Source organism: Bacteroides sp. OF03-11BH (assembly GCF_003604005.1).
In the GTDB taxonomy this organism is placed as follows: Bacteria; Bacteroidota; Bacteroidia; order Bacteroidales; family Bacteroidaceae; genus Bacteroides; species Bacteroides ovatus.
In genome coordinates this window covers 1-57,260 of sequence record NZ_QTMW01000038.1, presented here as the reverse complement: position 1 = coordinate 57,260, position 57,260 = coordinate 1, and the positions used below count along the sequence as shown (strand labels likewise).

Annotated in this window: 37 protein-coding genes and 2 riboswitches; of the genes, 16 read left to right on the top strand and 21 right to left on the bottom strand. The window is 42.4% G+C overall.

All coding sequences use genetic code 11. The annotated features are described in order from the left end of the window. Positions 1 to 178: 178 nt before the first annotated feature. The 9 genes from DXA54_RS21155 to mutA form a co-directional block, all read right to left on the bottom strand. Positions 179 to 2,353: a DNA topoisomerase 3 gene (locus DXA54_RS21155; protein WP_008650257.1), complete on the bottom strand. Its 2,175-nt coding sequence runs from the start codon at positions 2,351 to 2,353 to the stop codon at positions 179 to 181. 256 nt (positions 2,354 to 2,609) lie between these two features. After that, positions 2,610 to 4,169, bottom strand: a complete 1,560-nt coding sequence (locus DXA54_RS21150; RefSeq protein ID WP_004312404.1) for an endonuclease/exonuclease/phosphatase family protein — start codon at positions 4,167 to 4,169, stop codon at positions 2,610 to 2,612. A 24-nt stretch (positions 4,170 to 4,193) separates the two neighbouring features. After that, positions 4,194 to 5,951 carry a RagB/SusD family nutrient uptake outer membrane protein gene (locus DXA54_RS21145; RefSeq protein WP_004312403.1) on the bottom strand — a complete coding sequence of 586 codons (1,758 nt, stop codon included), beginning with the start codon at positions 5,949 to 5,951 and terminating at the stop codon, positions 4,194 to 4,196. Between the two features lie 19 nt (positions 5,952 to 5,970). After that, positions 5,971 to 9,492 carry a SusC/RagA family TonB-linked outer membrane protein gene (locus DXA54_RS21140; protein ID WP_004312402.1) on the bottom strand — a complete coding sequence of 1,174 codons (3,522 nt, stop codon included), beginning with the start codon at positions 9,490 to 9,492 and terminating at the stop codon, positions 5,971 to 5,973. Positions 9,493 to 9,671: 179 nt separating this feature from the next. Continuing rightward, positions 9,672 to 10,817 (bottom strand): hypothetical protein, encoded by a 1,146-nt coding sequence (locus DXA54_RS21135; protein WP_008776280.1) that lies wholly within the window; start codon positions 10,815 to 10,817, stop codon positions 9,672 to 9,674. A 32-nt stretch (positions 10,818 to 10,849) separates the two neighbouring features. Further along, positions 10,850 to 11,833 carry a FecR family protein gene (locus tag DXA54_RS21130; protein WP_004299446.1) on the bottom strand — a complete coding sequence of 328 codons (984 nt, stop codon included), beginning with the start codon at positions 11,831 to 11,833 and terminating at the stop codon, positions 10,850 to 10,852. A gap of 119 nt (positions 11,834 to 11,952) precedes the next feature. After that, positions 11,953 to 12,573, bottom strand: a complete 621-nt coding sequence (locus tag DXA54_RS21125) for an RNA polymerase sigma-70 factor (protein WP_004312400.1) — start codon at positions 12,571 to 12,573, stop codon at positions 11,953 to 11,955. A gap of 227 nt (positions 12,574 to 12,800) precedes the next feature. After that, positions 12,801 to 14,948 carry a methylmalonyl-CoA mutase gene (gene scpA, locus DXA54_RS21120; RefSeq protein ID WP_004299440.1) on the bottom strand — a complete coding sequence of 716 codons (2,148 nt, stop codon included), beginning with the start codon at positions 14,946 to 14,948 and terminating at the stop codon, positions 12,801 to 12,803. 1 nt (position 14,949) lies between these two features. Further along, positions 14,950 to 16,851: a methylmalonyl-CoA mutase small subunit gene (gene mutA, locus DXA54_RS21115; protein ID WP_004312399.1), complete on the bottom strand. Its 1,902-nt coding sequence runs from the start codon at positions 16,849 to 16,851 to the stop codon at positions 14,950 to 14,952. A 269-nt stretch (positions 16,852 to 17,120) separates the two neighbouring features. Here mutA and DXA54_RS21110 point away from each other — a divergent pair, with 269 nt between their 5' ends. Beyond that, on the top strand, positions 17,121 to 18,785 hold the full coding sequence (locus DXA54_RS21110; RefSeq protein WP_004321876.1) for a putative transporter: 1,665 nt from the start codon (positions 17,121 to 17,123) through the stop codon (positions 18,783 to 18,785). 90 nt (positions 18,786 to 18,875) lie between these two features. Here the strand turns inward: DXA54_RS21110 and DXA54_RS21105 are convergent, their stop codons facing one another. Continuing rightward, entirely contained in the window at positions 18,876 to 19,508 is a 633-nt protein-coding gene (locus tag DXA54_RS21105) for an AAA family ATPase (RefSeq protein ID WP_004299434.1), read from the bottom strand. Between the two features lie 52 nt (positions 19,509 to 19,560). Further along, positions 19,561 to 22,317 carry an outer membrane beta-barrel protein gene (locus DXA54_RS21100; protein WP_120080618.1) on the bottom strand — a complete coding sequence of 919 codons (2,757 nt, stop codon included), beginning with the start codon at positions 22,315 to 22,317 and terminating at the stop codon, positions 19,561 to 19,563. Positions 22,318 to 22,453: 136 nt separating this feature from the next. Here DXA54_RS21100 and cobU point away from each other — a divergent pair, with 136 nt between their 5' ends. The 14 genes from cobU to DXA54_RS21030 all read left to right on the top strand — a co-directional run bounded on the left by cobU (position 22,454) and on the right by DXA54_RS21030 (position 40,061). Continuing rightward, a complete protein-coding gene (gene cobU, locus DXA54_RS21095; RefSeq protein WP_120080616.1) occupies positions 22,454 to 22,963 on the top strand; it encodes a bifunctional adenosylcobinamide kinase/adenosylcobinamide-phosphate guanylyltransferase in 510 nt (169 codons plus the stop codon). 2 nt (positions 22,964 to 22,965) lie between these two features. Continuing rightward, a complete protein-coding gene (cobT, locus tag DXA54_RS21090; RefSeq protein WP_032843995.1) occupies positions 22,966 to 24,003 on the top strand; it encodes a nicotinate-nucleotide--dimethylbenzimidazole phosphoribosyltransferase in 1,038 nt (345 codons plus the stop codon). 1 nt (position 24,004) lies between these two features. Beyond that, positions 24,005 to 24,751, top strand: a complete 747-nt coding sequence (locus DXA54_RS21085; protein ID WP_120080614.1) for an adenosylcobinamide-GDP ribazoletransferase — start codon at positions 24,005 to 24,007, stop codon at positions 24,749 to 24,751. A gap of 8 nt (positions 24,752 to 24,759) precedes the next feature. Next, positions 24,760 to 25,293, top strand: a complete 534-nt coding sequence (gene cobC, locus DXA54_RS21080) for an alpha-ribazole phosphatase (RefSeq protein ID WP_120080612.1) — start codon at positions 24,760 to 24,762, stop codon at positions 25,291 to 25,293. Positions 25,294 to 25,827: 534 nt separating this feature from the next. After that, positions 25,828 to 26,961, top strand: coding sequence for an ABC transporter substrate-binding protein (locus tag DXA54_RS21075; RefSeq protein ID WP_004312392.1), 1,134 nt, complete (start codon positions 25,828 to 25,830; stop codon positions 26,959 to 26,961). Next, on the top strand, positions 26,958 to 27,974 hold the full coding sequence (locus DXA54_RS21070) for a FecCD family ABC transporter permease (protein ID WP_004306690.1): 1,017 nt from the start codon (positions 26,958 to 26,960) through the stop codon (positions 27,972 to 27,974). Before DXA54_RS21075 ends, DXA54_RS21070 begins: the two co-directional genes overlap by 4 nt. Next, positions 27,971 to 28,726 carry an ABC transporter ATP-binding protein gene (locus DXA54_RS21065; RefSeq protein WP_004299412.1) on the top strand — a complete coding sequence of 252 codons (756 nt, stop codon included), beginning with the start codon at positions 27,971 to 27,973 and terminating at the stop codon, positions 28,724 to 28,726. Before DXA54_RS21070 ends, DXA54_RS21065 begins: the two co-directional genes overlap by 4 nt. Before the next feature lie 78 nt (positions 28,727 to 28,804). After that, positions 28,805 to 29,016: riboswitch (cobalamin riboswitch) on the top strand. A 213-nt stretch (positions 29,017 to 29,229) separates the two neighbouring features. Next, a complete protein-coding gene (locus DXA54_RS21060; protein ID WP_120080610.1) occupies positions 29,230 to 30,915 on the top strand; it encodes a putative transporter in 1,686 nt (561 codons plus the stop codon). 131 nt (positions 30,916 to 31,046) lie between these two features. Beyond that, positions 31,047 to 31,265, top strand: a riboswitch (cobalamin riboswitch). Between the two features lie 136 nt (positions 31,266 to 31,401). Then, the gene (locus DXA54_RS21055; protein ID WP_120080608.1) at positions 31,402 to 33,465 is read left to right on the top strand and encodes a TonB-dependent receptor; all 2,064 of its coding nucleotides are present in this window, start codon (positions 31,402 to 31,404) and stop codon (positions 33,463 to 33,465) included. Continuing rightward, complete coding sequence (locus tag DXA54_RS21050; RefSeq protein WP_120080606.1) at positions 33,462 to 34,619, top strand: DUF5074 domain-containing protein; 1,158 nt, start codon at positions 33,462 to 33,464, stop codon at positions 34,617 to 34,619. Before DXA54_RS21055 ends, DXA54_RS21050 begins: the two co-directional genes overlap by 4 nt. 34 nt (positions 34,620 to 34,653) lie before the next feature. Beyond that, a complete protein-coding gene (locus DXA54_RS21045; protein ID WP_120080593.1) occupies positions 34,654 to 36,273 on the top strand; it encodes a PL29 family lyase N-terminal domain-containing protein in 1,620 nt (539 codons plus the stop codon). Beyond that, on the top strand, positions 36,273 to 37,985 hold the full coding sequence (locus tag DXA54_RS21040) for a PKD-like domain-containing protein (protein ID WP_120080591.1): 1,713 nt from the start codon (positions 36,273 to 36,275) through the stop codon (positions 37,983 to 37,985). Before DXA54_RS21045 ends, DXA54_RS21040 begins: the two co-directional genes overlap by 1 nt. A gap of 128 nt (positions 37,986 to 38,113) precedes the next feature. Beyond that, entirely contained in the window at positions 38,114 to 39,469 is a 1,356-nt protein-coding gene (locus tag DXA54_RS21035; RefSeq protein WP_008650216.1) for an MATE family efflux transporter, read from the top strand. 13 nt (positions 39,470 to 39,482) lie between these two features. Further along, on the top strand, positions 39,483 to 40,061 hold the full coding sequence (locus tag DXA54_RS21030; RefSeq protein ID WP_008650215.1) for a Crp/Fnr family transcriptional regulator: 579 nt from the start codon (positions 39,483 to 39,485) through the stop codon (positions 40,059 to 40,061). Positions 40,062 to 40,063: 2 nt separating this feature from the next. Here the strand turns inward: DXA54_RS21030 and DXA54_RS21025 are convergent, their stop codons facing one another. From DXA54_RS21025 to DXA54_RS20985, 9 genes are all read right to left on the bottom strand, one after another. Beyond that, positions 40,064 to 41,233, bottom strand: coding sequence for an MFS transporter (locus tag DXA54_RS21025; RefSeq protein WP_074559455.1), 1,170 nt, complete (start codon positions 41,231 to 41,233; stop codon positions 40,064 to 40,066). 79 nt (positions 41,234 to 41,312) lie between these two features. Then, on the bottom strand, positions 41,313 to 43,688 hold the full coding sequence (locus DXA54_RS21020; protein WP_008650213.1) for a GH92 family glycosyl hydrolase: 2,376 nt from the start codon (positions 43,686 to 43,688) through the stop codon (positions 41,313 to 41,315). Next, entirely contained in the window at positions 43,689 to 44,885 is a 1,197-nt protein-coding gene (locus tag DXA54_RS21015) for a glycoside hydrolase family 76 protein (RefSeq protein WP_008650204.1), read from the bottom strand. A gap of 3 nt (positions 44,886 to 44,888) precedes the next feature. Continuing rightward, complete coding sequence (locus tag DXA54_RS21010; RefSeq protein WP_008650202.1) at positions 44,889 to 46,115, bottom strand: glycoside hydrolase family 76 protein; 1,227 nt, start codon at positions 46,113 to 46,115, stop codon at positions 44,889 to 44,891. 12 nt (positions 46,116 to 46,127) lie between these two features. Beyond that, a complete protein-coding gene (locus DXA54_RS21005; RefSeq protein WP_032852857.1) occupies positions 46,128 to 47,267 on the bottom strand; it encodes a SusE domain-containing protein in 1,140 nt (379 codons plus the stop codon). 29 nt (positions 47,268 to 47,296) lie between these two features. Further along, positions 47,297 to 48,901, bottom strand: a complete 1,605-nt coding sequence (locus DXA54_RS21000) for a RagB/SusD family nutrient uptake outer membrane protein (RefSeq protein ID WP_008650198.1) — start codon at positions 48,899 to 48,901, stop codon at positions 47,297 to 47,299. An 11-nt stretch (positions 48,902 to 48,912) separates the two neighbouring features. Then, positions 48,913 to 51,960 carry a SusC/RagA family TonB-linked outer membrane protein gene (locus DXA54_RS20995; protein ID WP_120080589.1) on the bottom strand — a complete coding sequence of 1,016 codons (3,048 nt, stop codon included), beginning with the start codon at positions 51,958 to 51,960 and terminating at the stop codon, positions 48,913 to 48,915. A 6-nt stretch (positions 51,961 to 51,966) separates the two neighbouring features. Beyond that, entirely contained in the window at positions 51,967 to 53,094 is a 1,128-nt protein-coding gene (locus DXA54_RS20990; protein WP_120080587.1) for an ROK family protein, read from the bottom strand. Positions 53,095 to 53,127: 33 nt separating this feature from the next. Beyond that, positions 53,128 to 54,858: a class I mannose-6-phosphate isomerase gene (locus DXA54_RS20985; RefSeq protein ID WP_032852856.1), complete on the bottom strand. Its 1,731-nt coding sequence runs from the start codon at positions 54,856 to 54,858 to the stop codon at positions 53,128 to 53,130. Between the two features lie 142 nt (positions 54,859 to 55,000). Here DXA54_RS20985 and DXA54_RS20980 point away from each other — a divergent pair, with 142 nt between their 5' ends. After that, on the top strand, positions 55,001 to 55,729 hold the full coding sequence (locus DXA54_RS20980) for a GntR family transcriptional regulator (RefSeq protein WP_004321898.1): 729 nt from the start codon (positions 55,001 to 55,003) through the stop codon (positions 55,727 to 55,729). Between the two features lie 116 nt (positions 55,730 to 55,845). On the opposite strand, the gene DXA54_RS20975 is transcribed toward DXA54_RS20980, so the two are convergent. Further along, positions 55,846 to 56,637: a hypothetical protein gene (locus tag DXA54_RS20975; RefSeq protein WP_117512109.1), complete on the bottom strand. Its 792-nt coding sequence runs from the start codon at positions 56,635 to 56,637 to the stop codon at positions 55,846 to 55,848. Positions 56,638 to 57,260: the final 623 nt, after the last annotated feature.

Genomic DNA, 57,260 nt, shown 5'->3' with positions numbered 1-57,260 from the left:
GGAAAATAATTTTTAATGCGTCTGCCCTGTATAAGGTGATATTTGTCATTCTATAAGGTGACTATCTATCTCCGAAAGAATAAAAATCACTAAAGATACAAAATTAATCAGTGAAAAGCAATAGTGAGGCAGGAAATATAACCATACTGCCAATGGATTTAATTTATTCCAATACAGATTAGAAATTCTTCCGGAAAGTACATCCATTTCTCCATTCCGAACACCCGTAAGCAGTCTTCCCCTTAATGATAGTTCCTTTACCACAAAGTGGACAGGGTTGGCCAACAAAAGCATCTACCCCACCTGTTGCAGAAGGAGTTGAAGCAATTGTAGCCACCGGAGCCGGAGAACCGGGCAAATCAGCCTTCACTTCGTTCGTCGTTTTTTCCGCTTTTGGTTTCTTTTCTTTCGGTGTACTTGGTTTTCGTTCACGCTTTTTAGGCTCTTTCTTTGCTTTCTCTTCGGCTTTTGCAGCTACTGCATCCTGAATAGTAATACGTCGATTCGTATTATCAGAAAGTACGCTCATCACGATTTCCGAAACCATCTGTTTCAGTTCTTCGAGAAACTGGCGGGCATCGTATGTCTTCTTTTCAATTTCGCGAAGCTTCTTTTCCCAAATACCTGTCAGTTCCGCCGATTTCAATAATTCTTCGTGAATGAGCTGCACCAACTCCACTCCTGTCGGGGTGGCAATCAGGTTCTTTCTCTCCTTACGGATATAATTTCGTTTGAACAGTGTTTCAATGATGGCAGCACGGGTAGACGGCCGGCCGATACCATTCTCCTTCAAGGCATCACGAAGTTCATCATTATCCACCAGTTTTCCGGCTGTTTCCATTGCACGGAGCAGTGTTGCTTCGGTATAAGGTCTGGGCGGCTGTGTCCATTTCTCGTTCAAGTCGGGAATATGAGGACCACTTTCGCCCTTCACAAAAGCAGGAAGTACATTTTCATCCTCTTCTTCTTTTTCTTCGGTAGAGTCTTTTACTTCCTTGGCAAACACGACACGCCATCCCGGTTCCAGGATTTGTTTTCCGGTCACCCGGAATTCTATCTTATCCACTTCTCCCATGACGGTAGTAGTAGAAATCTTACAGTCCGGATAGAATACGGCTATAAAACGACGGGCTATCAAGTCATAGACACGACGTTCCATATCCGTCAGGTTTTGAGCATAGACTCCGGTGGGGATAATGGCGTGGTGATCCGTCACTTTCGAGTTGTCAAATACCTTTTTCGATTTAGGAAGTGTAGTGCCGGCTAACGGAGCTGTCAAGACTTCGTAATCACGGAGTCCTTTCAGGATAGCAGGACATTTCGGGTAAATATCGTCACTCAAGAAAGTAGTATCAACACGCGGATAGGTAGCTACCTTCTTCTCATAAAGAGACTGAATCAGTTTCAGCGTTTCATCAGCCGAATAAGCGAATTTCTTATTACATTCTACCTGAAGAGAAGTCAAGTCGAACAAACGTGGGGCGAACTCTCTCCCATCTTTCTTGCCAACACTAGTGACTACAAACGGAAGATCCTTTATGCGTTCTACCAATGCCTCGCCTTCTTCCCGGTTAGCGATAGGGTCGATACCCGGATTATCTATTTTCTTTTTTCCACCGTTCTTTTCTTCTTCCGCAGCAATTTCTTCATCACTTTTGCGGATAAGTGCGGAAAAAGTGGTATCCCGATAGTTGGTTTTCAGTTCCCAGTATTGCTTGGGTTCGAAATTGGCTATTTCCAACTGACGGTTGACAATCAGTGCCAGAGTCGGTGTCTGTACACGACCGATAGAGAGTACCTGTTTATTTTGACCGTATTTAATGGTGTAAAGACGGGTGGCGTTCATTCCTAATAGCCAGTCACCCATCGCACGAGAAAGTCCGGCTTCATAGAGTGACTGAAAATCTGTCTGATCTTTCAGCTTCGCAAACCCTTCCCGGATAGCTTCTTCTGTCAATGAAGAAATCCACAGACGTTTCACCGGACAGCGTGCACCTGCTTTCTGCATCACCCAACGCTGAATCAATTCTCCCTCTTGCCCGGCATCACCGCAGTTGATGATTTCATCTGCGTTCTGCATCAGTCCCTCGATAATGTGGAATTGTTTTTCGTAGGTAGGATTCTCTATCAACTTGATGCCGAAACGTGGAGGAATCATTGGCAGGCTACCTAAATTCCATGATTTCCAGTTAGGCGTGTATTCATGCGGCTCTTTCAGGGTACAAAGATGCCCGAATGTCCAGGTCACCTGGTATCCGTTTCCTTCTATATATCCTTCTTTTCTGGTATGAGCGCCGAGTACTTCGGCTATATCGCGTGCTACTGATGGCTTTTCGGCTATGCAAACTATCATTTTTTCTCTTCTTGTTTTTACACTAACAGCTTACAAAGTTACACGATTATTTCTCATTGACCGCATGAAGAGAGAAAAAAGTCCATAAAGGCATAGATCGGAGAAAGAATGATAACTTCAACTGAATAGTTTTCAAGATGTACCGCTTTCTCCTTTTTTATACCACTCCATTTGATGTTTGATAAGCTATATAATGAAGCTGCACAGTTCTACACACGATATGTGCATAGCTCTGTGCAGCCTCTCTATAACGTTTCTATTTTAAACCGGAGAAATCACAAAAAAGAGGATAATGTGTAGAAGCAACGGTCACATCTACTCCCGACAGACTTTCTATCACATCAGCCTGTGTCACATTTACGTTGTGACTCTTCAAAGACACGATAAAGTCAAGGCGACGTTTCTTACCACTGACTTCGGTAGACTTATCGGCACTAAGAAGATTCCAGTTACTCTTCACCATTTGGAAAAATTCGCTTTCCAAGTCGCCCTCATTGAAGTATCCTAACAAGAATGCAGGTTTATTATAGGCAGACAGTTTCGTTTCTAACGTTTGAAGGGCCTCTATACGCTTTGCCATATCCGTATCGAAGTTGGTACTGGCTACTACAAACTTTTCATATTCCACTACCATGGCTGCACGCATCTCGCTCTTTCCCGCCATTTGGTATCTGTCTACACTTACAGGTTCTTCTTTTGTCAGTATACCAACACCGAATTCACCGCCTTTATAATCAATGGCTTTAGCAAAGTAATCATGCATATTTGCTTTCTGTGCCAGTACGTTCAACTGGTCGATACCTTCCGAACGTTCCGTCTCCTTATCCAGTCCCTGCAAGCAGACAATATCCGCATTCATTTTGGCGATAATACGTCCTGTCCGGTCGTAATCAATCACGCCATCTGTACCTTTACAATAGGTCAGGAAATAGTTACCTATGCGCAGGTCACCTTCTGCCTTCGGATATTCTCCAAGTCCGGTCGGCTTCTTAAAATCACAATAAAGTGGATAATGGTCGGAAGTTATTGCTACGTTGACACCATCCAGGTTGTATATTACATTCGATTTTACCACAATGGTAGGTGGAGTTTTCAAAGTAACGACAAAATCAATCCGTTTGGTAGCCTGTCCGGTAGGAAAAGTGTTTTCTGTAGAACTGACAACCTCCCATTCTTTCTTCAGTTCTGTAAAGAATGTGCCATTCATCAAGTCCTCATTAAAGTCACCAGCCATATAAACCACTTTATTATATGTTTTGGCAAGGTCTGTGAGCTGTTTTGCAGATTCAACTCTATTATTCTCTTCCAAAGCCAAGTGGGTGGAGATAACTACATAGTTCTCAAATTCGGCTATGGCAGCAGAACGGAGTTCGGCACCGGGAAGGGGATAAGTCTTCGTGCTGATCGGCGTCCCTTTGAACAAAAGGCCATTACCGTATTCACCACCCTGGTAAGCGATTGACTTACTAAAATAGTGATTCATGCCTGTTTTATCCGCCAAGGTTTTCAGTTGGTCGACTTTATTACTGCGGGTAGTCATGTAGTCCACTTCCTGCAGGCAAACGACATCGGGTTCCATTCCGTTGATAACAGCGGCTGTCCTGTCATAATTAATCACGTCATCGTTACCGGCACAATGCCTTATATTAAAGGTCAACACTCTAAGGTTCCCCTCCCCTTTCGGATAAGTATAGGAAACTTCCTGTTTACCGTAAGGTATCATATTATCAAATTTAGAGTTGTCCATGTCGTCGGCACAGGACAAGTTGGCAAACACGGTTGCCAAAAGACATATATAAGAAATCATATTTTTCATAAGAATTTATATTTCTGAATCTAATTAATTAAAGTTCAATCCGTCATTCCAACCGGGATTCTGTGTTATCACACCATTGGACAAAGTACGTTCGCTGATAGGAACAGGGTACAAATAATCTCTGTCTTCATTCCATTTCTTGGTAATCAGACTATGACAGATGATATAACCACTTTCGCCATTCGACAAGCGAATCTGCTCGCCGATCTCTAAATATAAAGGTACATTTCCGGCAGGTTTTGTTCCTACGTAGAAACAGACATCATCCGTACCGTCTTTATCTAAATCGTAAGTTCCGGGCCCGGGAACATAGATTCCCAGCAGATCGTTCTCAAATAGTTTACCTTCTTTCCAACGCATGATGTCGTAATAACGGAAACCCTCCATTGCCAGTTCGATGGTTCGTTCGCGACGGATTTCAAGGATTACTCCCTGATTGGCTCCTTTCACATTCGGATAACCTGTGGCGGCACTCATCAAATACGGGTCGGGTTTTGAATTTGCCAGTTCCATATCCAGGTTAGTCATTCCTACCCTGTCTCTAAGTAATTTAATAGATTTATTGATGTCGGCTTGCTTCAAAGTGCCTAGTTCGGCTTTTGCTTCTGCAAAATTCAGATACACCTCTGCCGTGCGGAACAGGGGAATATCGTTGCACGATTTATTATATTCATCGTAGTTAGCCGTCATCGAATATTTTATCAGGTGATATCCGGTCATAGTATAAGCCAGGTTCGGGGCTTCTTTCTTTGTACTTCCGATTCTCGTATATCCAGGGGTACGAATGGTTTGTGCCAGTCGTGGATCCCGATTCTGACATTCCTGATCGAATGTCATCGTTTCATAACCGGCTTTATCCGTGAAACGGCTTCCGTCCGCCATCAGATAAGAATTCACAATCTTCTTGTTCATTCCCGGACGTCCCATTGTGGTGGAGTTCTCATAATTCTGCACATTATGAAGCACAGAAAGAGAAGCTTCATAGTCACGCCCGAAAATCACTTCATCCGCTTGTAGATTTATGGAAGCGAATAAATCCCTGTAAGGTGTGCTGCCCGATTTATAGAGTGTATATCCGCTTTCGTTCATAAAGGTTTCAGAAGCCGAGACACAAGCATTCAGGTATTTTTCATAATCCTCCAGTCCATGATATTTACGGAAAGTACCCTCAAACAGGCAGACACGGGATTTCAGAGCCAATGCCGTCCACCGGGTCAGTACATACGCATTCTTCGTTTTCGGAAGATTGGCTATCGCAAAATCCAGGTCCTCCAGCATTTTCTGCATGACAAATTCACGTGAGTCCCGGGCTTTATACAATTCGGGATCATCCGAGTCGAGTGCTTTGTCATACCAGGGAATATCGCCATATCTCTTCACCTTCTCAAAGTAGAAATAAGCTCTGAAAAAACGGGCAACACCATCGTAACGGTTACGGGCATTCACTTCCGTGCAGTTATGGGAATACTGCAGATAGAAATTAATATCGCGAAGTGCCGTAAAATTCCAACCGTTTCCTTCATCGGGTATGATGCGCTGTCCGGACATTTCGAGCATCAAGTCGGACTTGACAATCAAATCGGACGACTCGGAATAAATATCGACAGCGGACGGAACCAGATTGTTATAAAACTGATTCGTAAATAATCGCAACTCATCTTCAGTCTTGAAATATACATCCGGATACAGGCGGTCTTTGGGTGTCTTATCCAACCAATCGTCGCAAGATACGAAAGATACCGCCAACGCGAACAACCAAGATACTATATAAACAAGTTTCATAATTCAAATATTAGTTAGTTTAAAAAGTTACGTTCACTCCAAAAGAATAGGTCTTTGACCAGGGATACAACTTTGCGTTACCATTTGCCGATTGGATGGAATTTTCTGCCGACGCTTGTTCCGGATCAATGTAGTCGCTCTTTAGTGGAGAGAAGGTAAACAGATTCTCACCACTGAAATAGATATGCAGGCGTTCTATCTTTACCTTCTTCGTCCATACGGCGGGAATCGTATAGCCTACTGTGATATTCTTCACTCTGCAATAAGCCAGATTCTGCAAATAACGGTCGTTCACCACTCCCAAAGAACGGTTATTGCCGAGGGCAAGATACCCTATCGGACGTGGGAAATAAGCATCGGGATTTTCCGGGCTCCATACCTGGCTCAAGAAATCGCGTGGAATGAACGATGAATACGGACGAGCGTATGGTCCCCAAAAGAATACAGAATTAGTACCCGGATACCAGTCTTGATGTCCTACTCCCTGAAGATAGATGGAGAAGTCGAATCCATACCAGTCGAAACCACCTTGAATACTGTATGTATAGCGCGGCAATGAGTTTCCGATTATTTTGCGGTCGCCCGGATCATCTGCCGTGTTCGAGCCGGAAGATATTGTATGGTCGCCGTCCAAATCAACAAATTTCATATCACCGGCGTGAAGTCCCGGATTCACCTGCGCTGTATTGATAACGAAGTTGACTGCTGTTTGGTCGACATTATAGTTTGCCGCTTCTTCGTCTGTCCTGAAAAGTCCGTCTACTACATATCCCCAGATATCTCCCAATTTCTGACCTACATAATAATCACTCAATATCTTGGAAGGATTATCGAATTTGGTTATTTCCGATGTATTATCTGCCAAGCCTACGGACAGGTTATAACGGAAAGGTTTGTTTGCCAGTTTGAAAGCATCATTCCAAGTCAGCATCAATTCCCAGCCTTTGGTACGCAAGTTGGCTGCATTTTGCTTGGGCTCGTTGGCTCCATAAGCACCGGGAAGCTTTTTGCCGGAAGTTTGCATACCTTTAGTATCACGAACATAGGCATCGGCAGTCAGGTTCAGGCGGTTGTTCAGGAATCCGAGATCCAGTCCTACGTTCCAAGTCGAAACGGTTTCCCAGGTCAGGTCGGCGGAATTCGGGTCGGAGACACTTGCATAAGAGCCTTTCTTCTGATCGCCAAAGATATAATTCATTGTACCGTTGGTATTAATGGTTTGGATATAATCGTAATATCCTACCTGCTGATTTCCTAACGAACCGTATGAGAGACGCAATTTCACATTATCAATATTCTTCTTTAAATTCCCGAAAAACGGTTCTTCACTGATTCTCCATCCTACGGAAGCCGAGGGGAAGAAACCGAAACGGTGTCCGCTTCTGAAACGTGAACTTCCGTCATAACGTCCGCTTGTCTCAAATAGGTAACGACCTCCTTTATAGGAGTAATTAAGACGATAAAATGCTCCCAAAAGCGCATATTCATTCTGTCCGCCGGACATAGTCATCGCATCTCCGACTGCCAGATTTAAGTCATTCAAGTCATCGGAGAGCAAACCCTGGCGGGAGACTTTGATATCTTTCAGACGCTTGGTTTCATAATTGTAACCTGCCATGATTTTTATCTGATGGTCGGCAATATCCAGCATATAATCACCATAAACATTGAAAGCCTGATACCAATGATTGGTCTGTGTTTCCTTCAACTGATTCACACCGCTTCCGGTAGTCAGATAGGATATCTCACCCGGATATTTGGAATATGGTACATTTACTGTTCTGTTCATGGTCTGATAGTTATAGTGCAGGTAGCTGTAGTTTGCACGGACATTCAGGTTCTTCATTACATTGAAACTTGCTTCGAAAGTCGTAGAAAACTCATATCGCTGGTCTTCATTCTTATGTTTTCCATAAGCAAGGATAGCTCCCATGCCATCCAAAACAGCAGAATTGCTCAACGAAGTCAGATACACCGCACTGCCATCCGGATTAATGGGTACAAAGCTCGCCAGTGCATGATTCACCGCAGTATTGAAGTTGTTATTAATACCCGATAATCCCGGATAAGAGTAACTATTATAATGGTACTTCGTGTTATTGCTGATTGTCAGTCGTGGAGTGATCTTTGCCGAGATTTTACTTCTGAAATTATACACCTTGTATTTATCAGGATTCTGTCTGAAGATACCCGTTTGGTCAACTGTATTTCCTGATAAATAATAGTTCAACTTTTCATTTCCCCCACTGACACTGATATTGTGCTCCCACATCGGTCTGTTTTTACGATAAAGATAATTATACCAGTCGAAGTTACCGTAATAGACGTATGTATCTCTTCCGTCACGTTGGTCGGTAACTACCCAGGGACGTTCGGGATTCTCCGTTTTATCATTCCGGCGCAACCAAAGCTGGCGGTAGTCTTCTTCCGTATAGTTGGTATAAGGCTTTCCGTTATAATTGGTATAAAACAAGTCGTTGATGCCTGCCGAATAATATCCCCTGGTTTCAAAATCAGTAGAAGTCGTCTGATTGCTCCATGAATATCTTCCATCATACGAAACGGTAGTCTTGCGGGCGGAGCCTTCCTTGGTAGTCACGAGGATAACACCATAAGAAGCACGAGCCCCGTAAATAGCGGCCGAAGATGCATCTTTTAATACGGAAATAGAAGCGATGTCATTCGGATTCAAGCGGTCGATATCCCCTTCTATTCCGTCAATCAGCACTAATGGCGATGCATTGCCACTGATAGAATTCACACCACGGATATTGATAGTTGCCGAAGCTCCCGGATACCCAGACCCAAAAGTTACATTCATATTGGGCACAGTCCCTTGCAACATCTGTGAGGCTCTCGGCACGGGTCTGTCTTCCATCGCTTTACTGTCTACTACTGCAACAGCTCCCGTCAGGTTTATTTTCTTTTGAGTACCGTAGCCTACCACCACCACTTCTTCCAGCGTAGCCGTATCCTCCCGGAGTATTACTCTCGAAGATTTCTGCAAGTCGGAGACTTTAATTTCTTTCTTCTCAAATCCAATATAGGACACAACGACTAGGGCATTGGCCGGAACCGAGGATAATGTAAATTCACCATCCAAATTCGTGATCGTTCCCATAGACTGTCCCATCACCTGTACACTGGCACCGATTACCGGGTCACCGTTCACATCGACCACTTTCCCCGTAACCCGATGTAAAGGCTGCGATGGGACGGCAGTAGTATTACGTTCTGTTTTCTTTGTGATGATAATCATCCGGTTTTGTAGTTTATACTCTACATCCTTATCCAAAACAGTAGCAAGCACATTATTAACAGTTGCCTGCTGAAAGGAAGCCGTTATCTTCTTGTTTTCATTAACCTCGTCCGTTTTATAGATAATGGAGTACTTCGTCTGCCGCTCAACTTCTTTCAATACCGCCTTCAGCGGCTCATTTTTAAAGACCTTTGTAACTGTCTGCGCCCGTAGTGACTGGACGCCCAAACACAACAGAATCAGGAGAAACAGTCTAAAAAATGAGTTTCTTCGGTCATTCATAATTTTATCAATTAAGTTGTTACAATTTAAAGTGATTTATATTTAAGGATATATATATTCGATTGTAGTATTTCTCTGAATCGCTTCTATAAGATAAAACAACTCATCATTCATCTGCCCAACCCCTATAAAAGCAAAAAAGCAGATTATTTCTGCTTTTTTGTATCGACTGGCTTTATTTATTCAGACCACTGGAATATCGGATAACCGTTCGTTCCTTTTTTCCAAAGATTCGGATTCCAGGCTACGATGATATTCCCCAGTTCTTCCGCTGACTTCGCCACTCCGTGAAAAGTTGTTCCCGTGGCTGATGATTCGTCTGATGCGGTAATCGTTTTTTCATTCACTTTGAGTACAATACTTTCGCAGGCGTAACAATTCTCATAACTGCCTAATGAAGCAGAGACCCCAACAATGCGTCCTACGGTTGACGAAGCATCCACTCCGGTCAAGTTACTCCATGCTGCGCTGTTCTTGATAGCAATGTCACAACTTTTGTCGATTTGTCCCAAAATACCGCCTACGCCTCCTTTAGTTGCACTGACTGCTCCGTATGCATAGCAGTTCTCAATAAATCCGCCGACACCTACTTTCCGTCCGGCAATACCGCCTGCTTTTCCGCCACTTGCCGCCTGATCGCTGACCGTTGCATTTGAATAACAGTTCTTTATATAACTTTCTTGCCCATCATAGCTATTTGCCAATACACCGGCTATTCCACCTGCCGCACCAGAACCGATTACTTCGCCGGTCGTATAGCAGTTCACAATTCTTCCTGTCTTATTTCCGTTACCTTTATCTTTAAGTCCGAGATAACCGGTAATAATTCCAATCCCCTGCCGAGCAGATGATACAGAAGCATTCACAAAGCCCACATTACGACAATCACCGCACAATACTCCGAAGAAACTTGGATAATCACCGGCAGAACATTTGAAGTTCTTAATGACATGGCTGTCTCCGTCAAAATCTATTTCATAAGGAAAATCACCGGAACCATTCAACGACTGCCAGTCATCAATGCCTGCCATATCAATATCAGCACCTAACTGGAAATAAACTTTCATTCCCGATTTCAACACACTACGCATATTTCTGATCTGCGTAGCATTCATTATCATATAAGGTTTGCTGTCCGTTCCGTTTCCTTTCTCGAACAAACCGCCGGCACCGTCTCCGTCACCATCACCATTTCCGTCATCCGTTTCCGTTTTTTCGAACGGAACACGAGTGTATGAGTCCAAAGGATTAGGGTCAGAACACGAGATTGCAACAGATGCCATCATCAACAGCATCCCAAATCTGCCTATTTGAGTAATATTCATACTTGATTTCTTTACAATTAAACATTGAGTTCTTATCTTATATATATATCCTTTTCCTTATATTCTACTTTGATAGGTATGATTTCTTTCAGTGCATCCATTACATCTACGATTGTCTCTTTATTACGCAACGAAACACGGAACTTCATATCGCCCAATTTCTCCGACTCTAACTGAATATGCACATCGTACTGACGTGAAAGCTTCTTCACCATCTCTCCTAACGTAATGTCATCATATTCAATCCTGTCTTCCGCCCACGCCATTGCCTGACGTGCATTTACTTTCTTTCCTTTCAACTGTCTTGTTACCAAATCCAAAGAAATAGATTCTCCCGGAGACATCCGTATCTGATCTTCTTTATAATTCAACTCTACTGCTCCTTCCAGCAAGGTGGTTGTTATATACGAATCGTCTGAATAGGCAGATACATTAAATTTCGTACCTTTTACCACCACATCATATTCATGCGTCTTTACTGTAAATTGCTTTCCATTCTGTTTAGTCACCTCAAAATACCCCTCTCCTTCCAGCTCCACCACCCGGTCGGCTGTATTAAAATGATTCGAATATCTTAATACGGAACCTGCATTCAGCCATACAACTGTACCATCCGAAAGCTGTATCTTACTCTTATCCCCCAACGGAGCTTCGCAAACAAAAAAAGTCTTTGGCGTAAACAAGTAAATAGCCTGTTGAATACCCAACGTAGTACCGACAATCAATGCTATAACGGCAGCGATACGGGCTATCTTCCATATACCAGGTTTCGACTTTTTCAATAACGGGACAATCGCTTCCTGCGTATACATCTTATGCTTCAAAGCTTCCCATTCGGCATCTGTCTCCGAATCGGTATTCCGGTGATTCATCCATTCTCTCTCCCATTGACGGAACCTGCCATAGCCACCTTCCACCTGTTCGATATATTCGAACAGATTCTTTTCGTCAGCTCTTGATATGCGTCCTTCAAAATACTGAATAGCCAATTCACGGATATTTTCTTCTTGCTTCATTATATTCACTTTCTATAAGATGTAACAACCCATATTTCTTTTACCCAACCTCTGAAACAAAAAAAGCAGAAAAAAACTTTCCTGCTTCTTATTCTTTATATAATCGAAGAGTGCATTGATTATTTCTGCTCCATCATCAGCCATGCCAATATCACTATATACAGATCCACCGGATAGCGTTCGCTGAAATGCCGGGAGAAATATTGCAAAGCCCTTGCTATATGCTTTTCGACTGCTGTGGTAGATATTTGTAGTTTTTCTGCGATTTCTCTGTTCTTCAATCCCCTGAAACGGCTTAACAAAAAAATCTCACGCGACCTGTCCGGCAACTGATTAAGCACAAGGGCAATCTGCTCCTGCAATTCTTTGTATAATAATTTATGTTCTGCATCCTGCATAAAGTCTGCATAGTAGAGTCTTTCTTCCCCATCCACCTTTGCCAAGTACTCCACCCGGTACTTTTCAACAATCGAGCGATGCTTCAGATAATTTAGACATCCATTGCGGACCATAGAAAAAAGAAGAGAAGTAAGTGAGAAGGCAGATAACATTTCGCGACGTTCCCAAAATCGTAAGAAACACTCTTGAATAATATCACGAACCGTTTCTTCATCTTCTATAAAACGAATAGCATACCCTCGCAAACGAGGATAATAACTCTTGAACAGAAACTCAAAAGCTGCATTATTGCCTCTTTTCAGCTCTCCCAATAATTGTTTATCATCCATGAAATCTACCATAGTTTAGAAATTTATGCGCAAAGGTACGGGTCAACAGTTAACAAAGTGATGACAATATTATGAATATTTTTTCAATAAATCAAATTTGAGGTACTTTTTTATAAAACGCCAAAAAGGAAGTTTTCAATAATAGGATACAAAAAAAGGGTCAGTTACTGACCCTTTTTTCTATTAATTCATGGTTTCCCACTTATTGCATATACAATCTGTCAATAAGAAAGTTTTCCTTATTCTTCATCCATTAGGATTTCCAGAATCTGACAAGCAGCTTTCGCTACCGGAGTACCCGGACCGAAGATAGCAGCTACACCTGCCTTATACAAGAAATCGTAATCTTGTGCAGGAATAACACCACCGGCAATCACTACAATGTCTTCGCGACCCAGTTTCTTCAGTTCTTCAATAATTTGCGGAACCAATGTCTTATGTCCGGCAGCCAGTGAAGAAACACCTACTACATGAACGTCGTTTTCAACAGCCTCGCGAGCAGCTTCCGCCGGAGTCTGGAACAACGGTCCCATATCCACATCGAAGCCACAGTCAGCATAACCGGTTGCTACGACTTTAGCACCACGGTCGTGACCGTCCTGTCCCATCTTTGCAACCATGATACGAGGTTGACGTCCCTCTTTCTTCGCGAACTTCTCGGCCAGTTCACAAGCACGTTTGAAGTCGCTATCGTTTTTACTTTCTGATGAATACACGCCTGATATCGTTCTAATTATTGCTTTATAACGTCCTACTATCTGTTCACAAGCATAAGAAATCTCACCCAATGTTGCGCGAACACGAGCTGCTTCCACAGCCAATTCCAACAAATTACCCTTGCCAGTCTTCACACATTCGGTAATTGCTGCCAATGCTTTGTCCACTTCAGCCTGGTTACGTCCATCTTTCAAACGTTTCAGGTTTTCGATCTGTTCAAGACGGACTGCAGTATTATCAATTTCAAGAATATCAATCGGAGCTTCTTTTTCCAAACGATACTTGTTCACACCGACAATTGTCTGCTGACCACTGTCGATACGAGCCTGTGTACGTGCAGCAGCTTCTTCGATACGCATCTTTGGAATACCTGTTTCGATAGCTTTCGCCATACCACCCAATTTTTCAATTTCCTGAATATGCTCCCAAGCCTTGTGTGCCAGTTCGTTCGTCAGAGATTCTACATAGTAAGAACCACCCCATGGGTCAACGTTCTTGCAGATGTAAGTTTCTTCCTGAATGTAAATCTGTGTATTACGGGCAATACGTGCGGAAAAATCTGTTGGAAGAGCAATAGCCTCATCCAATGCATTGGTATGCAAAGATTGAGTATGCCCCAAAGCTGCAGCCATAGCCTCAATACAGGTACGTCCTACGTTATTGAACGGATCCTGTTCGGTCAGTGACCAGCCTGAAGTCTGCGAGTGAGTACGCAACGCCAGTGATTTCGGGTTCTTCGGATTGAATTGTTTCACAATCTTTGCCCACAACATACGTGCAGCACGCATCTTGGCTATTTCCATAAAGTGATTGGTTCCAATCGCCCAGAAGAAAGACAGACGCGGTGCAAATGCATCAATATCAATGCCTGCTGCCGTTCCTGCACGAAGATATTCCAAACCATCGGCCAATGTATAAGCTAACTCGATATCCGCGGTTGCGCCTGCTTCCTGCATGTGATAACCGGAGATAGAGATAGAGTTGAACTTAGGCATCTTCTGCGAAGTGTATTCGAAAATATCTGAAATAATCTTCATAGAGAATGCAGGCGGATAAATATAAGTATTACGCACCATGAATTCTTTCAGAATATCATTCTGGATAGTACCGGCCATTTCTTCGAGTTTAGCACCTTGTTCCAGACCGGCATTGATATAGAATGCCATAATCGGAAGTACAGCTCCATTCATTGTCATAGACACAGACATCTTGTTCAATGGGATACCATCGAACAGCACTTTCATATTTTCCAATGAACAGATAGATACACCGGCTTTACCTACGTCACCCACTACACGTTCGTGATCGGGGTCATAACCGCGGTGAGTAGCTAAGTCGAATGCCACTGACAAACCTTTCTGACCGGCAGCCAAATTACGGCGATAAAATGCATTTGATTCTTCGGCGGTAGAAAATCCGGCATACTGGCGGATGGTCCAGGGACGAAGAGTGTACATTACTGAATACGGACCGCGCAGATAAGGAGGAAGTCCGGCAGCATAGCCAAGGTGTTCCATTCCTTCGAGGTCTTCTTTTGTATAAACAGGCTTCACTTCAATGTGTTCCGGTGTTTTCCAGTCAGCGGAGATACCGTTAGCCTTTTGCCATTCAGCACCATTAGTCGGCTGAAATGCGGCATATATATCGATGTTTTTAAAATCTTTTCTCATCTTACTTCAATAGTTTAGCGTTAAACTCTTTCAAGGTATCCAATACATTGACACGAACATGGATGAAGTTTTCGATACCTGCAGCTTTCAGGTCGTCCATACAAGCCGGAGCACCGGCAACGATAAACATAGCACGACCATTCAGTGCTTTGAAAGCAGGAATTGCATATTCAGCATATTCATCATCGCTGGAACAGATAACAACAATATCAGCTTTTGCAGCCATAGCTGCCTCTACTCCTGCTTCTACTGTCTCAAATCCCAGATTATCAATTACTTCATAACCGGCACAAGCCAGGAAGTTACAAGAATATTGAGCACGTGCCTGACGCATTGCCAAATTTCCGATGGTTAACATGAACGCTTTCGGACGTTTGCCTGATGCTTCTGTTTCGAGACGCAATGCTTCAAACTGACTGGCAGCACGATCGAACACCAGAGTATCCACCTCTTTTTCGCAAGTATGAGAGTCACCTCCGCAACAACACTTACCTTCAACAGGTTGCTTATTGCCAGCCTTTTCATTGAAGTTCGGGAATTGGTTGGTACCCAACAGCACTTCACGACGCTGTGCAACTGCTTTATGACGAGCTTTGTTGCTCTCATTCACAGCAGCCTGAACAGTTCCTGCTTTCAATGCCGCATAGAAGCCACCTGCTTCTTCTACAGCAAGGAAGAGTTCCCAAGCCTGTTTTGCAATAGCCACAGTCAGATTCTCGATATAATAAGAACCGGCAGCAGGGTCGATCACTTTATCAAAATGAGATTCTTCTTTCAGCAGCAGTTGTTGGTTACGAGCCAGGCGTTCTGAGAACTCGTCCGGAGTCTCATAAGTCTTATCAAACGGAGTTACCGTCATAGAGTCTACGCCTCCTAATGCAGCACTCATGGCTTCAGTCTGTGTACGAAGCAGATTTACATGTGCATCAAACAAAGTAAGATTGAAAGTAGAAGTTTCGGCATGAACCGCCATTTTTGCTGCGCAACGACATTCTCCGTTAGGACCTTTATTCTCGCAATCACGCACACATTCAGGATTGTAAGAAGCTACAATATTTGCCCAAAGCAAACGTGCCGCACGGAATTTCGCTATTTCAAGGAAATAATTGGAACTGATACCAAAATTAAATTTGATTTTCTTAGCTACTATGGCAGCAGGAATACCGGCATCAGTCAATTGACCCATATATTCATTTCCCCAAGCCAGAGCATAACCCAGTTCCTGAGAAATATAAGCGCCTGCATTATTCAATGATAAAGCGTTTACATTCAGCACACGATAGAAAGGAAGCGGCTGAATGGCTTCAATCAAAGATTTGGCTGTTTGTACCATATCACCTTTCTCCTTGCCACGAGTCAGCATCTTGTTGAAGAAATCATAGTTGATAGAACCTTTCAGTTTCTTCACATCATAATCTTTCTTCTGGAAATAAGCTACCAGCAGATTAGCCAACTCAACCACATGCCCCTGACAGGTTGAGAAATTCAGTTCAACACACTCTGCCTGAATATCACTTAACAGTGTTTCAATATATTCCGCATTAAGTTCTTTTGCTTTCACATGGAAAGAAAGTGAGTCAACACCCTTATTTAGGATATCCAGTGCTTTCGCATTGGCTTCTTTCGGACATTCTACTCTAATTTCCTGACGAACCAACCATGCATTGTTGTCTTTTTTAGTTCCTCTTAAATAAGGGAACTCTCCAGGAAGTGCATCAGTAGTTTTTAAATCCTCCAGATCTTCCATCCGGTAAAAAGGTTTCACTTTAAACCCTTCGTTTGTTTTCCAAACGAGCTTCTTCTCAAAATCAGCACCTTTTAAATCGGCTGTAACCTTCTCCATCCATTGTTCGGTGGAGGCAGGAGAAAAGTCTGAGAAGAGTTTTTCTTTTTTGTCTGCCATAGTTTATTTAAAATTAAAACAAGATTAATATTGTCTTTATTTTTATCTATCTCTTTCTAAATGTCAGTCGTTCGACCTGCAAATATAACCAATAAGTTAAAACGAATCTCTTTTTTAGGGAAAATTCGCACAGGACGCCCCGATTCGTCAAGTGCATACAATCTGCATAGAAATTCTTCATTTTTAGTTCTTCTTTTATTTGATTAGCTCCAATGTTATGAGTAATTTTGCACTCGTTTTTAGAAAAACATTATAAAAACTGCTATATTATGGATTGGTTACAAAGTTTATTATGGGACCCCAGCTCCGTAGCTCACATCGTGCTCCTCTACGCATTTGTAGTGGCTGCCGGCGTGTATCTTGGTAAGATAAAGATATTCGGAGTTTCTTTGGGCGTCACATTTGTTTTGTTTGCCGGCATCCTAATGGGACATTTCGGCTTCACAGCCGATACACACATCCTACATTTCATCCGTGAATTCGGATTGATCTTGTTCGTATTCTGTATCGGTCTTCAGGTGGGGCCATCTTTCTTCTCCTCTTTCAAAAAAGGAGGAATGACATTAAACCTGTTGGCTGTAGGCATCGTAGTGTTAAATATTGCTGTCGCACTGGGGCTTTATTACCTCTGGAACGGCCGGGTAGAACTGCCGATGATGGTAGGTATCCTTTACGGAGCAGTGACAAATACTCCGGGACTTGGTGCTGCCAATGAGGCTCTGAATCAGTTGCATTATACCGGTCCGCAGATTGCTCTCGGTTATGCATGTGCTTATCCCCTCGGTGTGGTAGGTATCATTGGTTCTATCATTGCCATCCGTTACATCTTCCGTGTCAATATGGCGAAAGAAGAAGAAAGCCTGAAAATCCAAAGTGGAGATTCACACCACAAACCTCACATGATGAGCCTGGAAGTTCGCAATGAATCAATTAGTGGAAAAACGCTGATTGAAATCAAGAATTTCCTGGGCCGTAAGTTCGTTTGCTCCCGAATTCGCCATGATGGTCATGTAAGTATTCCCGACCATGAAACAGTGTTTAATATAGGCGACCAGTTATTTATCGTCTGCTCGGAAGAAGACGCTCCTGCAATTGTAGTATTTATCGGAAAAGAAGTGGAGCTCGACTGGGAAAAACAAGACCTCCCAATGGTTTCCCGTCGTATTCTGGTTACCAAACCGGAAATCAATGGTAAAACATTAGGTTCTATGCACTTCCGTAGTATGTATGGGGTCAATGTCACTCGTATCAACCGTTCCGGTATGGACCTGTTTGCCGATCCGAATCTGATACTTCAGGTAGGTGACCGCGTTATGGTGGTAGGACAGCAAGATGCAGTGGAACGTGTTGCCGGTGTACTGGGTAATCAGTTGAAACGCTTGGATACACCGAACATTGTTACGATCTTCGTTGGTATCTTCTTAGGTATCCTTCTGGGTAGTCTTCCGATTGCATTCCCGGGTATGCCGACTCCTTTAAAATTAGGTTTGGCAGGCGGACCGCTGGTAGTGGCTATTCTTATCGGCCGTTTCGGTCATAAGCTGCATTTAGTGACTTATACAACCATGAGTGCCAACCTGATGCTTCGTGAAATCGGTATCGTTCTCTTCCTTGCCAGTGTCGGTATAGATGCCGGTGCCAATTTCGTGCAAACGGTAGTCGAGGGAGACGGATTACTATACGTAGGTTCCGGTTTCCTTATCACCGTTATCCCGCTACTTATCATCGGCACCATCGCAAGATTATATTATAAGGTAAACTACTTCACCCTGATGGGATTGATAGCCGGTAGTAATACCGACCCACCGGCATTGGCTTATGCCAATCAAACAACCTCCGGAGATGCTCCGGCAGTGGGATACTCTACAGTTTATCCGTTATCGATGTTCCTCCGTATTCTAACGGGACAGATGATATTATTAGCAATGATGTAAATCAAGTTTAGCATATAAACAATAAAGCCGGCTATATCCAAATGGAATATGCCGGCTTTATTTATTTTTTCAATCTGCTTTTCTATCCTGTCATACAAGCTGCAGTTTCTTTACTACAAATTCTTCAATGAACCGCACTGTCTCTTCAATTCCCAAAGAAGAAGAATCGATGCACAAATGATAAGTAGCTGCTGCTCCCCACGTTTTATAGCTATAATAATTATAGTATTCCGAACGTCTCTTATCCGCTTTTTCGATCATTTCTTCTGCAGCTTCCGCATCAATATGATGCATGCCACACAACCGCGCTATGCGATCTTCTTTAGAGGCTGAAATAAAAACATTAGCGCAACGAGGATGCTCTCTCAGAATATAATCTGCGCAACGTCCTACAAAGACACAAGATCTTTCTGCTGCCAGATGACGGATCACATCACTCTGTACTTTGAACAAGGCATCATTGCTCAAGCAGTTGTTACATGGCATAGCTCCCTCACTGATAAAAGGGAAACGCATACCGAACAGTCCGCCAATAATACCCTGCGAGGCTTTTTCATCAGCCTTTTCAAAAAACTCCTTACACAATCCACTTTCCTCCGAAGCCAGATTAATCAGTTCCTTGTCGTAGAAGTTGATTCCCAAACGGGCTGCCAACTTCTCTCCTATTTCTTTTCCGCCGCTACCTAACTGACGGCCGATATTGATAACATAATTACCGCTCATAGTACATTTTGTTTTATGGTTCTGTAGCAAACATACGACTTTTTTCTAAAAATCACATCATCAAACGAAAGTTATATTTGAAAGTGACTATGAAATATCCTTTTATTTCCTGGTTACGGAACTCATAAAAACCATCAGAAGAAGTCGTACGGCCGAAACTTTTCCTCTTCCCGAGAATATCCGCCCAATAAGCAGACAGTTCCGCTTCTTTCTTTTTCAAGAACCGCCAGCTGGCACTTGCATTCCACAACATCTGGTCATCTTCGCCTTTACGGATATTCGTACCATTACGGAAAGAATAAGCCCCGTCAGTCCGTAATTGCAAGCCAAAAGGAAGATCAACGCACCCCTCAAGACGAAAACTATAATTACGCGTATAGGTATCGTTATCATTGATAGAATTAAGCGAATACTGATAATTCCAGGAAGTAGAGAAATCAATACCTCCCCAGGTGGGCTGATAAGATACATTCGCGTCACACCCCAATCCGGTATCACGTGTCGTACTTTTCTTCGGTTCGAGGCTCTTGTCTTCATTAATCATACTGACACGATTGCTATGATTACCGTTCATATCCAACCGCAAGGAAAAATGTCCCAGACGCTTCCACCAGTTGGCACTTCCATATACATTCCAGTTTCCGTTAATATTAATAGGAGATGTCTCACGTCCGCCGGTTTTTGCATCATATAGCACTACCTGCGTCACACTGTTCTGTTCCATCTGCCCGCCGATATTCGCAGATATACCTTTTTTTGAATGTTGAAAGCTCACACGGACACTATGAGAAAACATCTGTTTCAAATCCGGATTTCCCCGGGTGATATACAACGGATTACTGTTATCCGTCAGCGGCATTAAATCTGATAAGGAGGGTTGCCGGGTTCTACCGCTATAATTGAAAGTGATCCGGGCCTCTTTCTTTTTCCAATTCACCCATATCATAGGCTGAAAGTCGATAGTATGCATGGTAGTGTCCGCATAGAGCTTTCCCATTTTCCGTTCAATGGCACGTTTTTGCGGAGTCATCCCTAATGAGGCATTAAACATCCAGGTATCATCAGAGTAATTAAGCCCCACATCCAGATTATGGCCATTCGTACGACTATGACTCCGATTACTCAAACTATCCACATACCCTGCTTCATAGTCGGGAGGCAGTTCACCAAAAACTTCCGACTTCGTCAGAGAAGATAATTCATACGTATCACGATTATCACGTTCATAGTTAGTATCCCAGTTATATGCTACCCGGAAATGCATCTTCTTACCAATAGGCTGGGCAAAGGTAATCCCGACTCTCCATGAATTATTTTTTTGAGGCGACTTCAAATACTGGTTACGAAAAAGCACCGAATCATTTCCCAATTTATCTTCAAGACGGAAATAAGTAGTTTTAGAAAGCGAAAAACTTTCATTATCTCCCCACGAATCCGAGTTCAGGATGTTCAATGCCAGCGTTGTACCTTTTTCATTCAGACGTCTCATAATACCCATCATCCAGCTATAACGGTTCGACTGATTCTCCGAACGCGACCGGTTCTCGCTACGATTCACTTTTATATCCCGGGGAATAGATTCAAAGTCATCAAACAAGCTCTCATGACTTATGCCGGGAGGAGCATCAAAAGATGCATTCTGGCTACTGTTTTCATTCCTATTAGGAGAGATTCCTAAATTACCGGTAAAATGTATACGTGTACGTTTATCTACTTCCCAGCTTCCCATGAAGTTAGAACTAATCGACCGCCCCTTAGAGTTACTTTCGTTAGTAGACGCAGAGTATTGATTACCTGCCGGCAAATACTGTTCCTGATAAATGGAAGAAAGATTTCCGTTCCGGTTCAGATTATAGTTCACACTTCCGGTCAGGGAGAATTTCTTACCGAATTTATGAGTCATATTCATTCCTACCGAATTGTTGATATTATCCTTGTACGTACTATTCTGGTATCTGTTGGTAGACTGTGCGATGAAAGAAAGATTATCTCCGTCTTTACTAAAATAATTCACTTGCCCCTCGAAATCCTTCTTCTGGTTATTCCCGTATCCTACCGTTGCATTTGTCAGCCAGGTTTTATTCAATTCATCCTTAGTCTGCAAGTCGAGTACATATTTCTTTTCTCCTGAACTAATTCCGGTGAACTCCTCTTCTTTCGATTTCTTATCATATACTTTCAACTTACTAATCAGGTCTGCCGGAAGATTTTCGAGTGCCGTCTTTTTATCTCCGGAGAAAAAAGCTTCGCCATTTACATTGATTTCACTGATGGGCTGTCCGTTGTATGTCAACGAATTATCTTTCTTATTATATACCAATCCGGGAACACGCTTCACTAAATCTTCCAGATAAGCTCCTTCACGAGTTTTAAAAGCGGCAGCATTGATAACCGTAGTATCTCCCTCCATCACTACTTCCTGCAATTTTCCCGTTATCGTCACTTCACTAATCTGAATATCATCATCTTTCAATACCACTGTACCGATATTCACCGATACAGAGTCTTCCAGTGCCCGGTATACAGATTGCATTCCCATAAAAGAGACTTTCAACAGGTATTTCTTTTTCTTCTGCGGTTGATAATTAAGAATGAAACGCCCATTCTTATCACTTGTTATTCCCTTGATAAAGGCAGAATCGCTTTTCGCCAAAATAACAATGCTGGCAGATGGTAATGCCCGCTTCTCATTACTGCCGGCTTCCACTGTCTGCACTCTTCCTCGCACAGTTCTCACTTGTTGAGCATACAGAGCAGTATGTCCCCAAAGTAGCAGCAAAAGCAATCCCACTAACTTACAAGCGTTCATATCTAATAGTAGTTAAGTCTGATATTTATGTTGATCTAAAACAAATCGGGACAAAGTTAATAACTTTTACGTAAAACGGTTAATCCCGGAGTTATTTTTTATACCTTTGTCCATCCATTATTCAATCAGCAACTTAATGAAAAGGATTATACTAATCACAGGAGGACAACGATCCGGTAAAAGTTCGTTTGCGGAAAAAAAAGCGCATGAACTTACTACGTCACCGGTTTACTTGGCCACTGCCAGGATATGGGACGAAGAATTCAGAAAAAGGGTGGAACGCCATCAAAAGAACCGCGGTCCTGAATGGACAAATATAGAAGAAGAAAAAGAATTGAGCCGTCACAATGTAGCGGGCAGAGTCGTAGTGATAGATTGTGTAACTCTTTGGTGCACTAACTTCTTTATGGAGTTTGATTCTAACGTTGCCTCCTCATTGGAAGCCGTCAAAAAAGAATTCGACAAATTTACCCAGCAGGATGCCACTTTCATATTTGTAACTAATGAGATTGGCTGGGGGGGAGTTTCCGAGAACAAACTGCAACGTAAATTCACAGACTTGCAAGGTTGGACCAATCAATACATCACATCGCATGCCGACGATGTATATCTCATGGCAAGTGGTATTCCCGTAAAAATAAAATAAACATGAAAACGTTTCATATTCAAAAGCCGGATGAAGCTATCAAAGAAGCTCTGATTGACAAAATCAATAATCTGACCAAGCCTAAAGGATCGCTTGGAAGACTGGAAGAAATTGCTTTGCAAATCGGACTGATCCAACAATCCCTTTCTCCACGATTAACTCATCCTCAAAATATAATCTTTGCCGCAGATCATGGCATCGTAGAAGAAAAAGTCAGCCCATCTCCTAAAGAAGTAACCTGGCAACAAATCAGCAACTTTCTTCATGGGGGAGCAGGGATCAATTTCCTGTGCCGACAGCACGGTTTCACTCTTAAAATTGTAGACGCAGGAGTCGATTATGATTTACCTTATGAAAAAGGTATCATTAACATGAAAGTCGGAAGAGGAACACGCAATTTCCTTCATAAAGCAGCCATGACACCTGAAGAGATGGAACTTTGCCTGGAGCATGGTGCCCAATGTGTGGACACTTCTCACCAGGAAGGCTGCAATATCATTAGCTTCGGTGAAATGGGAATCGGAAATACTTCGTCCTCTTCTCTATGGATGACTTGCTTCACCGGAATCCCATTAGATCAATGTGTAGGTGCAGGAAGCGGACTCAATCACCAGGGAATAAACCACAAATACGAAGTTCTGAAAAGATCTCTCGAACAATATCCGGGAGAGCATTCCGCAGAAGAAATCCTCTGCCGTTTCGGAGGTTACGAAATGGTAATGGCCGTAGGAGCAATGCTCAAAGCTGCAGAACTGGGAATGGTTATTTTAATTGATGGATTTATAATGACCAATTGTATTCTTGCCGCTTCACGCCTTTATCCGGAAGTGATGAGCTACGCCATATTCGGTCATCAGGGAGACGAGAGCGGACATAAGCTATTATTGGATTATCTCGGAGCACGTCCCCTACTCAATCTCGGATTAAGACTTGGAGAAGGAAGCGGTTCCGTTTGTGCCTATCCCATTGTGGATTCCGCTGTGAAAATGCTGAATGAAATGGATTCATTTGCTCATGCTTCCATCACTAAATATTTCTAAAATGAACCAGATACTTGCCGCCCTCATATTCTTTACACGATTGCCTTTCTGGAAAATAAAAGAAGTTCCGCAGGAGTGTTTCAAACACGTTGTCAATTATTGGAGTTTCAGTGGCTGGCTGACCGGGGGAATGATGACATTGATTTTCTGGGGAGCCAGTACTATTCTACCTCACGGAGTAGCCGTAATCCTGGCACTGACTTCACGTTTACTTATCACAGGAGCATTGCATGAGGATGGATTGGCCGATTTCTTCGATGGATTCGGAGGTGGGACGAACAGAGAAAGCACGCTACGCATCATGAAAGATTCCCATATCGGAAGCTATGGAGTTTTGGGATTAATCATCTATTATTTATTTGCTTACAATCTACTGGTCGCACTTCCCTTAGCAGTTACTCCTTTCTTATTACTAAGCGGAGATACCTGGAGTAAATTCATTTCTTCCAATATCATCAATTACCTGCCCTATGCACGGAAAGAAGAAGATAGCAAATCCGGAACAGTATATACAAGAATGAGTTTTGGGGAGATCGTAATGTCTGCGATGGGTGGAATACTACCTCTCCTATTACTTCCTCCAAGCTACTGGCCCGTATGTATATTTCCCATTCTGGTATTCTTCTTTATCTGCCGGATGATGAAACGACGTCTGAACGGATATACCGGAGATTGTTGCGGTGCATTATTTCTCCTAAGCGAAATGAGTTTCTGGCTGGGAGCAGTGATGTCTATCTATATAAAATAAGTAAACCTATGAATATTTATCTAATCAGACATACCTCTGTCGACGTTCCTAAAGGTCTTTGTTACGGTCAGTCAGACGTTCCTTTACGTCCTACATTTGAGATAGAAGCAGCCGTAACCAAAGCTAAAATCGAATCCATTCACTTTGATATGGCTTACACCAGCCCTCTATCCAGATGCACCCGTCTGGCACAGTATTGCGGATTCGGAGATGCCATCCGTGACCCAAGAATACTGGAACTTAATTTCGGAGATTGGGAAATGCAGTATTTTAATAAAATCAAAGACCCGAATCTCCAATGCTGGTACGACGATTACTTGAATGTAAAAGCAACCAATGGAGAATCGTTTGCCGATCAGTATAAACGGGTAGCCGCGTTTTTAGACGAAGTCAGACAAAAGGAGGGTGAAAATACAGTAGTATTCGCTCATGGCGGCGTATTGATTTGCGCACAGATTTATGCAAAGTTGATTCACCAGGAAGAAGCATTTCAGGCAGTACCTGCCTACGGAGGAGTTTTTCTATATCAAGAGTGCCCGTAAACAAACAGGTGTAGATATCTCTAATAAGTTTGCGATGTCTTTACCCTCACACCCTGTTTAATAATTACTTACTGGAGAATTTTCGGTTGACGGCAGTTCCACTTTATTTCATTACTTGGGACAAAGTGTTTCGCACCGAGAAACGAAATGTTTCAAGTAATGAAACGAAGTGTTTCACACCGAGAAACAAAATGTTTCGCTACTTGAAACTAAGTGTTTACCTATATGAACAAGCCATTATCTGCATAGATGATGAATAAGCGGTTTGAGTCAATGGGTGAGAGTGCGAGGGTAAAAAGCATCTCCAAACTTTTTCTGAATCTTTAAGGTGCAGAAATTCTCTGAAGTAATCAGCAGACCGATAAACTTAATCCATTCTGCCTGCCTAAGGGGAGGATACATAAATAGGAATGATTTCGGAGAAAATGCAATAAAAAAAGAAAGAATATCTCCAAAGATACTTATCTTTGCCCCGCAATGTCAATCTTCAGACACCGAAAATTATTTATTCATTTAAAAGATACACGAATAAAGATGAAATCTCCTATTTCAATCCTCACATGGCTATGTCTTCTCTTCCTGGCTAGTTGTATATCCAACAAGAAGACTTCTCTCGAGGCTTTCAAACAGGATGTCTATACACCTGAATACGCAACCGGATTCAAGATTCTGGGTGCGGACAATACCGCCAGCACACTTATTCAGGTTTCCAACCCATGGCAGGGAGCCAAGGACGTGAAAATGTCTTATTTCATTTCCCGCAACGGTGAACAAGCGCCTGCCGGATTTACCGGTCCTACGATTCCTGCCGGAGCAAAACGTATCGTATGTATGGCTTCTTCCTACATCGCCATGTTCGACGCTCTAGGTCAAGTGGACAAAATTGTCGGAGTATCGGGCATCGACTATGTATCCAATCCATATATTCTCGCACATAAAAATTCTATCAAGGACATGGGCCCCGAAATGAATTATGAGTTATTATTGGGACTGAAACCGGATGTTGTCCTGTTATACGGTATCGGAGATGCGCAAACTGCCGTAACAGACAAACTGAAAGAACTGTATATACCTTATATGTATGTAGGAGAATATTTGGAGGAATCGCCGCTTGGTAAAGCCGAATGGCTGGTAGCTCTTGCCGAATTAACAGACAGCAGGGAAAAAGGCATCGAAATATTCCGTGAAATCCCTAAACGTTATCAAGTTTTGAAAGCGCTCACCGAATCGGTAGAACAACGTCCTACCGTTATGCTCAATACCCCGTGGAACGACAGTTGGGTGATGCCTTCCACACAAAGTTACATGGCACAATTGGTAACTGATGCGGGTGCGGATTACATCTACCAAGAAAACAAGTCTAACAGTTCCACTCCCATCGGACTGGAAACAGCTTACAAACTGATACAAAAGGCCGACTACTGGATTAATGTAGGCATGGCTTCTACGTTGGATGAACTAAAGACGGTCAATCCTAAATTTGTAGACGCCAAAGCTGTACGCGAAAAAACTGTTTACAACAATAATTTACGAACAACACCGACAGGAGGTAATGACTACTGGGAATCTGCAGTGGTACGTCCCGACGTCGTATTGCGTGACCTGATTCATATCTTTCACCCCGAACTCGTATCCGATTCACTTTACTATTACAGACATCTGGAATGAAACAGCCTGATAAACGCACTCCCTTTTTATTCATTACACTGGGTATAGTTGCCATACTGTTATTACTGATAGACATGGCAACGGGAGATACATATATTCCTATCACCAAGGTATGGGCTGTACTCACCGGAGGCGAATGTGACGAAATGACACGGAATATTCTCCTTTCTATCCGTTTCATACGGGTAGTGGTAGCGGCTTTAATAGGAATAGCACTCTCCGTTAGCGGTTTACAGATGCAAACAGTATTCCAGAATCCATTAGCAGACCCTTACCTGTTGGGAGTAAGTTCCGGTGCAGGACTGGGCGTAGCTCTGTTCATACTAGGTGCTCCATTACTTGGATGGGCGGAGTTTCCAATTCTTCAGTCGCTGGGTATCGTTGGCTCGGGCTGGGTAGGAACTGCCGTAATCTTATTGGGAGTAGCCATTATCAGCCGGAAAGTAAAAAACATTCTCGGTGTATTGATTATGGGAGTTATGATAGGCTACGTAGCAGGCGCTATCATTCAGATACTCCAATACCTAAGTTCTGCCGAACAACTGAAAATGTTCACACTCTGGTCAATGGGATCTCTTAGCCACATCACAGTCACCCAACTGGGAATTATGATACCGATGTTATGTATCGGTTTACTAATTTCCGTAGCCTGTATCAAATCGCTGAACCTGTTACTGCTCGGTGAAAATTATGCACGAACGATGGGAATGAACATTAAACGTTCACGCACGTTCATCTTCGTTTCTACCGCACTGCTGACAGGAACGGTCACCGCTTTCTGTGGTCCGGTAGGATTTATCGGCCTGGCAGTACCGCATGTCACACGACTGCTATTCAACAATGCCGACCACCGGATACTGGTCCCCGGCACCATGCTGACAGGGCTTATCAGCATGCTTCTCTGCGACATCATCGCCAAGAAGTTCCTACTTCCGGTTAACTGCATCACCGCCTTACTAGGTGTTCCGGTTATTTTATGGGTAATTGCTAAAAACTTGCGTAGATTCAAATGATAGAACTTAAAGAACTGACATTAGGATATGGACAGCGCACGCTGTTGGAAACGGTAAATGCCCGAATCACAGGCGGACAACTCGTTGCCCTGTTAGGACGTAACGGAACGGGAAAGAGCACCCTGCTCCGTGCTATGATGGGGCTGGAAAAGCCTCAATCAGGAGAGATTACTCTGCAAGGAAAAAACATAGCATCATTGAAACCGGAAAAATTAGCCCGGAATATAAGCTTTGTCACCACCGATAAAGTACGTATCGCTAATCTCCGCTGTAAAGATGTAGTAGCCTTAGGGCGTGCTCCCTATACCAACTGGATCGGCCAACTGCAACCGGAAGACCAAAAGCGGGTGGATGACGCTATGCAGCTAGTCGGTATGTCCGGTTATGCAGAAAAGACAATGGATAAAATGTCCGATGGCGAATGTCAGCGAATCATGATTGCCCGTGCTCTTGCACAGGATACTCCCGTCATCCTGCTTGATGAACCGACCGCCTTCCTGGACTTACCTAACCGCTACGAGCTCTGTTTGCTTTTAAAGAAACTGGCACAGGAAGAAAAAAAATGTGTCTTATTCTCCACTCATGACCTCGACATCGCCTTATCGCTTTGCGACTCCATCATGCTCATAGATAATCCGCAGATGTACACGCTGCCTACTCCGGAAATGGTGGCTAGCGGACATATAGAAAGACTTTTCCGAAATGAATCCGTCACGTTTGATGTGCAGGAGATGAGAGTACGCATCAAATAAACAAACAGATATCCGACAAGAATCAGACTGTGTATAAAATAAATAGGTAGCATTCATTTGGGTTCCTATATAAATTCGCTATCTTTGCCCCGAATTGGTTTCAGATAGCCATATCAACTATCTGAATTAAAAGGGAATCGGGTGTAAATCCCGGACAGTCCCGCTGCTGTGAAACTCCATTCAACTTCTTGATATTTACTTTTACCACTGACCAGGTATCGATAGTCAAGGTCGGGAAGGTATCAGGAAGGGAGTCAGTCAGAAGACCTGCCATTCATACCTTTATAGTTGTTTTTACTCGTGGGATAGGAAAACGGCAGACTGTAAAAAAAGAATCGAGTAGTCATGACATCGGAAATGATTGAAGGAGGATAAATTCTCTCTAGCTAAAATATCAAAAGGACGGCATTAGACCGTCATGCTCAATGTGTGCGTATCCCCGCAGAAGTGATTTCTCCGGGGGTACTTTTAGCTAAACTAAATATCATCATATAATAATCACAATGGAAGTTCTAAGAAATTTATTTGAAGGTTACCCCAATCTTTGGGGCGGCGGAGTGGCACACTCCGTACTGATTCTGTCACTAACCATAGCGTTTGGAATCATCCTTGCAAAAATCAAAGTGCGGGGAGTATCTCTGGGAGTTACCTGGATACTCTTTGTCGGAATCGTATTCGGCCATTTCAACATGAATCTGGACGAACACCTGCTCCACTTTCTAAAAGAATTCGGATTGATTCTGTTTGTTTACTCAATTGGTTTGCAGGTAGGGCCCGGCTTTTTTTCAGCATTCAAAAAGGGGGGCTTTACCCTGAATATGTTGGCCATGCTGGTAGTAGTATTAGGAGTAACCATCACTGTTATCCTGCACTTCACCACCGGAACTCCGATTACCACAATGGTAGGTATTTTGTCCGGAGCTGTCACCAATACTCCGGGGCTGGGAGCCGCACAACAGGCCAATAGTGATTTGAATGGAATAGATGCTCCCGAAATTGCTTTGGGATATGCTGTCAGTTATCCGCTGGGTGTAGTAGGTATCATCCTTTCACTGCTTGCTTTGAAATATCTCCTTCGCATCAATACTGCTCAAGAAGAAAAAGAAGCAGAAGTCGGTCTGGGACATCTCCAGGAACTTACCGTACGTCCTATCTCCATTGAAGTGAGAAACGAATCGGTAGACGGCATCAGGATTAAAGAACTCCGCCCGTTACTGAACCGTAAGTTTGTCATTTCCCGCATCAAACACCGCGAGGGTGGAGAAACCGAATTGGTCAATTCCGAAACAATTCTACATGTAGGGGATATCATATTAGTGATCTCTACCCCGATTGACGTGGAAGCAATCACTATATTCTTCGGAAAGGAAATCAAAATGGAATGGGAACAACTGAACAAAGAGCTCATTTCACGCCGTATCCTGATTACTAAACCGGAATTGAACGGGAAAACGCTCTCACAACTCAAAATCAGAAATAACTTCGGAGCAAACATCACCCGTATCAATCGTTCGGGAGTAGACTTGGTAGCTTCTCCACAATTACAGTTACAAATGGGAGACCGTGTCACCATTGTAGGTTCCGAACTGGCTGTTGCCCATGCAGAGAAAGTACTTGGCAACTCCATGAAACGCTTGAATCACCCGAACCTGATTCCTATCTTTATAGGTATCGCTTTAGGATGTATTCTGGGAAGTCTTCCTTTCGCATTTCCCGGAATTCCGCAACCTGTGAAACTAGGATTGGCAGGCGGTCCGCTCATCGTTTCTATCCTGATTAGCCGTTTCGGTCCGAAATACAAGCTGATTACTTATACCACCATGAGTGCCAACCTGATGCTTCGTGAAATCGGTATTTCCATCTTCCTCGCTTGCGTAGGTTTAGGAGCAGGCGAAGGCTTTGTAGACACAGTCATTCATGGCGGAGGATATATATGGGTAGGCTACGGAGTAATCATAACCATCCTGCCACTTCTGATTACGGGATTGATAGGACGGTATTATTGCAAGCTGAATTATTTCACGCTTATCGGAGTTCTGGCTGGTTCTACCACCAATCCGCCGGCATTGGCTTACTCCAATGACCTGACCTCCTGTGATGCGCCTGCCGTCGGCTACGCTACGGTGTATCCGCTCACCATGTTTCTGCGAGTATTGACGGCACAAATATTGATTCTGTCGTTGGGATAACATATTAATATATCCTTTTCCATCCAATTGATTACTAACAAATGGAGAGAATAGGATCAGATGCCGGAATATTTGTTATTGGTCAATGGGATATTTTTTTAGAATAAAACAAACTAATTAATAAAAACTTTCTAACTTTGTGCCGTTAAGGTTTCCTTGAACAACTTTTGCGTTGTAAAGGAATGAAAAGGGAATGCCGTGTAAACCGGCAACAGTACCTGCTGCTGTAAATCTCCGCTCCTTGTAATCAAAGAGCAAAATTGCAACACAAAAGTCACTGGATAGTTTATCTGGGAAGGCGTTGCAAAATGGGATGAGTCAGAAGACCTGCCTTGATGCTCTGATTTACACCTGCGGGATTTCGGGTAGTAGTCAAATAGAAAATAAGCAATTATCTTTTATTTGGTATAATAGCTATATGTCCGTTTGTGTAGATTGAATTCAGATCTGAACAAACGGATTTTTTATACCTATAAAATAAAAGACATGCTTTCTATTCAAGTCCATTCATACAATAAGCATTATATCCATTTACGGTGGATATTATGTTTGATTCTATCTCTATTTACCACATTACCGGCCATTTCCCAGTCCAGGGTTCGGCATCAGACTTCTCTGTCTGATACACTTCTCAAACTCAAAGAAGTTACTATCTACAGCAACCGGATGCAAAAAAAGATGTCTCCTGTACAGATTCTGTCCGGCAAAGAACTTGAGAAGCTCAATGTTTACTCCGTTGCTGATGCTTTGCGCTACTTTTCCGGAGTACAGATAAAAGATTACGGAGGTATTGGAGGACTAAAAACCGTCAATATACGAAGTATGGGCAGTCATCATGTCGGAGTATTTTACGATGGTATTGAATTAGGAAATGCGCAAAATGGAGTCGTCGATCTAGGCCGTTTTTCATTAGATAATATGGAAGTCATTTCACTATATAATGGTCAAAAAAGTGCCATCTTCCAACCTGCCAAAGATTATAGTTCCGCAAGTGCCATATATATGCAGACACGAAAACCCCTATTCAAAGGGGAAAAGAAAAACAATCTGAACATCGGGGTGAAAGGCGGTTCATTCTCTACCATCAATCCGTCACTACTTTGGGAACATCGTTTCAACGAACGAATAAGCAGTTCCATCAGTACGGAGTATATGTATACATCAGGACGATATAAATTCACATACGCCAAGAAAGATGGTTACGACACAACAGCTGTTCGTCAAAATGGAGACGTAAGAATGTTACGTTTGGAGAATGCATTCTTCGGAAAAGTCCCCAAAGGAGAATGGAAAGCCAAAGCATACCTATACAATTCGGAACGGGGATACCCCGGAGCTGCGGTAAGAGAAGAACCGGGTAAGTTTCGCCATCAGGACCGGCAGTGGGATACCAATCTGTTTGTGCAAGGCTCTTTTCAAAACTATTTTAAGCCTTGGTACAGTCTGCTAGCCAACGGAAAATATGCTTATGACTATCTCCACTATTTATCCGATCCCAGACTGGATGTCACCACCATGTACGTAGACAATTACTACCGACAGCAAGAAATCTATGCTTCGGCCGCCCATTTATTCACCATCTATCCCTGGTGGAGTATGTCATTATCCAACGATTTCCAATGGAATACATTACGGGCCGATCTCATAGATTTTGTCTATCCAACCCGTAATACAATCCTGACTTCTGCTGCCACGTCCTTTGATTTCAACCGCCTCATGTTGCAGGCGAGCCTGTTATATACTCATGTCGACGACAATACACGTACCAAAGGAGCCAATGCAGGCACCAAAAACAAATACACTCCGTCTGTCATAGCCACCTGGCAACCATTGACCAAGCTCCCTCTGAATGTACGGGCCTTTTATAAGAAAGTCTTTCGCATGCCAACTCTCAATGATTTGTATTATACTTTTATAGGCAATAAGGACTTAAAACCAGAATATACCACCCAATACGATGTGGGTATCACTTTCTCTCACACCTGGAATAACCATTGGCTGAAAAGCCTGGACTTACAAATAGATGGTTACTATAATGAAGTAGATGATAAAATCATTGCCATGCCTACCTCCAACCAGTTCCGTTGGACTATGATTAATCTCGGACATGTGGAAATTCGGGGATTAGACGCAGCCATACGAGGAGAATGGGGCTTCGGAAAGGTGGAACTTAGCACTCTCTTCAATTACACCTATCAAAAGGCACAGGATTTTACCGACCCTACCAGTGAATGGTATGGAGGTCAGATTCCTTATATACCTTGGCATGGAGGTTCCATCATCCTCAATGGAAGTTATCAAACATGGTCCTGCAACTATAGTTTCATTTATACAGGTGAACGCTATGAAGCAGTCGCCAATATTCCGGAGAACTATGCACAGCCCTGGTATACCCACGATTTTTCTCTATCCAAAACTTTTCAATGGGAGAAAACGGGAATACGTGTAACGGCAGAAATTAATAATATCTTCAATCAACAATATGAAGTAGTGCAATGCTATCCTATGCCCGGTACAAGTTTTAAAATCAAATTAAACGTCATGTTATGAGAATATCTGTTCTATCCATCATTATCTGTCTTGTTCTTCTATCGACTTCTTGTCGCGAAGATGAACGCATTATTCCGTCAACTCCCAACCAAGTTACTCCCGGAGTAAGCGGTACCTCTGTCAAAGGTTTCTTTCTACTCAATGAAGGAAATATGGGAAGCAACAAGGCTACCCTTGATTACTTTGATTACGAAACCGGTATCTATCATAAGAATATCTATGCGGAACGGAACCCGGGAGTCGTACAAGAATTGGGGGATGTGGGAAATGATATCCAAATCTATGGAAATAAGTTATATGCCATCATCAACTGTTCTCATTTCGTAGAAGTGATGAATGTAGAAACAGCAAAACACATCACGCAAATTTCCATACCTAATTGCCGTTATATCGTCTTTAAAGATAAATATGCATACGTCAGTTCGTATGCAGGCCCTGTCAAAATAGATCCCAACGCCAGACTGGGGTATGTAGCACGTGTTGACACTACCACACTGACTGTCAAGGATACCTGTGTGGTCGGCTACCAGCCGGAAGAAATGGTGATTGTGGGCAACAAACTCTATGTAGCCAACTCCGGCGGGTATCGCGTACCTAATTATGACCGCACGGTATCCGTCATCGACTTGAACACATTCAAAGTTATCAAAACCATTGATGTGGGAATCAATTTGCATAGAATGGAATTAGACCAATACGGAAATATTTATGTCTCATCCCGGGGAGATTATTATGACACTTACTCCGAAACATTTGTAATAGATTCCAATACCGATAAAGTAATCGAAGAATTACCGCTTCTTCCCAATACAGAAATGGCTATTTGCAGAGATTCACTGTATGTATACAGTACAGAATGGAGTTATTATACCAACAGTTGGACAGTCTCTTACGCCATCTATAATACAAAAACAAAGAAAACTGATACCCGCAATTTTATTACAGATGGTACGGAAAAATCTATCAAGATACCTTATGGAATAGCAATCAATCCGGAAACAGGTGAATTCTTCGTCACCGATGCCAAAGACTATGTGACTCCCGGCACATTATACTGTTTCTCCCGGGATGGAAAAAAGAAATGGTCAGTCATCACGGGGGACATTCCGGCACATATTGCCTTTACAGATAAGAAACTAAAAGCGATTCAATAATTCATATCACTATTACTAATTAAAAACAAAAGCAATGAAGAAAATTCTATTTTTACTGCTCACTATCATTACGGTATGCAGTTGCTACAATGACGATGATCTCTGGGATAAAGTCAATGATCTCGACGGACGAGTAGAAACACTAGAAACAACAGTCAAGAAAATGAACTCTGAAATTACAACTTTACAGAGTTTGGTAGACGCATTAAATCAAGGGAAAGTAATCACCAACACGGAACAGACATCTGATGGCTACACATTAACTTTCAGTGATGGAAGCACCGTATCTATCAAAAATGGAAAGAATGGTACAGATGCTCCTGTGATTGGAGTGAAAGCTGACGAAGACGGAATATATTACTGGACCATTACTACCAACGGTACTACAGAATGGCTGCCGGATGCAACTAACAAGTTAAAAGTGACGGGTACAACTCCAGTTATGGGAGTTGACAGTGACGGATACTGGACCGTTGATACAGGCGAAGGAGCCAAACGCATTAACGGAACAGACGGCAAACCTGTGAAAGCGGAAGGACAAGACGGAGACTCTTTCTTCAAATCTGTTACAGTTAATGACAATCATGTACTAGTTACTCTTGCAGATGGAACGTCGTTCACATTGCCCAAAGGGGAAACATATACATTTGACATTGCCAATAGGGATTATACCTTGTTCTCGTCTAATGAAACAAGGACGTATCTTCTTACAACTGCCAATATAGACGACGCAACATTAATTGCTATTCCGCAAGGATGGACAGCGGTTCTTAATGATAAAGACTTAAGAATCACAGCTCCGGCAGTTTCAGGTGATGATGTCAAAGATGGTGAACTTAAAATACTTGTCACTCCGTCCAAAGCTTTCGGTAAAGTAATAAAAATGCAATTAAGAGCAGTGCGTGAAGCACACTTCTTGACATTCGAGGATGTTGATTATAAAGGTGATGCTAACATGGTAGGAGAAAGAAACTGGTCATCATTAATTGACAGCCAACAATATGGTGGCTCACTACTTTATCCTAAGAATAACCAACTCTATAACTGGAGTGATGCAAACAATACTTTTCTTGCTTCCGAACTTCCTAACGGATGGGGTGATTACCAATACTGGGGTGGCGGACACGCAATTTCCAATTATCTGGATATGGATCTTACTCATGGAGACTTCCAGCACCAACTAGCGGTTTATTATCAGGATGCAAAAACTGGTTTTGGAGGACATAATGGTTCCAAAAACTTCTGCGTACATTACGGCTATGCAGACAATTCCGGATATGCCAACGGTCCATTACCCTATATTTACTTTGGAGACGGAGTTGCTCGTGTAGTTGACCACATGTATGTGACTATGACGACCTACCTAGCCAACTGTGTGGCCAACGGTAACGGTTTGACCGCACCCGCAGGCAAAGATGATTGGGTGAAACTGGTTGCTATCGGTTATGATGAAGATGGAAAAGAAGTAGCTACACGTCCGGAATTTTATTTGGTTGGAGCCGAGGGTAATATACTTGAATGGACAAAATGGGATTTATCCGCATTAGGCAAAGTGGTCAAAATAGACTTTAATGTCACTGGAAGTAATGATAACGGATATGGTTTCAGCCAACCTGCCTATTTTGCTTATGATGATGTAGCAGTGAGATTCTAATGAAACATATTATACTTTTTTTATTTGTTCTGTTAGCATTAATATCATGCGTGAAAGAAGAGGAGGACTCTCCTCTTCTTTCCGCTCCTGTCATTACCCTGAAAGAAGAATCCCCCATCTATAAAACAAAAATTGGTCGGGAGATAACCATCGCTCCTGTTTATGAAAATACCGATTCGGAAACGACCTTTAACTGGACAATAGATGGAAAGAGTATCTGTACCACTTCCACCCTGGCATTTTCAGCCGATGAAGCAGGCAGGTATTTCATTCTGATTTCTGCCACCAATGCCGGAGGGACAACAGAAAAGGAGATACGTATCGATGTCTTTCAACTTGATGTACCTACTATCTCTATTGCGGATGCCGACAAAGGTTTCAAAGTGCTTCAAGGCTCTGAACTAACCATTACACCTATAGTAGATTCTTTTCTGGAAACCAGTTACTCCTGGCAAATAAACGGTGAAGATATTTCGAGCGAATTAACCTGTACTCTCCCCACAATCGAGCTTGGCGAATATCAGGTTCGTTTTGCTACTCACAATGAAGATGGCGATGACGAAGTAACTTTCAAAGTAGAAGTTTGTTCACCGGATCAAGTAGATTTCAACTGGACATTCCTGCAAACGGAATATAACATGTCAGCCGGCAGAACTATCCGTATCAAACCGGTTGACGTGAATAATGCACTGGATGCAGTCTATACATGGACCGTGGACAATGAACAAGTGCAATCCGGAGAAAATGATACTTATCTGTTTACATCCGAGCAGCAGGGAGAACACACGGTAAAGGTCGAAATGAAGAACTCATATATACTCGCTACGCAAACATTAAAAGTCAATGTTTGCCCTCCCGCAGGAACATACCAGCGGAAGATTAGCGCCACAAGTTCTGCGTCAATGAACAGAGTATATGAATATTTACCGGCTCCCGGTCAATTCATCAATGAGAATCATACTACAACAACTATGGCAGAAGCCTGCACCTATGCAGAAGAACGAATCAATCAGACGGCTTATGTTTCCCTAGGCGGATTCGGTGGATACATCATCGTTGGATTCGATCATAGTATCGTGAATGATGGAGATTACAACATTGCTATTACAGGAAACGCTTTTGATGGTTCGTCAGAACCGGGAATTGTATGGGTAATGCAGGACGAAAATGGTGATGGGTTACCTAATGACACTTGGTATGAATTGCGCGGATCCGAATATGGGAAAGCCGAAACCTGGCAGGACTATGCCGTCACCTATCATAAACCAACTGGTATTCAGCTTCCCACCCCATGGACAGACAATCATGGTCAAAGTGGGTCTATTGATTATCTGGGTGCTTTTCACCGGCAAGATTATTATTTTCCCGCCTGGGTAAAGGAAAAACAATATACTTTGCGAGGTACTCGCCTGAAAGAGCGTAATTACGATCAATCCGGTAATGGTACTTATTGGGTAAATGATAGTTATGAATGGGGATATGCTGATAATTTCAGTGCCATTGATCGTCTGACAGATGATGACAACTATAATGCCGGACCGTCTGACAATCATTTCAAGATATCCCATGCTGTAACTTTCGACGGTAAGGATGCAAACCTGAAGTACATTGATTTTATCAAAGTACAAGTGGGTGTTAATAGTAAAAGCGGTTGGTTGGGTGAAATATCCACTGAAGTTTTTGGAATAAAGGATTTCAACATGCTCAAATAATTGATAGAATATACATAAGAGATTCTTTTCGCTATTAAATATAGAGATAAAAATTACCAAATGGTAATTTTTATCTCCTCCCATAACCCTACCTTTGTCGCCATTTTCAACGACAAAGGTAGAAAGTTATGAAAGATAGTATTGATTTCGGCAGTATGAACATCTCCACGTTGTTCCGTAAGTTACTAATTCCTACGGTACTTGGGATGGTATTCTCGGCTCTGTTCGTTATTACGGACGGGATATTTGTAGGAAAAGGAATTGGCAGTGACGCGCTGGCGGCAGTAAATATCACTGCACCGCTTTTTATGATCGCAGCGGGTATCGGACTGATGTTCGGAGTGGGAGCTTCGGTGGTGGCTTCCATTCATTTATCTCAGGGAAAACGCAAAGTAGCAAGTATTAATATCACTCAGGCAATTGCTTTTTCCGCATTGCTCATACTTATCCTGTCTGCTCTGTGCCTTTATTTTATAGAGCCATTAGCCAGATTATTAGGTAGTTCGGACCGATTGTTGCCGTTAGCTGTAGAATATATGGCATGGTACATTCCTTTTCTCGTATTCTACGAAGTCTTAAATATAGGTATGTTCTGCATCCGTCTGGACGGTTCACCCACCTATGCCATGATGTGTAATGCGGTTGCAGCCATACTCAATATCATACTGGATTATATATTCATCTTCGAATTTGGTTGGGGAATAATGGGAGCAGCTTTTGCCACCAGTCTGGGGACTGTTGTGGGAGGGTTGATGACACTGATTTACTTACTCCGCTTCTCTCGTACCCTCCATCTATGCCGGATAAAGTTAAGTATCAAAAGTCTGTTACTGACTCTTCGCAACATCGGTTATATGATTAAACTGGGAAGTTCTGCTTTTATCAGTGAAGCCTCCATTGCCTGTATGATGTTTCTGGGGAACTACGTTTTCATCCGCCATCTCGGTGAAGACGGAGTGGCAGCATTCAGTATTGCCTGTTACTTCTTCCCTATCATCTTCATGGTCTATAATGCCATTGCACAATCCGCACAGCCGATTATCAGCTATAACTTCGGAGCCGGACAACCCGAGCGTGTACGAAAGACACTACATCTCGCCATTCGGACCGCTTTAATCTGCGGTATCAGCTTTTTCATTCTTACCGTACTATGCTGCCAAGACATCGTTTCGTTATTCATTGACCGCAGCTACGCTGCATTTGATATAGCAGTAAACGGGCTTCCTTATTTCGGAGTAGGATTCATTTTCTTTGCCGTCAACATGATTGGCATTGGTTATTATCAGAGTGTCGAAAGAGGTCAGCGAGCAACAATTATCACTCTTCTCCGGGGAGTCGTATTTATGTTGATGGGATTCTTTGCGCTCCCTCCGGTATTGGGTATACCGGGTATCTGGCTAGCCGTACCATTGGCAGAGTTATTAACCACTTTCTATATTTTCGGAATTTATTTGAAAGATCGTTTCATTGTCTGCCGACGATAAGTATCTTTGCAATATGAGAACATTCATTGAAAAACTTTGCGATAGATACAAGGTATCAGAAACCTATGTACAGTCTCTACTGAACTGTATGGAAGAGGTACATTTCAAAAAGAGAGATTTAATAGTACGCGAGGGGACAAAGAACTGTAATCTTTATTTTATCAAGACAGGAATATGGCGAGCCTATTATCATAAAGACGGAGTGGATACTACCATCTGGTTTGCTTCAGACGGAGAAGCTGCTTTCTCCGTCTGGGGCTATGTAGATAATGCCTACTCATTAATAAATATTGAGGTCATGTGTGACAGTGTGGCCTATTGTATTTCCCGAACAGCCCTGAATCAGCTATTCGCCTCATCCATCGGACTCGCTAATTTGGGGCTCCGCCTCATGGATCATCAGTTTCTTCAACAGGAGAACTGGCTTATCAGCTCGGGAAGCCCACGGGCTAAAGAACGCTATCTCAACCTTATCAAAGAGACTCCTGAATTATTGCAATATGTACCTTTAAAACATATAGCGTCTTACTTGTGGATAACTCCGCAGTCGCTAAGTAGGATTCGGGCGAAGATAGCATCTTCTCCGCAATAATACTACGCTTTCGCGGTCTTCACCCCAAAAGCACAATAAGTCAAATAACACACACAAGCTAAAGTAACAAAAACGCCTCCAATAACACCTACTGTTCCTATTGCAAACCCAATCACCGGGGTAACTACTCCGCCACCGGCAACAGCAGTAATCATCAATCCTGAAATTTGGTTTGCTTTTTCCGGCCTTGCCTGTAAAGCCATCGAATAAATGATAGAAAATACGGATGACGCAAAGAAACCGACAGCACCGATACAAATCAGATTCACCATATCATTTTTTACAAAGGCCAGAATAAATAAAGAGAAAATACAGGCAACAATATTCACACGGAAATATTTTATTTCAGCAATACGTGCCAACAAGAAAGCACCCAATAAAGCACCTACCGTACGACTTAAAAAATAAACTTGTGGAGCAAACTTCACTTGTTCTGTCGTCCAGTCAAAACGTTCTGCCATCAACTTAGAACTGATGAAATTGGTGGCAACATCCACCCCCACAATAAAAAAGATACCCAAAAACAACAATAGAATCGTTTTATCCTTCAACAAAGAAAAAGTATCACTGATAGAAAGTTGTTGGGTTGCAGCATTGGAATCTTCCCGCTTAACAGGGGTAGCCATCAACCAAACAGCGGATAATAACGTGATAAAGCCTAATATCGGGAAGCAATAATACCATTTGTCATCTCCAAAGTGGGCTACAGCCAACAATACAATCTCCGGCCCAACGAGAGAAGATACAGCTTTGATTACCTGCCCTGCCGTCAAGCTACTGGTCAATAAACGTTGACTGGTTACCACATTACTCAATAACGGATTCAGTGAAACCTGTAAAATGGCATTGCCAATTCCCAAAAGAGCATAAGCTATCATACAAGTCGCACTGTTATAAACGACTAATGGCAGCAGCATACCCACTACCGTTATTCCCATACTAAGTAAAACTGTATTTTTACGTCCCCATTTGTTCATCTGATTTCCAATAGGAATACCCAAAAACAGGAACCAGATAAATACTAATGAAGGAACAAATCCCGTCATCACAGGAGACCAGTTGAAAGTACGTTGAACATAATCGGACGAAATACCGACTATATCACAGAAGCCCATTACAAAGAACCCGAAGAGAACAGGAAGGGCGGCATAAATAGAGTTTTGTGTTTTCATGTTTAACTCACTATATTATAAAATGTAGAATCCCCGGTGCCATTGTCAAGCGACATCGGCACCGAGGTAAATAAGCTGTTTATTCAGAACAATGAGGCGGATTTTCCACTCCCCATTTTTCATTCGGTTGATTACCCATTGTGAGTTTCAATGTTCCACCTTTATAGAGTTCATCCCGGTACATCCAACATTGTTCCAGCGGTTTACCGTTCAACGTAGCAGACTGTACATAATAGGCATCCGGTGTATTACCAGTCGTTTCAATCACAAACGTTTTTCCCGTCGCATTCATCGGGCTAAGTTTGATTTCAATCTTATCAAACAACGGACTGCCAATCTGGAAAGTCGGCCGTTCACAAGAACCGCCCTGTACATCAAACAATCCCATTGCCGCCATCACATACCAAGCTCCCAATTGTCCCTGATCTTCATCCTGACCGTAGCCATAACCATGCTCTCCGTTTGTTCCATAAAACTCATCACAAATCAAGCGCGTCCATTTCTGTGTCAGGTAAGGTTTACCGGAGAAATTGAATAACCAGGAAATATGAAGACTAGGCTGATTTCCATGATTATAAGGGCTCTGTAAACCCGAGAAGGCATTTACAACCTTTCCACCGCCAAAGATCGACTTACGAGCTTCCGTAAAGATAGAATCCAACCGGTTGTTAAATTCATCTTTTCCAACCTTTTCAATCAAACGCGCCGGATTTTGTGGAACAAAGAAAGTATATTGCATCGCATTTCCTTCCTGAAATCCTCTCCATGATTCCAATGGATCAAAGTTATCAATAAACTCACCACTAGGCACTCTCGGACGAATCATCTTCAACGAATCATCGAATAACTTCTCCCAACCGGCAGAAAGTTCCATCAAACGTTTATAATCTTCCGTACGTCCCAAGGCTTTTGCCCATTGAGCCACTGCATAAGCACTAAAACTATATTCCAATGTATGAGATACGGAGAAACTGGAACCTTCCGGATGCGTGCCGAAATAAACACTATTTTCATAAGGCACATAACCTTTTTCAACAAACTGTTTCACATCCATTTTGCCCGCACCTTCAATACGTCCTTCCCAGCCCAGTTCATTCTTCAATGCTGCCTGATAAGCTGTTTCCACATCAAAATTGCGAATCCCACTGTTATAAGCACCCGCCAGAGTGATACTCACCATGTTGGTTCCCACCCCGGAAACATACTTGCTGGTGGCAATACCATCACCCAGCCAACCAGCATCTTTATACACCAGCAACTGACTGTTTACAAAGTCATTATAATACTCCGGATACGCTAATGCCCAAAGAGAAGTCAAGTTCCAGTAGGCTCCCCAAACCGCATCCGTATTATAATGATTATGTTCCGGTTTGCCATCTTTATTTAAAGGTATTTGACCGATGGTACCATCATTTTTAGGATAAGCCCCGTTCACATCACTCGCAAGTCCTCTACCTAATAATGCATGATACAACCCGGTATAAAATTTGATTTTGCTATCTTCCGTACCACCGGAAACCAATATGCGGCTCAAGGACTCATTCCATTTATCCGTGGTCGCCTTCATAGCCTCATCAAAAGTCAGGTCTTTTGCCTCTGATTCCAAATTCACTTTCGCATTTTCGATAGAAGTATACGACAGACCTATTTTTACATTGACTACCTCATCTTTCTTTGTTTTATAATTCAGACACATGATAGCCCCGGGTCCTTTTATTTCATTACGAGCCATCAAAGCACTATCCTGATAGAATACCTCGACAGATTCCGGTGCACGATCCAATTTAGCATAAAAATACATGGCAACGGAAGCGCCTGCCTGATATTTCTTCACGTATTCCGGTTCCGTAATCACATAACCTTCAATAGTATTTCCATCTATCTGTTTGATATATGCATCACGCACAGCTCCACTTTCTCCCTGACGATTACCTATATTAAACAAAATATGGGCATTCTCCGACTCGGGAAATATATACCGCTGAAATCCGACACGAGCCGTAGCGGTAAGTTCTGCCTTTACCTGATAATCCTTTAATAATACAGAGTAATATCCCGGACGCGCCGTTTCATCTTTCTTATCAAAACGGGAACGGAAACCCTTATCGGGGTCTTCCAATTTTCCGGGATTTGTTTTTACTTCTCCCGTTACAGGCATTAATGCAATGCCACCTATCTGAAACTCGTGCAGACAAGGAAAGCCATCAATAGAAGTATGACCGTCTTCATAACCTACGGCCTCCCAACCTTGATTGTTCCCATACGTACCATTTGTAGATGCACCTAACTTAGCCAAACCGAAAGGCTCGGCAGCCGGTGTGTAAAAGAACCAACGACTATGTACAGTTCCGATATTAGGATTTACGTATTCTACAAGATTGGGACGATCAGGTGTCTTGCACCCTACAACACCTGCCAGAATCAACAGGCTACCTATCCATTTTAATTTCATCATTTATTTCATTTTTCTGTTTGTAACTTCTCCTTTAATTATTGCCACACGTGCATAATATTCCGGCACACACGAAGCATCCAATAACCATTTCGGCTTACGTTTTTCATCAGTCCGCCCTGTCCAGTCATGATACATCAGTCCCGCCTGATCACGTGCATGATCCCAAGCATAATCCAGTCCTTTTATCATCGTATCCACATATTTTGAATCCCCCGTAACATTGTACAGATCGTGATAACCTCTAAACAAAACCAAATTAAACCAAGGCAAATCTGCAATATAAGGAATACCGTCTTCCGTATACTTAAAAAACACTTTGTAGCTTCCTTCTGCCAAAAATTTAGCATTATCCAGATATGCCTTCTCACCCGTATAATTATATAAAGCTACAGCTGCTTGTAACAAAGTACCAGTATTGTAAGTATACAAATCCGGGCATACTGCCGAAGTCGTTGTTAACCATGAATTCCAAACGACTCCTCTTTCCGGATCTTTCAGATATTTATCAATCCAATGATAGAACTTCTTTCCCACCTCCAGATAATACTCATCTTTAGTTGCTTCATAAAGTTTTAAAGCCAACACCATCGCTTTCCCGTTAGAACAAGCAGGTTTCTGATCTTTCACTCCTTCCAGCCAGGAAACAGCTCCTTCAAAGTTCTCATCCCAGCCACTTAAAATAAAGGTCAATACCTGTTTCGCTTTCTCCAGATAATGAGGATTTTTAGTTACCAGGTAAGAATCAATATAATCAATACCCACCAAACCATTGTCATCATAATAGCGGTCTACCTTTCCAAACTGAACAGGGTAAGCCTGATAACCAAAAGGAACACGCGTTGTATCATAGTAACGTTCCATCGCCATCACCATCGAATCGACATAAACCGTATATTTCTCCGGTTCGATGGCAGCCATCAACACTGCCGAAGAAAAGACACCACTCATAGGCCACAGATAAGAAACTTCCTGCGCTTGCCGGGTGGAATCATTAAAATAAGTCAGATCAGGACGATGACTGCTTGGGTAATATTCAGAGAAGAGGCCGTATTTGGGAACCCGGTAGAGTTCCCAAACACGCTGAAACATTTCTTCTGCCTTATCTTTATTCGGAGTCGTTTTTGATTCTCCGGCACAAGAAAGAAGCACGAATACCGTCGATACAAATAAAACTATATTTCTAATTTTACTATTCATATCCTATTCCTCTGTCACTGTTTCTCCTTTGTACAAAGCAATCATTCCCAAAGATTCGAGCGCAGCATCCTGCATCAACAACTGTTCAGCACGTTTTGGAGTTGCTCCTGTCCAGTCTTCATAGAACAGTCCGTTTGATAAACGGGCATTTTCGTATGCATAATCCAGGAAGTTGATGAATGTTTTGATATAATTGCCTGCATTTTTATAGTAAGGCTCAATATCAATAAATGCACGGATCAGTTTTGTTGTGAACCAAGGATCATGATCGGGATAAGCCAATGCCAGCCCATTAAGCGGACGTACAAAATAATTATACGCACCTTCGGAAGAAGCAATGGCACTGTCCAGATAAGTCTGCTCACCCGTTATTTTGTATAAACGGACTCCGTTAGAAATCATCACACCTGTATTGTAAGTCCATTTTGTTTTATTAATGGATCCGTCTGCTTGTTTATCATTCCAGTAACATCCATCTTCCGGATCACGCAAGTTAGTCAACGTCCAAGCATATAAACGTTTTGCCAGAGCCAGAACATCCGCTTTTTCCTCTTGAGGACATACAGAATGATATTCAAGCAAGAATAGCGTTGCATATCCATTAGCACATGTCGGTTTATTCGAATCACCAACTCCCTGCTGTCCTTTCTGGTCCTCATTCCACCAAAGACCTCCTCCAAACGTATCATCTTCACCAGCTTGCAGGAACTCAACGATTCTTTTAGCTTTCGTCACATAATCTTGATTATTTAGCAAATTAAAGGCCTCTACCAGTTCAATCCCCACAATAGAATTATCATCATAAAAACGTGTTCCACTACCGGTAGTACCATTGGTTTGAGAGCCATAACCACCCACAGTTCCATTAGGAGTACGATAATAAACTTCAAACCGGTCTACCATATCCGCATAATTCACATCATAACCTAAAGCATGCAAAGCTGCTGCTCCGGAAACCAGTCCGTCATACGGCCACAAGAAAGAAGCGGAATTATCCCCATCTTTCTTAGGATAATTTTCATTATACAGTCCTTCTGTTGCCCCACTATTGATCCGGTAGCACTGATTAATCAAGTCAAACTGCTCTTTGGCACGTTTATGATAAACGACCTCCTCTCCGGGTTCTGACGGAGCAATCGGTGTAGGCGGGATATATTTCTCTACGTCATCTCCGGCACAGGAGAATAATAGTGCCGGAAGAATAGCTAAAATAGTCTTTATCTTTTTCATAACTTAGTTTTATTAATTAATCGGAGTCACATTAGTAAATGTATGTATCATCAATCCATCCGAATTCGTATCGATAGTGATAGTTGCATGCGTATAATCCAGACTACCTTTCATTTTCCAAAGATGATCCCACTGACTCCATTGGAATTCATACAAAGCATAGAAAGAAGCAGGTTCTCCACCTACCGGACGTTCGGCACTCACGCCATCACCTCTACCCCAACACATATCACCACCATTTACTTTTGCTAAAAAGTAGTAACGTTCTTCTATCCAACTTAACCAATCAGGAGCACCGGTTTCCGGTTTGGACGGATCAAGGAATCGGATATCACCCTCTCCCACAAATTTACCATCACCCGCATACTCTAATACAGCTATATCTCCAAATGTTGCTCCCCAAATACAACGAACAGAAGAACCGATTTTTTCCGTGGTCATTGCCATTGTATTAAAGTTCACTGTCAGACGGGTTACTTCTTCGGAAGCAGTTACAGCCGTTTCGCCCTCCCCTTCTCTTAACTTCGAGCTATCATCAATATAATAGCTGAATGTTTCACCTGTAGTAGCAGACTTAAATGATATATTTCCTGCTGATAACTTCGTATAAATCTGGAAAACGCCCTCTTCTACACAACGGAACGGAATTCCACCCTGTCCACTGTTCTCCGTAGCCGAACCATATAAATACAATTCAGCCGGAATATTATCAATTCCCTCTCCACGAGTTACTGTGATGGTAGCCACCTTGTCGGTTCTCTTCACCACTCCACCTTTCGAAGCGTTTACTGTCCATTTTATATCTCCGGTTTCCAAAGGATAAATGCCTGCATTTCTAGCAATCGTATTAATAGCCGCATGAGTGATTGACAAACTGGTTGCAGCTCCCAAATCACTTTTCACCGTAGCCAGCGGCTTTGAAAAATCACCATCTGCCTTATCAAACAGCACCTCGTACAATACAATTCCGCCATCTGCCGCACCACCTCCTGACCACGACAACACAACAGGCGTTGGAGATGACACATTCAACTGGATAGAAGCAGGGGAACTTAATTCTGTAGGGACTGCAAAATCCGTGTTCAATTCATAATCTTCCTGACATGAAACCATTGCCAGAAGTACTGAACATATCCATAATATCTTTTTCATAATCATTCCTTTTTGAGTCGTTTAACCAATTACCAATTCGGATTCTGCTCCAAATTACCATTCAAGTCACGTTCAGCCTGTGGTATAGGCCACAAATAATGTCTATTTGCATTAAAGGTTCTGTTTTCAACCCGAACGTATCCATCATCCGTACCTACCACATCATTTGTCTTTAGTCCGTGACACCATCCATTCAATACATTGTCCGCAATTCTCCAACGAATAATATCTTTATGGCGATGTCCTTCCAATGCCAGTTCCGAACGACGTTCGTTCCGCACAATCTCAATCAGTTTATCTTTAGAAGCTCCCTCCGGGAATTCCAGTGCTGAAGCAAGTGTAAATCCGGCCCTATCACGAATGGGTTTAATAGTTGCATCCCAAGCCGTCTTATCCAGTTCACCTAATTCTGCCAATGCTTCCGCATTCATCAATAAAATATCAGCGTAACGAATCAGAATCGGATTCAAACCAGAATAAAGAGTAGCACGATACGTATTATCCCAATATTTCTTAATATAATAACCGGTAGCCGAACAGTCTGAACCTACCCCATAACCATCTTTACCTTCACCTTTCTCACAGTTGATAACAACTTCTGTTCCGTCGGCCAAAGTATAAGAGTTTCCAGTGTACATCACCGTTGCCTTCAAACGTGGGTCACGATTGGCATACGGATGACTTTCATCAAACGATGTTCCTGTTTCTTTAATTGTTTTTCCATCCAGCATAATATAACTGTCTACCAACTCCTGCAAAGGAGAAAGCTGGGAATATCCACCCAAAGTGGGCGGCAGGAAAACATACATCATCTGATGTTCACGACTAGTCGGACGATACTGTGCATCCAAAATTACTTCAGAGTTGTATTCATTAGCAATCTCAAACAATCCCGCATAACTTCCAAAGAGTTTAAAGCCCCCCTCTGTCATAATGGTAGAAGTGATATTTTTCACTTGCGTCCAATTACCTTCAAACAAATAGATCTTAGCTTTAATCGCCATTGCCGCCCAACGGGTAATCCGACCTTTATTATCCGCATCATAAGAAGTCGGCAAATAGTTACCGTTAATCACTTCATCCAAATCAGCCAGTATATTCGCTATTACAGTGGCTTTGGCTGTACGTGCGATAGACATACTTTCCTTAATAGAAAGCACTTTCGTTGTATAAGGCACATCTCCGAACTTCGTATACAATTCATAATAATTATAAGCACGAAGCACTTTAGCCTCACCGATATAACGTTTCTTCAATTCCGGATCTAAATCAGGAACCCGGTCAATATTTTCGAGCAACTGGTTGCACATACGGATACCCGTATAACGTCCGTCCCAAACCTGTTTCACGTAAGAGTCGGCTGTAGAATATGAACCATTACCAATATTTTGTGTAAAATCATTAGGTTGTTTGGTATATGCATTGTCCGTCATAGCTTCACTATAAAGCTGTTCGTCCATATTTCCCAAATACGTATAGCAATTATTCAACGCCTTGACAGCTGCTTCAGGATCTTCTTCCCAATAAGTCAAGTCCGTTTCTCTGTCATACGGTGCCGTATCCAAGTCAACACAAGAGGCACCGCCCACTACCAAAACAGCAGATAAAATCAAATTCTTTATAGTTGTTTTCATCACGGTACAGTTTAAAATTTAACATTAAGTCCAAATGAATATACTCTTGCCACAGGATAAGCACGACCACTGCCGTCTCCGGTATATTCCGGGTCCCATCCACCTTTCATCTTCGTGAAAGTCAACGGATTCTGCACGCTGGCAAAAATTCTCAAATTCTTGACATAGAGTTTTTTCATCCATTGCTGTGGGAAAGTATATCCGATCTGCGCATTTTTCAGACGCAAATATTTAGCGTCCTGAATCCAGAAATCTGATTTTGCAGCATTATTAGCCGATTCTGCTCCCATTGTCAGACGGGGATAAGTAGCATCCGGATTATTCGGAGTCCAACGATCCTGATGGAAATCCATTACCGGACCTTCATTATTATTATGGAAAGCCTCAACAGATTCACCACGCATCCATTTGTTACGTCTTCCCACTCCTTGCCACATCATCGAGAAATCAAAGCCTTTATATTCCAACCCATAAGTAAAGCCGAAAGTATATCTCGGAAAATCATTACCTACGATAAAGCGGTCATCATCCGGTTTAATCACACCATCGCCATTTTTATCCAGATAGCGGATATCTCCCGGTTTCGGTGTAATACCTTCCAGGTGCGGTCCTTTCTGACATTCTTCCTCATTCTGGAAAAATCCGTCTGAACGATATGCATAATAAGAATACAAAGGATAACCTTCCTTAATAATGGTCTGTACATCCGAACCACCGATAATTTCCGTACCGCGTGTATCTATTACTTCATTAAAGCTATCCGAAATATTTCCGGAGAAGTTATGCACTACTGGGCCAGTCTTCAAGCGATAGCTCACTGACAACTCCCATCCCCTCGTTTCTACTTTACCAGCATTCTGAATAGGCGCACCATTACCAAACAGTCCGGGAACCGGTAAATTCACCAAAATATCTTTTGTGCGGTTATTAAAACAGTCAAAAGTAATATTCAAGTCATTATTCAATAATCCCAATTCAAAACCGATATTAGCCATACGGGTAGTTTCCCACTTCAGATCGGGATTTGCAGAAGCAAATGTAGCAGTCTGTGCCAGTTTATCTCCGAAGCTGATACCGTTAGTTACAGACACCGTTTGCATATATTGATAAGCACCAATCCGGTTATTACCTACCAATCCCCAAGAACCTCTGATTTTCAGAGAAGGAACATACGGTTTCAATACAGACCAGAATTTTTCTTCCGAAATACGCCATCCTGCAGAGAAAGAAGGGAAGACTCCCGAACGGTTTCCTTTAGCAAAATAAGAAGAGTAGTCATTACGGATATTAAATTCCAGTAAATATTTCTCATCATAATTGTAAGTGGCTCTTGCAAAACCGGAATAGATAGCCCAATCACTTCCCGAACCTGTATTACTTACCTTATCACCACTCAAATCACCTACAAAAATGTCGTATTTAGAATCTTCCGTCAAACGACTGGTAGAGAATTGTTTTTCAGAGAAACCTTCATAAGCATAACCCAGTAATCCACCGATAGAGTGTTTCCCTATTTTCGTATTATAAGTCACCATAAGATTGGTAGTGATATTCTTAGAACGATAGAATTGCTCGGTCAACTTATTTTCACTATCTCCCGTACCTTCGAAGGCCTTCCGGTTCTCATGCAAATTATTATTCCAAACACGTCCACCGGCACTTCCGATCAGTTTCAGTCCTTTATATACTTCCCATTCGGCTTGTATGGTTCCCAATAATTCATCATTCACATTCTGGCGATAACCGCCTTCTTCCAAACGCTGCAAACCGTTTGAGTTACTTCCGGCAGGATAATTATAACTGCCATCCTCATTCTTGATCGGGTAAATCGGCGGCATACGGTTTGCCTGCTCGATAATCCATTCCGTCCAGTAAGCATGTTCTTTAATGTCATTACGGGCAAATTGAGAAGTCAAATTCAATGTAAAGTTATTCGTCACCTTATGGCTTACATTCAGACGTGCATTGTAGCGTTTATAACCATAATCAGGTCCCTTGAACATACTACTCTGATCCAGATAACCCAGAGAAGCCATATAAGACAACTGATCGTTACCGCCTGTCATCGAAACATTGTGTGAACTTTGAGGAGAATTACGATTATAAAGTTCTTTCACCCAATTTACATTCGGACCACCATTTCTATATTGCGCAATCTGCTCGGGAGTGAATTTTGCAGCTCTTCCCGAATTAACAGCCGCTTCATTATATAATTCCGCATATACCCATGAATCCGCAATTTTAGGCAGCGAGGTAGGTTGCTGAACACCATACATAAAATCATAGGAGATTTCTACCTTACCGGCTTTTCCTTTCTTTGTAGTTACAAGCACTACACCATTGGAAGCGCGTGAACCGTAAATCGCAGTAGAAGAAGCATCTTTCAAAATAGAGACTTGTTCAATATCCGCCGGATTCAGGTTAGCCAGCGATCCTTCAATTCCATCAATTATCACCAACGGATCATTATTATTCATCGTATTCAATCCGCGGATATTTATAGAAGGCACGCTACCCGGTGTAGAAGTTCCCTGCTGAATAACCAAACCAGGAGTAGTTCCCTGCATAGCCTCCAGAACGTTGGCAATAGGTTTTCCTTCCAGTTCATCCGTTGAAAGAGAAGAAACAGCTCCTGTCAGATTCACTTTCTTCTGTACACCGTAGCCCACTACTACCACATCTTTCAACGCAACCACGTCCGACTTCAACACCACATTGATAAACTGGCGGCCGTTCACCGGAACTTCCTGTGTTTCATATCCTATTGAGGAAACTACCAATACCGCTTTTGAAGCAACATTCAGTGAAAAATTTCCATCCATATCCGTAGCCGTACCCGTAGATACACCTTTCACCAGCACGGTAGCCCCAATCACGGGTTCCCCGTCTGCCATTACCTTACCTTTCACTGCGATTGTATTAGATTGCGCATACAGTTTGGAACCAACAGCCACATTCATACAAACAATCAACATAACAGCCAATAATTGCCAACTCGAAAATGCCGTTCTGAAAAGCCGGCGGGCAAATTGCGCGTTCAATAGATTAGATTGTTTCATAACATTTTATATTTGAATTAATAGAAGAGTTATCATAAAGATATTAAGTTGGGACAAAGCAAAGGAATAAGCCCCTAAAGCAACAGCCCTGCTTGCTCCTAATGTAGAAACAGCAATGCCTATTTTCTTGTGACAGGCATAATGTACCTCTCTCTCCGAAAATGGTATTTTCACCATCTTGTCTTTTTCTTCCAGAAATTTATCAAATGCCTCTTTTTCGGACAGATTGAACACCTCCATCTGCAAACAAGGGAAAGAAGCTCCTGCAAACGTGCCAATCTGCCGATTCATCTCATTCATAATTCCCGGAAGTATGTATTTAGCCGCTCCAGCCACTCCTCCGCCAATCACTACCAAGCCATCAACAATATTCAATGCACGGATGATAGCATCACCGGCCATCTCTCCCAGTTCGTTAAAACTCCGGACAGCAGCCTGCTGATCTCCCTCTGCAGTCCCTTCGGCAATATCATATATATCTTTGGGAGTCAAAGAAGAAGCATCCTTTCCGGTCAATTCCTGATATACTCGCCTGACAGCCCTGATGCTGACACTTTCTTCCGCGATCATTTCGGGATATTTCTTATTCCGCATAATCCAGACGTCGCCGCCGCAACCGTTGTCTCCGGTCAGTAACCGGCTGTCAATCACCACTCCGGCACCAAACCCTGTACCCAGCGTAATTCCGAGCAGGTTCTTATATACCTTACTGCTGCCTGCTTCTTTCAGGCGTTTATTCACTTCGGGCAAAGTGCCTGCCAAGGCTTCGCCATAAGCAAACAAATTACCGTCATTATTAATAAAAACCGGAATACCAAACTGTTCCCTCAAATAAGGTCCAAGTGCCACTCCTCCCCTGAAGGCCGGGAAGTTAGGCAAGTCACCAATAATTCCATGCTCATAGTCAGCAGGCCCGGGGAAAGCAAAACTGATAGCTACCGGAAGTTTCGGCAATCGTTTTTCAACTTCCAGGAAACCTTCTACAAGAACAGACAAGCAACGCTCCAAGTCGTCGGACGCTGCCGGAAGGCAAATAGGTTCCACTATTTCGCGACAGCCTTGTATGGCTGAAAACACGAAATTAGTGCCTCCCGCATCGAGCGTCATTACGATTCGTTCATCATGTTCATACATAGTTCTCAAGATATTAGATGATTTATTTCATTATTAAAAGCGTACGTAAGCTTTGATTGTTACACATTCTTTTCCTGCAGATTTACCATACGGGGCAATGGTATATTCTTTCACCCCGGCAGGAATGATAAATGTTTCGGCATAATGTACCACGAAAGGTTCAAAAGCATGAGTAGGACTCTCAACTACGGCCTCTTCTCCCTCCAACAGATTCAGTACATTTACACTATCGTTTGTATGATGCAATACCGGTGATGAGAAACGGTGACGGCGGGTTTCGATAAATTCGTTCGGATGCAATCCGGTACGTTCTTCTATCCAGCCTTCTCCGGAAGCAACCTCCTTGAACTGGTTGCGAAGATGTTCATTCACATATTCCGTATCCCGGTTCCAGTTGATTACGCATTTACCACGTTCCACATTGATCGGACGCGGTTTTCCATCCAGTCCCAAGCGTTGCCAGTCCCATAGTTTGAAAGTAAAGAGGTTCGGAGTCGAGCTGATTTCAAGCACCATACTGTTGGCACCGGAACAATGAACGGTTCCTCCCGGGATCAGGAAGTGGTCGTGTTTCTTTGTCGGAATCTTATTTACGTACTTTTCTGCGTCGAACACCAATTCACCTTTTTGTGCTTTACGCAAATCGCCGATCATCGCCTCCTTATCAACCCCCGTCTTCACTCCCAGATAAACTACGGCATCTTCTCCCGCATCTACCATGTAGTAACTTTCATCCTGTGTGTAGTACATACCGAAGCTGTCGCGGATAAATTGAGTAGTAGGATGCACCTGCAAACTCAAATTACCTCCGCCCATCGTATCCAAAAAGTCGAAACGAATAGGGAAGTCTTTTCCAAAGCGTGCCTCCACCGGTTCACCAAGCAACTCTTTACTTTTCAGTAAAACCAAATCAACCGAAGGCAGCTCAAAGCGTACTCCGTTCACTTCAAAATAAAGGCTGTTCTCTTCAGGTACACAGTCAAAGCACCAGCCGAAATTTTCACGTTCACGATCCAGGTCGCAAACCTCTTTCATCCATTGACCACCCCAGGGAGCCGGATCGAAGAAAGGAACTACCCGGAACGGTGTGTTCACCGTTGCCTCTACCCCTTTAAAGAAAGTATCCTTATCAATCATCTTCGGTGTCCCGGCCACATGGGTGTCAATCCAGAATTCTACCCTATCAAACAATCTTTCCTTATACCTATCACATACTCTCCAATCGTTGAAATACCCTCTCTTGTATTGCAAAGAAACAGCATCGTTCCGATTGTCTATACCTAAAGCTTTTACCTCATGCCGGCGGAAACGTTGTTGGATTTCCCAACGTGCCATATCCGCATAAACTACCATCGCATCCTGTGGAGCAACAACAGCAGCACCCGTACCTATGATTACAATGGTTTCTTTTGCTTCACTGATTTGCTTCCGTGCAGCAGCCACCTTATCCGCATCCAAATAATCTTCCAGCTTCAAATTGGTAACATAGCCGAATAACACATCTTCAGTCATGAAGCGTTCTGTCAACGTTTGAATTTCTTTTTCCGGTTTCATCAAATCACGTACATTCATCACTCTTCCGGAGAATTCTTTTGAAAAAGCATCCAGCACTTCTTCTTCATATACTCCTGTATATAAATCCACAGCCAGCACTTTTCTTGCATCCATTTTCTTTTTTAACATAGAAATGATACTATCCCAACCCTGAACAAGCATCCCCGTCAGCTTCGTAGAAGGAAATTTATCATAATTAGCTTTTCTCATGTTTATAGCGTTTTTAAATTTTATATGTTCATACATACTTTCAATTGTGCAAATATATAGATTTTATTTTTATTCCAAACAAAACTTGGATTATTTTTTGATAAATCTTATATTTGCTGAAAATAAACCAATCAGAATAGATATGAAATTAGATCATAATAGTGATAAACCGCTTCATATTCAGGCAGAAGAGATACTAAGAAGACTCATAGAATCTGAAGAGTACAAAAACGGGAAGCTATTTCCCAACGAGGTCGAATTGTCTGAACAATTACACATTTCAAGGAACACATTAAGACAAGCTATCAACAAACTCGTGTTTGAGGGGCTTTTGGTGCGAAAGAAAGGTTACGGAACGAAGGTAGTAAAGAAAGGTATCGTAGGCGGAGTAAAGAACTGGCTTAGTTTCTCACAGGAGATGAAGATGTTAGGTATCGAGATTCGCAATTTCGAGCTGCATATCAGTTTAAAGCGTCCAACCGAAGAAATCGGCACATTCTTTGATTTAGGTTCCAATCCCGACACTCGCTGTGTAGTGATGGAGCGTGTCAGAGGAAAAAAAGAATATCCGTTTGTTTACTTCATCTCTTATTTCAACCCCAATATTCCACTAACCGGAGAGGAAGATTATACACGCCCATTATACGAAATGCTGGAAACCCAATATAATATAGTAGTAAAGACCAGCAAGGAGGAGATTTCAGCCAGACTTGCAGGGGAATTTATTGCAGAGAAACTGGAGATAAAATCCAATGACCCTATATTAATAAGGAGAAGATTTGTTTATGATGTGAACGGAGTACCTATTGAATACAACGTCGGGTATTATCGGGCAGACAGCTTTACTTATACAATAGAGGCAGAGAGATAGACCGTATGTTCATACATATATAATATAAGGAGGCTATTTTAGAAGTTGAAATTTCTATCTTTCCTTTAAAATAACCTCTTTATATCATCTCTCTTTCCATAATTATGTCCTACCCGTCATTTATTATCGAACTTACCATTAGAGCATCCGGCAAGAATCCGATCCAGACTTTCATCCACAACACCTATCATCTGAAGTTTGGATAATAAATGATAGTAGGAAGTTTTTCCTACTCCTTCTATTCTCAACAGACTTTTCCAACCTCTTCCCGATACGATTTCCAATAAGTCTTTTACTGTTCGAACATCTTGATTATACAAGACATTAGCCAGCCGAGTATCAGCTACTTTACAAACAGGCAATTGAAGTATCCACTCCTCCTGCCCAACATTTATATTCTTATTATTGTCTGCCAAAGATAAAAAACGAGCATCGATAGCACGCTTTCGATAAGTAGCCAATATATCTTTCTTCAAATTCAACCCTTTAAGTATAGAGTTATACATTTGCAATGTCTTCCCATAGGTAATTCGATGCCGATCAGCCACTTTCGCTACTGATTCTCCTGTAGAAATTGAATAGAAGATATCGCGGGTAACAGGGTGAAGAATCAATGCTGCCAGTTCACGAATGATTATTTCATATAGAGGTTTACAAGTCTTCTGTGTTCTCAATACATATAGTAGATCATCGTATTTTGAAATGATAAAGTCCCGTTCCAGTTTCTTTTCTTCTACGATTTTAGAAAGGTAACCTGCTTCTAAACCAAGTCTTTTGTGAGCTTCCAGATAAGCATCCAAACTCTCATCATCCAAAAACAACTGATCGTTGATTCGGGAACTCGTAATGTATCCAAGATTTGCCCAATTTCTAAGAATCGTCTCCTGGATGCCGTGTCTTTCAGACATCTGTTTTGTTGTGAGCCAATTTGACATAAAAAAACGGAACTAGATTAATAATATTAACTAGTCCCGTACCTTTTATTATAAAAGAGTACGGAGCTGTCACATCCCGCTAGTAGGAGGTAGTAACGGCTACCCAATGCATACGGGCAGACAGCCCGTACCCTATGAGAAGTCATAGAAGTACAGGCGTCTTCCCAGCATGCATTAAAAAATCCGTTACAATTTCCTACTAGCCGAGGAAACGCACAATCGCACACCACAAAGGCGTGCTACGTTCCAATGACAAAGGTACAAATACTTTTCGGAAAATAACAAGAGAGAGGCATAAATGTTTAGAATGATGATTGTATAATTAAAGCGTATGTATATAAATAGACAGGCTTCAATTAGTTATCTTATTCAAATAAGAAACCACTCTACAATTAAAGCACCTCTCTCTTACATAAACTACCTACTTTTGTAGCAAATAACAATTCGTTCCACCTAGGTAGAACTAAACAAATACCATGGTCGAACCAAACGATAACCAAGGTAGAACTAAAGAATAACCTTGGTAGAACGAATTAATAGTAGTAATTAACAGGGCAGACGCATTATATTTTTTACTATATTCTCGTTTGTAATTT

Excerpts from the sequence above, each read along its gene's own strand:
- DXA54_RS21105 (WP_004299434.1), bottom strand. The coding sequence starts at position 19,508 with ATGAGCGGTAATTATGTTATCAATATCGGCCGTCAGTTAGGTAGCGGC.
- DXA54_RS21030 (WP_008650215.1), top strand. The coding sequence starts at position 39,483 with ATGAGAACATTCATTGAAAAACTTTGCGATAGATACAAGGTATCAGAA.
- DXA54_RS21070 (WP_004306690.1), top strand. The coding sequence starts at position 26,958 with ATGAAACAGCCTGATAAACGCACTCCCTTTTTATTCATTACACTGGGT.
- DXA54_RS20985 (WP_032852856.1), bottom strand. The coding sequence starts at position 54,858 with ATGAGAAAAGCTAATTATGATAAATTTCCTTCTACGAAGCTGACGGGG.
- DXA54_RS21130 (WP_004299446.1), bottom strand. The coding sequence starts at position 11,833 with ATGAAGCAAGAAGAAAATATCCGTGAATTGGCTATTCAGTATTTTGAA.
- DXA54_RS21140 (WP_004312402.1), bottom strand. The coding sequence starts at position 9,492 with ATGAATGACCGAAGAAACTCATTTTTTAGACTGTTTCTCCTGATTCTG.
- DXA54_RS21010 (WP_008650202.1), bottom strand. The coding sequence starts at position 46,115 with ATGAAAAAGATAAAGACTATTTTAGCTATTCTTCCGGCACTATTATTC.
- DXA54_RS21110 (WP_004321876.1), top strand. The coding sequence starts at position 17,121 with ATGGATTGGTTACAAAGTTTATTATGGGACCCCAGCTCCGTAGCTCAC.
- DXA54_RS21085 (WP_120080614.1), top strand. The coding sequence starts at position 24,005 with ATGAACCAGATACTTGCCGCCCTCATATTCTTTACACGATTGCCTTTC.
- DXA54_RS21065 (WP_004299412.1), top strand. The coding sequence starts at position 27,971 with ATGATAGAACTTAAAGAACTGACATTAGGATATGGACAGCGCACGCTG.
- mutA (WP_004312399.1), bottom strand. The coding sequence starts at position 16,851 with ATGGCAGACAAAAAAGAAAAACTCTTCTCAGACTTTTCTCCTGCCTCC.
- scpA (WP_004299440.1), bottom strand. The coding sequence starts at position 14,948 with ATGAGAAAAGATTTTAAAAACATCGATATATATGCCGCATTTCAGCCG.
- DXA54_RS21150 (WP_004312404.1), bottom strand. The coding sequence starts at position 4,169 with ATGAAAAATATGATTTCTTATATATGTCTTTTGGCAACCGTGTTTGCC.
- DXA54_RS21100 (WP_120080618.1), bottom strand. The coding sequence starts at position 22,317 with ATGAACGCTTGTAAGTTAGTGGGATTGCTTTTGCTGCTACTTTGGGGA.
- DXA54_RS20975 (WP_117512109.1), bottom strand. The coding sequence starts at position 56,637 with ATGTCTGAAAGACACGGCATCCAGGAGACGATTCTTAGAAATTGGGCA.
- DXA54_RS21040 (WP_120080591.1), top strand. The coding sequence starts at position 36,273 with ATGAAACATATTATACTTTTTTTATTTGTTCTGTTAGCATTAATATCA.
- cobT (WP_032843995.1), top strand. The coding sequence starts at position 22,966 with ATGAAAACGTTTCATATTCAAAAGCCGGATGAAGCTATCAAAGAAGCT.
- DXA54_RS21020 (WP_008650213.1), bottom strand. The coding sequence starts at position 43,688 with ATGATGAAATTAAAATGGATAGGTAGCCTGTTGATTCTGGCAGGTGTT.
- DXA54_RS21135 (WP_008776280.1), bottom strand. The coding sequence starts at position 10,817 with ATGAATATTACTCAAATAGGCAGATTTGGGATGCTGTTGATGATGGCA.
- DXA54_RS21050 (WP_120080606.1), top strand. The coding sequence starts at position 33,462 with ATGAGAATATCTGTTCTATCCATCATTATCTGTCTTGTTCTTCTATCG.
- DXA54_RS21155 (WP_008650257.1), bottom strand. The coding sequence starts at position 2,353 with ATGATAGTTTGCATAGCCGAAAAGCCATCAGTAGCACGCGATATAGCC.
- DXA54_RS21125 (WP_004312400.1), bottom strand. The coding sequence starts at position 12,573 with ATGGTAGATTTCATGGATGATAAACAATTATTGGGAGAGCTGAAAAGA.
- DXA54_RS21025 (WP_074559455.1), bottom strand. The coding sequence starts at position 41,233 with ATGAAAACACAAAACTCTATTTATGCCGCCCTTCCTGTTCTCTTCGGG.
- cobU (WP_120080616.1), top strand. The coding sequence starts at position 22,454 with ATGAAAAGGATTATACTAATCACAGGAGGACAACGATCCGGTAAAAGT.
- DXA54_RS21000 (WP_008650198.1), bottom strand. The coding sequence starts at position 48,901 with ATGAAAACAACTATAAAGAATTTGATTTTATCTGCTGTTTTGGTAGTG.
- DXA54_RS21045 (WP_120080593.1), top strand. The coding sequence starts at position 34,654 with ATGAAGAAAATTCTATTTTTACTGCTCACTATCATTACGGTATGCAGT.
- cobC (WP_120080612.1), top strand. The coding sequence starts at position 24,760 with ATGAATATTTATCTAATCAGACATACCTCTGTCGACGTTCCTAAAGGT.
- DXA54_RS21005 (WP_032852857.1), bottom strand. The coding sequence starts at position 47,267 with ATGAAAAAGATATTATGGATATGTTCAGTACTTCTGGCAATGGTTTCA.
- DXA54_RS21015 (WP_008650204.1), bottom strand. The coding sequence starts at position 44,885 with ATGAATAGTAAAATTAGAAATATAGTTTTATTTGTATCGACGGTATTC.
- DXA54_RS21145 (WP_004312403.1), bottom strand. The coding sequence starts at position 5,951 with ATGAAACTTGTTTATATAGTATCTTGGTTGTTCGCGTTGGCGGTATCT.
- DXA54_RS21075 (WP_004312392.1), top strand. The coding sequence starts at position 25,828 with ATGAAATCTCCTATTTCAATCCTCACATGGCTATGTCTTCTCTTCCTG.
- DXA54_RS21060 (WP_120080610.1), top strand. The coding sequence starts at position 29,230 with ATGGAAGTTCTAAGAAATTTATTTGAAGGTTACCCCAATCTTTGGGGC.
- DXA54_RS20990 (WP_120080587.1), bottom strand. The coding sequence starts at position 53,094 with ATGTATGAACATGATGAACGAATCGTAATGACGCTCGATGCGGGAGGC.
- DXA54_RS20980 (WP_004321898.1), top strand. The coding sequence starts at position 55,001 with ATGAAATTAGATCATAATAGTGATAAACCGCTTCATATTCAGGCAGAA.
- DXA54_RS21055 (WP_120080608.1), top strand. The coding sequence starts at position 31,402 with ATGCTTTCTATTCAAGTCCATTCATACAATAAGCATTATATCCATTTA.
- DXA54_RS20995 (WP_120080589.1), bottom strand. The coding sequence starts at position 51,960 with ATGAAACAATCTAATCTATTGAACGCGCAATTTGCCCGCCGGCTTTTC.
- DXA54_RS21035 (WP_008650216.1), top strand. The coding sequence starts at position 38,114 with ATGAAAGATAGTATTGATTTCGGCAGTATGAACATCTCCACGTTGTTC.